At 62.2% G+C, this 55,759-nt stretch carries 53 protein-coding genes (2 of these 53 cut by a window edge); 40 read left to right on the top strand and 13 right to left on the bottom strand.

Annotation, left to right across the window (positions count from 1 at the left end; genetic code table 11):
• The 3 genes from DXT88_RS13545 to DXT88_RS13535 form a co-directional block, all read right to left on the bottom strand.
• Nucleotides 1-576 carry the 5' portion of a LysR family transcriptional regulator gene (locus DXT88_RS13545; RefSeq protein WP_265214097.1) on the bottom strand. It extends 351 nt beyond the left edge of the window, so 576 of the gene's 927 nt are visible here — the first part of the coding sequence; it begins with the start codon at nucleotides 574-576; its stop codon lies off the left edge, out of view.
• Between the two features lie 226 nt (nucleotides 577-802).
• Nucleotides 803-2,050 carry a glutamate carboxypeptidase gene (locus DXT88_RS13540; RefSeq protein ID WP_265214095.1) on the bottom strand — a complete coding sequence of 416 codons (1,248 nt, stop codon included), beginning with the start codon at nucleotides 2,048-2,050 and terminating at the stop codon, nucleotides 803-805.
• Nucleotides 2,047-2,322, bottom strand: coding sequence for a hypothetical protein (locus DXT88_RS13535; protein WP_157137828.1), 276 nt, complete (start codon nucleotides 2,320-2,322; stop codon nucleotides 2,047-2,049). Before DXT88_RS13535 ends, DXT88_RS13540 begins: the two co-directional genes overlap by 4 nt.
• Before the next feature lie 49 nt (nucleotides 2,323-2,371).
• Between DXT88_RS13535 and DXT88_RS13530 the strand changes: the two genes are divergently transcribed.
• From DXT88_RS13530 to DXT88_RS13465, 14 genes are all read left to right on the top strand, one after another.
• Nucleotides 2,372-3,232, top strand: coding sequence for an FAS1-like dehydratase domain-containing protein (locus tag DXT88_RS13530; protein WP_265214091.1), 861 nt, complete (start codon nucleotides 2,372-2,374; stop codon nucleotides 3,230-3,232).
• A 45-nt stretch (nucleotides 3,233-3,277) separates the two neighbouring features.
• A complete protein-coding gene (locus tag DXT88_RS13525; protein ID WP_016834104.1) occupies nucleotides 3,278-4,447 on the top strand; it encodes an acyl-CoA dehydrogenase family protein in 1,170 nt (389 codons plus the stop codon).
• Nucleotides 4,448-4,457: 10 nt separating this feature from the next.
• Complete coding sequence (locus DXT88_RS13520) at nucleotides 4,458-5,840, top strand: MmgE/PrpD family protein (RefSeq protein ID WP_265214089.1); 1,383 nt, start codon at nucleotides 4,458-4,460, stop codon at nucleotides 5,838-5,840.
• Nucleotides 5,841-5,843: 3 nt separating this feature from the next.
• Nucleotides 5,844-7,034: a CaiB/BaiF CoA transferase family protein gene (locus DXT88_RS13515; RefSeq protein ID WP_265214087.1), complete on the top strand. Its 1,191-nt coding sequence runs from the start codon at nucleotides 5,844-5,846 to the stop codon at nucleotides 7,032-7,034.
• Complete coding sequence (locus tag DXT88_RS13510) at nucleotides 7,034-7,888, top strand: HpcH/HpaI aldolase/citrate lyase family protein (RefSeq protein ID WP_265214084.1); 855 nt, start codon at nucleotides 7,034-7,036, stop codon at nucleotides 7,886-7,888. Before DXT88_RS13515 ends, DXT88_RS13510 begins: the two co-directional genes overlap by 1 nt.
• A 231-nt stretch (nucleotides 7,889-8,119) precedes the next feature.
• On the top strand, nucleotides 8,120-9,442 hold the full coding sequence (locus DXT88_RS13505) for an ABC transporter substrate-binding protein (protein ID WP_116433032.1): 1,323 nt from the start codon (nucleotides 8,120-8,122) through the stop codon (nucleotides 9,440-9,442).
• 28 nt (nucleotides 9,443-9,470) lie between these two features.
• Complete coding sequence (locus DXT88_RS13500; protein WP_116433031.1) at nucleotides 9,471-10,376, top strand: branched-chain amino acid ABC transporter permease; 906 nt, start codon at nucleotides 9,471-9,473, stop codon at nucleotides 10,374-10,376.
• Nucleotides 10,377-10,390: 14 nt separating this feature from the next.
• A complete protein-coding gene (locus DXT88_RS13495; RefSeq protein WP_265214081.1) occupies nucleotides 10,391-11,335 on the top strand; it encodes a branched-chain amino acid ABC transporter permease in 945 nt (314 codons plus the stop codon).
• Between the two features lie 11 nt (nucleotides 11,336-11,346).
• Nucleotides 11,347-12,090 (top strand): ABC transporter ATP-binding protein, encoded by a 744-nt coding sequence (locus tag DXT88_RS13490; protein ID WP_265214175.1) that lies wholly within the window; start codon nucleotides 11,347-11,349, stop codon nucleotides 12,088-12,090.
• Nucleotide 12,091: 1 nt separating this feature from the next.
• Nucleotides 12,092-12,760, top strand: a complete 669-nt coding sequence (locus DXT88_RS13485; RefSeq protein ID WP_265214079.1) for an ABC transporter ATP-binding protein — start codon at nucleotides 12,092-12,094, stop codon at nucleotides 12,758-12,760.
• A gap of 29 nt (nucleotides 12,761-12,789) precedes the next feature.
• Complete coding sequence (locus tag DXT88_RS13480) at nucleotides 12,790-14,223, top strand: aldehyde dehydrogenase family protein (protein WP_265214076.1); 1,434 nt, start codon at nucleotides 12,790-12,792, stop codon at nucleotides 14,221-14,223.
• A gap of 8 nt (nucleotides 14,224-14,231) precedes the next feature.
• Nucleotides 14,232-15,002, top strand: coding sequence for an SDR family oxidoreductase (locus DXT88_RS13475; RefSeq protein ID WP_265214075.1), 771 nt, complete (start codon nucleotides 14,232-14,234; stop codon nucleotides 15,000-15,002).
• A 27-nt stretch (nucleotides 15,003-15,029) separates the two neighbouring features.
• The gene (locus tag DXT88_RS13470) at nucleotides 15,030-16,154 is read left to right on the top strand and encodes a zinc-dependent alcohol dehydrogenase family protein (protein WP_265214073.1); all 1,125 of its coding nucleotides are present in this window, start codon (nucleotides 15,030-15,032) and stop codon (nucleotides 16,152-16,154) included.
• 43 nt (nucleotides 16,155-16,197) lie between these two features.
• A complete protein-coding gene (locus DXT88_RS13465) occupies nucleotides 16,198-17,214 on the top strand; it encodes a TRAP transporter substrate-binding protein (RefSeq protein WP_016834117.1) in 1,017 nt (338 codons plus the stop codon).
• A gap of 81 nt (nucleotides 17,215-17,295) precedes the next feature.
• Here the strand turns inward: DXT88_RS13465 and DXT88_RS13460 are convergent, their stop codons facing one another.
• Nucleotides 17,296-18,345, bottom strand: a complete 1,050-nt coding sequence (locus tag DXT88_RS13460; RefSeq protein ID WP_265214071.1) for an NADP(H)-dependent aldo-keto reductase — start codon at nucleotides 18,343-18,345, stop codon at nucleotides 17,296-17,298.
• A 131-nt stretch (nucleotides 18,346-18,476) separates the two neighbouring features.
• On the opposite strand from DXT88_RS13460, the gene DXT88_RS13455 reads away from it, so the two are divergent.
• Nucleotides 18,477-19,712: an MFS transporter gene (locus DXT88_RS13455; RefSeq protein WP_265214069.1), complete on the top strand. Its 1,236-nt coding sequence runs from the start codon at nucleotides 18,477-18,479 to the stop codon at nucleotides 19,710-19,712.
• Nucleotides 19,713-19,750: 38 nt separating this feature from the next.
• Here DXT88_RS13455 and DXT88_RS13450 read toward each other — a convergent pair whose 3' ends face one another.
• From DXT88_RS13450 to DXT88_RS13440, 3 genes are all read right to left on the bottom strand, one after another.
• Nucleotides 19,751-20,314 carry a DUF7482 domain-containing protein gene (locus DXT88_RS13450; RefSeq protein ID WP_265214067.1) on the bottom strand — a complete coding sequence of 188 codons (564 nt, stop codon included), beginning with the start codon at nucleotides 20,312-20,314 and terminating at the stop codon, nucleotides 19,751-19,753.
• Nucleotides 20,315-20,451: 137 nt separating this feature from the next.
• Nucleotides 20,452-22,041 carry an ABC transporter substrate-binding protein gene (locus tag DXT88_RS13445; protein WP_265214065.1) on the bottom strand — a complete coding sequence of 530 codons (1,590 nt, stop codon included), beginning with the start codon at nucleotides 22,039-22,041 and terminating at the stop codon, nucleotides 20,452-20,454.
• Nucleotides 22,042-22,232: 191 nt separating this feature from the next.
• A complete protein-coding gene (locus DXT88_RS13440) occupies nucleotides 22,233-25,388 on the bottom strand; it encodes an EAL domain-containing protein (protein WP_029363021.1) in 3,156 nt (1,051 codons plus the stop codon).
• Between the two features lie 453 nt (nucleotides 25,389-25,841).
• Between DXT88_RS13440 and DXT88_RS13435 the strand changes: the two genes are divergently transcribed.
• Together DXT88_RS13435 and fghA are read left to right on the top strand one after the other, a co-directional pair.
• Nucleotides 25,842-26,948, top strand: coding sequence for an S-(hydroxymethyl)glutathione dehydrogenase/class III alcohol dehydrogenase (locus tag DXT88_RS13435; protein WP_029363022.1), 1,107 nt, complete (start codon nucleotides 25,842-25,844; stop codon nucleotides 26,946-26,948).
• Nucleotide 26,949: 1 nt separating this feature from the next.
• Nucleotides 26,950-27,804 carry an S-formylglutathione hydrolase gene (gene fghA, locus DXT88_RS13430; protein WP_265214060.1) on the top strand — a complete coding sequence of 285 codons (855 nt, stop codon included), beginning with the start codon at nucleotides 26,950-26,952 and terminating at the stop codon, nucleotides 27,802-27,804.
• Nucleotides 27,805-27,884: 80 nt separating this feature from the next.
• Here fghA and DXT88_RS13425 read toward each other — a convergent pair whose 3' ends face one another.
• The 3 genes from DXT88_RS13425 to DXT88_RS13415 form a co-directional block, all read right to left on the bottom strand.
• The gene (locus DXT88_RS13425) at nucleotides 27,885-29,450 is read right to left on the bottom strand and encodes a DHA2 family efflux MFS transporter permease subunit (RefSeq protein WP_265214059.1); all 1,566 of its coding nucleotides are present in this window, start codon (nucleotides 29,448-29,450) and stop codon (nucleotides 27,885-27,887) included.
• Between the two features lie 15 nt (nucleotides 29,451-29,465).
• Entirely contained in the window at nucleotides 29,466-30,710 is a 1,245-nt protein-coding gene (locus DXT88_RS13420; protein ID WP_265214058.1) for an HlyD family secretion protein, read from the bottom strand.
• 78 nt (nucleotides 30,711-30,788) lie between these two features.
• Nucleotides 30,789-32,291: an efflux transporter outer membrane subunit gene (locus DXT88_RS13415; RefSeq protein WP_265214057.1), complete on the bottom strand. Its 1,503-nt coding sequence runs from the start codon at nucleotides 32,289-32,291 to the stop codon at nucleotides 30,789-30,791.
• 224 nt (nucleotides 32,292-32,515) lie between these two features.
• Here DXT88_RS13415 and DXT88_RS13410 point away from each other — a divergent pair, with 224 nt between their 5' ends.
• The 8 genes from DXT88_RS13410 (at nucleotide 32,516) to DXT88_RS13375 (ending at nucleotide 39,579) form a co-directional block, all read left to right on the top strand.
• Nucleotides 32,516-33,133 (top strand): TetR/AcrR family transcriptional regulator, encoded by a 618-nt coding sequence (locus DXT88_RS13410; protein WP_016832392.1) that lies wholly within the window; start codon nucleotides 32,516-32,518, stop codon nucleotides 33,131-33,133.
• A 154-nt stretch (nucleotides 33,134-33,287) separates the two neighbouring features.
• The gene (locus DXT88_RS13405) at nucleotides 33,288-33,905 is read left to right on the top strand and encodes a methylamine utilization protein (protein ID WP_029363023.1); all 618 of its coding nucleotides are present in this window, start codon (nucleotides 33,288-33,290) and stop codon (nucleotides 33,903-33,905) included.
• Between the two features lie 37 nt (nucleotides 33,906-33,942).
• The gene (locus tag DXT88_RS13400; RefSeq protein ID WP_265214056.1) at nucleotides 33,943-36,327 is read left to right on the top strand and encodes a putative bifunctional diguanylate cyclase/phosphodiesterase; all 2,385 of its coding nucleotides are present in this window, start codon (nucleotides 33,943-33,945) and stop codon (nucleotides 36,325-36,327) included.
• 89 nt (nucleotides 36,328-36,416) lie between these two features.
• A complete protein-coding gene (locus DXT88_RS13395) occupies nucleotides 36,417-37,289 on the top strand; it encodes a DUF3034 family protein (RefSeq protein WP_407649327.1) in 873 nt (290 codons plus the stop codon).
• Nucleotides 37,289-37,741: a group I truncated hemoglobin gene (locus DXT88_RS13390; protein WP_265214054.1), complete on the top strand. Its 453-nt coding sequence runs from the start codon at nucleotides 37,289-37,291 to the stop codon at nucleotides 37,739-37,741. The genes DXT88_RS13395 and DXT88_RS13390 overlap by 1 nt, the downstream gene beginning before the upstream one ends.
• Nucleotides 37,742-37,858: 117 nt before the next feature.
• A complete protein-coding gene (locus DXT88_RS13385) occupies nucleotides 37,859-38,227 on the top strand; it encodes a COG4315 family predicted lipoprotein (RefSeq protein WP_016832398.1) in 369 nt (122 codons plus the stop codon).
• Between the two features lie 45 nt (nucleotides 38,228-38,272).
• Nucleotides 38,273-38,773: an RNA polymerase sigma factor gene (locus DXT88_RS13380; protein ID WP_016832399.1), complete on the top strand. Its 501-nt coding sequence runs from the start codon at nucleotides 38,273-38,275 to the stop codon at nucleotides 38,771-38,773.
• Nucleotides 38,770-39,579 carry an anti-sigma factor family protein gene (locus DXT88_RS13375; protein WP_265214050.1) on the top strand — a complete coding sequence of 270 codons (810 nt, stop codon included), beginning with the start codon at nucleotides 38,770-38,772 and terminating at the stop codon, nucleotides 39,577-39,579. Before DXT88_RS13380 ends, DXT88_RS13375 begins: the two co-directional genes overlap by 4 nt.
• Before the next feature lie 14 nt (nucleotides 39,580-39,593).
• On the opposite strand, the gene DXT88_RS13370 is transcribed toward DXT88_RS13375, so the two are convergent.
• The gene (locus tag DXT88_RS13370) at nucleotides 39,594-41,666 is read right to left on the bottom strand and encodes a site-specific recombinase (protein ID WP_265214048.1); all 2,073 of its coding nucleotides are present in this window, start codon (nucleotides 41,664-41,666) and stop codon (nucleotides 39,594-39,596) included.
• A 163-nt stretch (nucleotides 41,667-41,829) separates the two neighbouring features.
• Here DXT88_RS13370 and DXT88_RS13365 point away from each other — a divergent pair, with 163 nt between their 5' ends.
• The 5 genes from DXT88_RS13365 to DXT88_RS13345 all read left to right on the top strand — a co-directional run bounded on the left by DXT88_RS13365 (nucleotide 41,830) and on the right by DXT88_RS13345 (nucleotide 45,173).
• Nucleotides 41,830-42,012, top strand: a complete 183-nt coding sequence (locus tag DXT88_RS13365) for a hypothetical protein (protein ID WP_116433007.1) — start codon at nucleotides 41,830-41,832, stop codon at nucleotides 42,010-42,012.
• A gap of 226 nt (nucleotides 42,013-42,238) precedes the next feature.
• Nucleotides 42,239-42,424, top strand: a complete 186-nt coding sequence (locus tag DXT88_RS13360) for a YjfB family protein (RefSeq protein ID WP_016832407.1) — start codon at nucleotides 42,239-42,241, stop codon at nucleotides 42,422-42,424.
• 190 nt (nucleotides 42,425-42,614) lie between these two features.
• A complete protein-coding gene (locus DXT88_RS13355; RefSeq protein WP_016832409.1) occupies nucleotides 42,615-42,911 on the top strand; it encodes a helix-turn-helix transcriptional regulator in 297 nt (98 codons plus the stop codon).
• Nucleotides 42,908-44,233 carry a type II toxin-antitoxin system HipA family toxin gene (locus tag DXT88_RS13350; RefSeq protein WP_265214042.1) on the top strand — a complete coding sequence of 442 codons (1,326 nt, stop codon included), beginning with the start codon at nucleotides 42,908-42,910 and terminating at the stop codon, nucleotides 44,231-44,233. The genes DXT88_RS13355 and DXT88_RS13350 overlap by 4 nt, the downstream gene beginning before the upstream one ends.
• Nucleotides 44,234-44,270: 37 nt before the next feature.
• Nucleotides 44,271-45,173, top strand: a complete 903-nt coding sequence (locus DXT88_RS13345) for a pseudouridine synthase (RefSeq protein WP_265214041.1) — start codon at nucleotides 44,271-44,273, stop codon at nucleotides 45,171-45,173.
• A gap of 23 nt (nucleotides 45,174-45,196) precedes the next feature.
• Here the strand turns inward: DXT88_RS13345 and argC are convergent, their stop codons facing one another.
• Nucleotides 45,197-46,126, bottom strand: a complete 930-nt coding sequence (argC, locus tag DXT88_RS13340; protein WP_016832415.1) for an N-acetyl-gamma-glutamyl-phosphate reductase — start codon at nucleotides 46,124-46,126, stop codon at nucleotides 45,197-45,199.
• Between the two features lie 135 nt (nucleotides 46,127-46,261).
• On the opposite strand from argC, the gene DXT88_RS13335 reads away from it, so the two are divergent.
• On the top strand, nucleotides 46,262-47,146 hold the full coding sequence (locus tag DXT88_RS13335) for a LysR family transcriptional regulator (protein ID WP_265214038.1): 885 nt from the start codon (nucleotides 46,262-46,264) through the stop codon (nucleotides 47,144-47,146).
• On the opposite strand, the gene DXT88_RS13330 is transcribed toward DXT88_RS13335, so the two are convergent.
• Nucleotides 47,143-47,847: a GntR family transcriptional regulator gene (locus DXT88_RS13330; RefSeq protein WP_016832418.1), complete on the bottom strand. Its 705-nt coding sequence runs from the start codon at nucleotides 47,845-47,847 to the stop codon at nucleotides 47,143-47,145. The two genes, DXT88_RS13335 and DXT88_RS13330, sit on opposite strands and share 4 nt — an antisense overlap.
• Before the next feature lie 251 nt (nucleotides 47,848-48,098).
• Between DXT88_RS13330 and dctP the strand changes: the two genes are divergently transcribed.
• The 9 genes in view from dctP to mdcB are tightly spaced (at most 2 nt apart) and all read left to right on the top strand, a layout consistent with a single transcriptional unit that may run on beyond the window.
• Nucleotides 48,099-49,127 (top strand): TRAP transporter substrate-binding protein DctP, encoded by a 1,029-nt coding sequence (gene dctP / locus DXT88_RS13325; RefSeq protein ID WP_016832420.1) that lies wholly within the window; start codon nucleotides 48,099-48,101, stop codon nucleotides 49,125-49,127.
• Entirely contained in the window at nucleotides 49,124-49,699 is a 576-nt protein-coding gene (locus DXT88_RS13320; RefSeq protein WP_265214035.1) for a TRAP transporter small permease, read from the top strand. The genes dctP and DXT88_RS13320 overlap by 4 nt, the downstream gene beginning before the upstream one ends.
• 2 nt (nucleotides 49,700-49,701) lie before the next feature.
• Nucleotides 49,702-51,051: a TRAP transporter large permease gene (locus tag DXT88_RS13315; RefSeq protein ID WP_029363026.1), complete on the top strand. Its 1,350-nt coding sequence runs from the start codon at nucleotides 49,702-49,704 to the stop codon at nucleotides 51,049-51,051.
• A complete protein-coding gene (mdcA, locus tag DXT88_RS13310) occupies nucleotides 51,052-52,719 on the top strand; it encodes a malonate decarboxylase subunit alpha (RefSeq protein ID WP_265214033.1) in 1,668 nt (555 codons plus the stop codon).
• Between the two features lies 1 nt (nucleotide 52,720).
• Complete coding sequence (gene mdcC / locus DXT88_RS13305; RefSeq protein WP_016832427.1) at nucleotides 52,721-53,032, top strand: malonate decarboxylase acyl carrier protein; 312 nt, start codon at nucleotides 52,721-52,723, stop codon at nucleotides 53,030-53,032.
• A complete protein-coding gene (locus tag DXT88_RS13300) occupies nucleotides 53,029-53,931 on the top strand; it encodes a biotin-independent malonate decarboxylase subunit beta (RefSeq protein ID WP_265214031.1) in 903 nt (300 codons plus the stop codon). Before mdcC ends, DXT88_RS13300 begins: the two co-directional genes overlap by 4 nt.
• Entirely contained in the window at nucleotides 53,928-54,644 is a 717-nt protein-coding gene (mdcE, locus tag DXT88_RS13295) for a biotin-independent malonate decarboxylase subunit gamma (RefSeq protein WP_016832430.1), read from the top strand. Before DXT88_RS13300 ends, mdcE begins: the two co-directional genes overlap by 4 nt.
• Nucleotides 54,628-55,320: a malonate decarboxylase holo-[acyl-carrier-protein] synthase gene (mdcG, locus tag DXT88_RS13290; protein ID WP_265214028.1), complete on the top strand. Its 693-nt coding sequence runs from the start codon at nucleotides 54,628-54,630 to the stop codon at nucleotides 55,318-55,320. Before mdcE ends, mdcG begins: the two co-directional genes overlap by 17 nt.
• Nucleotides 55,308-55,759: the beginning of a triphosphoribosyl-dephospho-CoA synthase MdcB gene (gene mdcB / locus DXT88_RS13285; protein WP_265214026.1), read on the top strand. It continues 490 nt past the right edge of the window; 452 of the gene's 942 nt are visible here — the first part of the coding sequence; its start codon is at nucleotides 55,308-55,310; the stop codon falls past the right edge of the window. Before mdcG ends, mdcB begins: the two co-directional genes overlap by 13 nt.

The following is a 55,759-nucleotide window of genomic DNA, read 5'->3' as shown; positions in this document are numbered from 1 at the left end:
TTCATATTCCAGCGTCTCGGCGAAGGAGACCTTGCCGATGCCGGCCAGCGGATGTTCCAGCGCCGCGGCGAGGACCAGGCGGTCGGTTGAAAAATTCAGAATCTCCAGTCCATCTCCCTGCACCGGTCCGGCGACGATGCCGATGTCGGCCGTGCCTTCCTGGATGCCGCGCATGATGTCGTGGTTCAGCCGTTCTTCCAGCGCGACGTTGACCTGCGGATGGAGGGTGAGGAATTTCCCCAGGATTTCCGGCATGAATTCCGTCACCGCCGTGGTGTTGGCGAAGATGCGGATATAACCCTTGATGCCGTTGTTGTACTGCTGCATGTCGCCTTTGAGGCGCTCGACCTGCTGCATGAATTGCTGCGCGTGGGTGAGGAAGGTCTGTCCCGCCGGCGTCAGTTGCACGCCCTTGCTCTCGCGGTAGAGCAGGCGCATGCCGAAGCGTGCTTCGAGTTCCTTGATACGGTTGCTTGTCGCCGCCAGCGACAGGTTCATGCGCTCGGCGCTGCGGGTGAGGCTGTTGAGTTCGGCGATCAGGATGAACAGCCGCAGGTCGGTGAGGTCGAATAGCATGATGTCTCTCTGAAGTAAGTGCCGGCATGAGGGTGCCGGTCTGTTTTAGTCCAACTCATATTACGCCTAAACCCGGATGACTGTGGCAGGCGTTTCGCTGCAATTGTAACGTCAGAAAACACAACGGACCATGACGGTCCGTTGTGTTGTGTTGCCTTTTCAGGAGTGTTTCCCGTGGGATTTCCTGTGTTGCAGGAGGCCCGTTTTCTTTTTCTCGTGCTTTGGCTTATTTTCCTTTACCCATCGCTTCCATCATGCGCACCGTCAGGTACAGGCGCGGCACCACGCTATCCAGGTCGGCCCATTCGTCGGACGAATGGATACGGTCGCCGACGATGCCCATCCCATCGAGCACGATGGGCTTGCCGGTCTTGGGGTTGTAGGCGAAGCCGGCGTCGGTACCGTAGCGCATGGAAACCGGCGTGATCGACTTGCCCAGTTCCTTGTAGATGCTGTCCGCAGTGGCGGCCAGGCGGTCGCTGTCGGCATTCTTGCTGAACGGCGGACGACGGTTTTCCACCTTGACCTTGACCTCGGTTTCGGGGATCAGCTTCTTCTGGATGATCTTGTCGGCGTCGGCCTGCACGCGCTGGATTTCGCCGACATCGGACATCCGCATGTCGGCGGTGGCGCTGGCTTTTTCAGGAATGATGTTGACGCGGTCGCCGGCCTGGATCACGGTCCAGTTGACGGTGGTGCCCTTGGCCTGGCTGCCGAGGTCCTTCAGTTGGATGATCTGGTTGGACAATTCCACCGCCGCGTTGCGGCCGGCTTCCGGCGCGGAGCCGGCGTGCGAGGCGCGGCCCTTGACGTCGAGGTGGACGTAGGCGATGCCGTTGGTGGCGACGGTCACGACGTCGGCTTCAGGCGGTTCGAACACCAGTACGTAGTCCTGGTCGGCGGATAGTTTGCTGATCATGTCGCGCGAACCGAGCGAGCTTTTTTCTTCGTCGGGATTGAACAGCACGGTGAGCGTCTTGTAATCCTTGAAGCCGCGTTCGCGCGCAATATCGAGCGCATATACGATCAGCAGCGCGCCGCCCTTGGCGTCGGCCACGCCCGGACCGAAGGCCTTGTTGCCGGTGATCTTGAACGGCCGCTTGGTTGCTTCGCCGATGCCGAACACGGTGTCGTAGTGGATCATCAGCATGATGTTCTTGCTGCCGCTGCCCTGCAGCTTGCCGATCACCATCTTGCCGGCAGCCGGCGGTGCGGCGACGATCTCGACGCTGGCGCCGACTTCCTTCAGGCGCTGCGCCAGTATCGCTTCAACCTGCGCCAGGCCCTTGGCGTCGTCGGTGCCGGAATCGATATTGACCAGCGTGCCGAGATCCTTGACCAGTACGTCCTTGCGTTTTTGCGCGGCTTGCAACAACGCGTTGTCGGCATTGGTCGGGCTGGTTTGTGCGAAGGAGGCTGCCGAAGTAGTACAGGCGAGTGCAGCGATGAGCGACATCAGATGGGTTTTCTTCATGGATCTCTCGTGGAATGTTGATTGAAGAGCAATCTTTGCCGCAGGGATGGCGGCGTGTCGCCACTATAGCAGCCGAACGGGCCGGCGCAAATGCTGCGCACCGACACCAGCGGCCGCGCTGCATCGGAGAAAACCCGGTGTAAAAAATGATGCGGTCGCACATGCGTGACTTCACGCCAGACGATGCCCCCCTTCAGAAAATACAGATTGTTTTGACAACTGGCGGCGCTCAGACTCTGCTCCATTCGTGAACCGGCGATCGTTTTTTCCATCTGCCGCTCACCTCATTGCCATTTCATCGACACCTGATCAGAGCATTCCATGAGCCAGCATGACATCGACCTGACGCTGTTGCGTCAATGGGTCGGCAAGACTCAAAGCCACAGCGATTTCATCAACCCGGCCTTCGCCGCCGCGCTGGCCGCCACACTTGATCATTCGCAAACGCCGGCAGCAGGCGACGCCTTGCCGCCACTCTGGCACTGGATCTATTTCTGGACCGCGTGCCGCCAGTCGGAAGTCGGCGACGACGGCCATCCGCGCCGTGGCGGCTTCCTGCCGCCGGTGCCGCTGCCGCGCCGCATGTGGGCCGGCGGCCGTTTGCGTTTTGCAGCGCCGCTGCCGATTGGCGCGACGGCAACCAAGACCTCGCGCATCGCCAGCGTCGACGTCAAGAAGGGCAAGACCGGCGAGCTGGCCTTCGTCACCGTGGCGCACGAGATTGCGCACAACGGCAAGGTCGCCGTCCATGAAGAACATGACATCGTCTATCGCGGCATGCCACAGCCCGGCGCAGCGCCGGTGGCGCCGAAGCAGGCCCCGGCGGAAGCCGACTGGCGCCGTCGCATCGAGCCCGATCCGGTGCTGCTGTTCCGCTATTCGGCGCTGACCTTCAACGGCCATCGCATTCACTACGATCGCAGCTACGTCACCGGCGTAGAAGGCTATCCCGGCCTGATCGTGCACGGTCCGCTGATCGCCACGCTGCTGGTCGATCTGCTGGGTCGCAGCCTGCCGCTGGCGCGCCTGCTGGAGTTCAACTTCCGCGCCGTCGGCAGCCTGTTCGACATCGAGGCCTTCGAGATCTGCGGCAAGTTGTCGGCCGACGGCAAGCGTGCCGAGTTGTGGGCGCAGAACCTGCGCGGCGAACTGGCGATGCAAGCCGAGGCCGTGCTGGCCTGACGAAGAAAATCCAGTCATTTCAACCAATCAGCAGGAGAACCATCGATGTCCCTTCAGTCCTCTTCGCCGGACGCCTATCAGGACTTGCGCGACGCCGTGCGCGATCTTTGCAGTACCTTCCCGCCGGAGTACTGGCGCAAGGTCGATGAAGCACGCGGTTATCCGGAAGAATTCGTCGACGCGCTGACCAAGGCAGGCTGGCTGGCGGCGCTGATTCCGGCCGAGTACGGCGGTTCCGGCCTCGGCCTGACCGAAGCCTCGGTGATCATGGAAGAAATCAATCGCACCGGCGGCAACTCCGGCGCCTGTCACGGCCAGATGTACAACATGGGCACCTTGCTGCGCCATGGTTCGGCCGAGCAGAAGCAGCTGTACCTGCCCAAGATCGCCAGCGGCGAATTGCGCCTGCAGTCGATGGGCGTGACCGAGCCGACCACCGGCACCGACACCACCAAGATCAAGACCACCGCCGTCAGGAAGGGCGACCGCTACGTCGTCAACGGCCAGAAGGTGTGGATCTCGCGCATCCAGCATTCCGACCTGATGATCCTGCTGGCGCGCACCACGCCGCTGGACCAGGTCAAGAAGAAGTCGGAAGGCATGTCGATCTTCCTGGTCGATCTCAAGCATGCCATCGCCAACGGCATGTCGGTACGGCCGATCCTCAACATGGTCAACCACGAGACCAATGAACTGTTCTTCGACAACCTCGAAATCCCCGTCGAGAACCTGATCGGCGAAGAGGGCAAGGGTTTCAAATACATACTCGACGGCCTCAACGCCGAGCGCACGCTGATCGCCGCCGAGTGCATCGGCGACGGCTACTGGTTCATCGAGAAGGCGGCGCAATACGCCAAGGAGCGCGTGGTGTTCGACCGCCCGATCGGCATGAACCAGGGCGTGCAATTCCCGATCGCCGACAGCTACATCGAACTGGAAGCCGCCAACCTGATGCGCTTCAAGGCTTGTGAGCTGTTCGACGCCCGGCAGCCCTGTGGGGCGCAAGCCAACATGGCCAAGTTCCTCGCCGCCAAGGCCTCATGGGAAGCCGCCAACGTCTGCCTGCAAACGCACGGCGGTTTCGGTTTCGCCTGCGAATACGACGTCGAGCGCAAGTTCCGTGAGACGCGCCTGTACCAGGTCGCGCCGATTTCCACCAACCTGATTTATTCCTACGTGGCCGAGCACATCCTCGGCCTGCCACGGTCTTTCTGAGGAACCGGACATGAGCTCAACGTCTTCACATCCTTCGCGCCTCCTGAGCGAATTCCTCGCCGGCCTGCGCTATGACGACATCCCGGCGTCCGTGATCGCGCGCACCGAAGACCTCTACCTCGACTGGTTCGCTTCGGCGCTGGCCGGCAAGGGCGCGCGCCAGATCGACATCATGGAACGCTACGTCGACAAGATGGGGCCGGCCGATGGGCCGAGCACCATCCTGGTCAATCGCAAGCACAGCTCGCCCTATTTCGCCGCGCTGGTCAACGGCGCCTCGTCGCATCTGGTGGAGCAGGACGATGTCCACAACGGCTCCGTGTTCCATCCTGCGGCCGTGGTGTTCCCGGCGGCGCTGGCGGCGGCGCAGGATCTCGGCAAATCCGGCGCCGACCTGCTGGTGGCGGCAGTGGCGGGGTACGAAGCCGGCATCCGCATCGGTGAGTTCCTCGGCCGTTCGCACTATCGCATCTTCCACACCACCGGCACGGCCGGCACCCTGGCCGCAGCGGTGGCGGTCGGCAAGCTGATGGGTTTCAATGCCGATCAGTTCCTGCATGCGCTCGGCTCGGCCGGCACGCAGGCAGCCGGTTTGTGGGAATTTTTGCGCGACGCCGCCGACTCCAAGCAACTGCACACGGGCAAAGCCGCCGCCGACGGTTTGCTGGCCGCCTACATCACACGCGATGGTTTCACCGGTGCGCAACGGATCCTCGAAGGTGCGCAGGGCATGGCCGCAGGCATGTCGACCGACGCCGACCCGGCCAAGCTGACCGATCGCCTCGGCGAGCGCTGGGCCACCGCGGAGACCTCGTTCAAATTCCACGCCTCCTGCCGCCATACGCATCCGGCCGCCGACGCGCTGCAATTGCTGATGCAACGCGAAGGCCTGCAGCACGACCAGATCGCCGCCGTGAATACGCGGGTGCATCAGGGCGCCATCGACGTGCTCGGACCGGTGGTCAATCCGCAGACCGTGCATCAGGCCAAATTCTCGATGGGCACCGTGCTGGGACTGATTGCCGTCCATCAGAGTGCAGGGCTGGGCGAGTTCGAACAGCATGCGCTGCAGGACGGCAAGGTCGGCGTATTCCGCGACAAGGTCCGGATGACGCTGGACGACGAGGTCAACACCGCCTATCCGGCGCGCTGGCTTGGCCGCGTCGAGGTCGACACCGTTGACGGCCGTCATCTGAGCGCCGCCGTCGACGTGCCCAAGGGCGACCCGGACAACACCTTGTCGCGTCGTGAGCTGGAAGACAAGGCGCAGCGGCTGATCCGCTTCTCCAACGCCGCCACGCCGCAGGAAACCGATCGCATCATTGCCCACGCCTGGCAGCTGCATGCGGCGCCGGCCATGAACGATGCATTGAACAACTTATTCGCGAGATAAACCATGATGCCGTCCACCCGTCCTCTCGAAGGCATTACCGTCGTCAGCCTGGAACACGCCATCGCCGCGCCGTTCTGCACGCGCCAGCTGGCCGACATGGGCGCCCGCGTGATCAAGGTCGAACGTCCCGGCGTGGGCGACTTCGCACGCGGCTACGACGAGCGCGTCAACGGATTGTCCTCGCATTTCGTCTGGACCAACCGTTCCAAGGAAAGCCTTACGCTCAACCTCAAGGATGCAGACGGCAAAGCCATCATCGACAAGCTGCTGGACGAAGCCGACGTGCTGGTGCAGAACCTCGCGCCGGGAGCGGCAGCCGGGCTCGGCCTGTCGGCGGCGGTGCTGCACAGGAAAAATCCGCGCCTGATCGTCTGCGACATTTCGGGTTACGGCGAGAACGGTCCTTATCGCGACAAGAAAGCCTACGACCTGCTGATCCAGAGCGAAGCCGGTTTCCTGTCGGTGACCGGCACTGCCGACGAGCAGGCCAAGGCCGGGTGTTCGATCGCCGACATCGCCGCCGGCATGTACGCCTACTCACACGTCCTGGCGGCGCTGATCAAGCGCGGTCGCGACGGCGAAGGCAGCCACATTGACCTGTCGATGCTGGAGTCGCTGACCGAATGGATGAGCTTCCCGATGTATTACGCTTACCAGGGCGCATCGGCGCCGGTGCGTTCGGGCGCCGAGCACGCAACGATTTATCCCTACGGCCCGTTCACCGCCGGCGACGGCAAGGTGGTCATGCTGGGCCTGCAGAACGAGCGCGAATGGAAAGTGTTCTGCGAATCCGTCTTGCAGGATCCGGCGCTGGCGCAGGATGCACGCTTCTCGACCAACTCGCGCCGTCACGAAAACCGCGCCGAATTGCGCAAGCTGATCCTCGACATGTTCACGCCGCTGACGGCGCAGGAAGTGGTGGCGCGGCTTGACCAGGCGCAGATCGCCAACGCCAGCGTCAACACCATGCAAGACCTGTGGGAGCACCCGCAACTGGCGGCGCGCGAGCGCTGGACCGAAGTGGGCTCGCCGGCCGGCAGCTTGCCCGCCTTGCTGCCGCCGGGCGTGAACAATACCTTCGACTTCCGTATGGACGCCATCCCGGCGCTTGGCCAGCACACCGACGCCATTCTCGGCAAGCTCGGTTATGCGCAGGCCGAGATCGACGTTTTGCGCGCACGCGGAGCAGTGTGATGACTGCTGTCGTGTCCACTTCGCCGCTCGCACGTTCTTACCTGTTCGTTCCCGCCAACCGGCCCGACCGTTACGGCAAGGCGCTGGCCAGCGGCGCGGATGCGGTCATCGTGGATCTTGAGGACGCGGTGGCGCCGGCCGCCAAGACACAGGCGCGCGACACGCTGGCAGATTGGCTGGCGCAGCAAGCGAATCAGCAAGACAAGCTGTGGGTGCGTATCAATGCCGCCGACACGCAATGGTATGACGATGATGTGCGCTGCTTCGCGAATGCGCCGATTGCCGGCATCGTGCTGCCCAAGGCGGATGACTGCGACACCATCCGCAACATCGCCCGGCATTTCGTCGGTCCGCGCAGTCATTCACGTCTGTTGCCGCTGATCGAAACCGCAGTCGGCATTGCACAGATGCGCGATATCGCCCGGGCCCGGCATGTCGAGCGGCTGGTGTTCGGTTCGATCGACCTGCAAGTCGATCTCGGTATCCAGTGCGAACCGCGAGAAAGCGAACTGACGCATCTGCGCGTGGAGATGGTCATTGCATCGCGGCTGGCGAACATCGCACAACCGGTCGACGGCGTCACCACCACCTTCGACGACCTGCCTTTTCTGGAACATGCAGTCAGCCGTGCGCGCCGCATCGGTTTCGGCGCCAAGCTGTGCATCCATCCGCGCCAGGTCGACATCGTCAACCAGGGATTCCTGCCCAGCGCGGAGGAAATCGCCTGGGCTCGCGCCGTCATGGCGGCGGTGGCGCAGAGCGACGGCGGCGCCATCTCGCTCAACGGAAAAATGATCGACAAGCCGGTCATCATGCAGGCGGAAAAATTCCTACGGCAGATTGGCGAGACGTAACCAATTTGAGTTTGCAGTTTGATTCAGCAGTGACAGCAGTAAAGAAAACAAGCAATAAAAAATACAAAAGAAAAAGCAGGGAAACGCGAAACCGCAAGGAGACAACCCCGGCGGTTTTTCACGCAATACGCACGGCAAGACATAACAACAAGCAAGCGCGGGGATGCATGACGGAGATCGATCATGCACTGGCGCACACCATCGAATTACGTATCCATTCTTGGAGGAGATATGTTTACAACAAAAATCACCCGGCTGATGCTGGCCGCCGGCTTTGCCATGACCGCATTGGCTTTGCCGCTCGCACAGGCACAAACCGCCAAACCGGCCGAACTCAAGATCGGCATCACCACCTTCACGTCCGGCCCGGCCTCGGTATTCGGCGTGCCGGCCAAGCAGGCCGCGGAAATCTACCTGGAAGACCTCAATGCCGCCGGCGGCATCAACGGCGTCAAGGTCGTACCGACCTTTGTCGATGAAGGCGTGGGCGGCGACAAGCTGTTGTCCGAATATCGCCGCGTGGTGCAGGAGCAGGGCGTCAAGGTGATGCTCGGTTCGATCTCCAGCGGCAGCTGCAACATCGTCGCGCCGGTGGCGGAGGACCTCAAGGTGCTCAACATCCTGTGGGATTGCGGCACCGAGAAAGTGCTGGAAGAGCGCCGTTATCGCTACGTCGTGCGCACCCAGGCCAACGCCACCACGGAAATGGTCGCCAGCGTGCTGTACCTGCTGCGCCAGAAACCGAACTTCAAGACCATCGCCGTGGTGAACCAGGATTACGCCTGGGGCCGCGATTCGTGGGAGCTGTTCTCGCATACGCTGAAGATGCTGAAGCCTGACGTCAAGGTCGTGGCCGAGCTGTTCCCGAAATTCGGCGCCAGCGATTTCTCGACTGAGATCAGCCGCCTGCAGGCGCTGCGTCCGGACGTCATCTTGTCGACCTCGTGGGGCGGCGATCTCGACACCTTCGTGCGCCAGTCGGCGCAACGCGGCCTGATCAAGAACTCGCTGTTCGTGCTGCCGCTGGCCGAAAGCTCGCTGGAACGCCTGGGAACGACGCTGCCTGACGGCGTCATCGTCGGCGCGCGCGGCGATCATTACTTCCTGCATCCGGAGCTCAAGGACGATCCCAAGCTGAAGAATTTCGTGCAGAAGTTCAAGGCCAAGACCGGCGCTTATCCGATCTACTCGGTCTATCACATGATCCAGGCGCTGGACGGCATGGTGGCCGGTTACGACAAGGCGATCAAGGCCAACAAGGGCCAGTGGCCGAGCACCGAGCAGGTGGCTGACGCCATGCACGGCCTGAACTTCCGCGGACTGACGCGTGAAGTGAAGATTCGCGCCGACGGCCAGGGTCTGGAAGACCAGTTGCTGGGCACCACCAAAAAGACTGCCGCCTATCCGTTCCCGGTGCTCGACAAGATCGAAATCTATCCGGCTGAAATGGCGATCGCGCCGGTCGGACAAAAGTCGGTGGACTGGGTCAAGACCATCAAGCCGGAGCTCTTGCGCGATCCTCGCATCAAGACCTTCCCGCCCATCGCCAACTGAACCCCGACCGGACTGACTGAGCAACAACATGAACCAGGAATTATTCTTGCTGGCCATGCTGGACGGGTTGTCATACGCGGCGCTGCTGTTTCTGGTGGCGCTGGGTATGACGCTGGTGTTCGGCGTGATGCGGATCCTCAACATGGCGCACGGCAGCATGTACGCCTTCGGCGGCTATTTCGCCGCGACCCTCGGCATGTGGGCGGTCGCAGCGAAATTTTCGCCGGCATGGTCCTTCGTCTGGCTGCTGGTGGCCGCGCTGGTGGTCGGCGCCGTCATGGGAGCCGTCATGGAAATCTTCCTGCTGCGCCGTATCTATCACAAGGAACAGATACTGCAGCTGCTGGTGACCTTCGCCGCCTTCATGATCTTCGAAGATCTGCAACGGCTGATCTGGGGCTCCCAGCCTTACTTCGTTTCCGACATCGTCAACTATCTCGGCGTGGCCGAGGTGCTTGGCATCACGTACACGCGCTATCAGCTGATGGTGTTGCCGGGCGTGGCGCTGGTGGTGTTCTTCGGCTTGCGGCATTTCCTCAAGTCGAGCAGCACCGGACGCCAGATCGTCGCCGTGGCGCACAACCGCGAAGTAGCGATGGCGATGGGCATCGACGCTCGCCGCATCTGCCTGCTGACCTTCGTGGTCGGGTCGATGCTGGGCGCCCTCGGCGGCGCGCTGGCGTCGCCCACGACCTCGCTGGTGCCGGGCATCGGCGCCGACATGATCGTGCTGTCGTTCGCGGTGGTCGCCACCGCCGGCCTCGGGCAGATCGAAGGCACGCTGATCACGGCGATCCTGATCGGCCTGACGCGTTCGTTCGCGGTCTACCTGCAGCCTGAAAGCGAAGTGCTGGTGCCGTACCTGATCATGGTGCTGGTGCTGCTGTTCCGTCCGCAAGGATTGTTCTCGGTGGCCCAGGCGAGGAGGGTGTGATGACAAAAATAACAATGTCAAAAACAACATCGCCGAAAATAAAAATAGCCGGCGTCCTGCTGGTGGTGTTCGCGCTGGGCTTGCCGATGATCTGGCCCTGGCTCAAGACCCCGATGGTGGTCGCCACCAGTTTCGGCATTGCCGCGCTGGGCGTCTCCATCCTGATCCGTTCCGGACAACTGTCGTTCGGCCATGCAATGTTCTCCTGTGCGGCCGGTTACGCGGTGGCCTTCACGGCGCGCGCCATGCCGGAGCTCGACAGCGCCGTGCTGATCCTGCTCGGCACGGTGTTCGGCGCGGTCATGGGCATGGTGATCGGTTTGTTCGTGGTGCGCTACCGGGCGATCTTCTTCGGCATGCTGAACCTGGCGTTGTCGATGGTGCTGTTCTCCATCCTCGGCAAGTTCTACAGCCTGACCGGCGGCACCGACGGCATCCGCCTGGCGCGTCCGACTTTCTTCGGCGTGCGCATGGAGCGCGACGGTTTTGAAACCACTTTGCTGGTCGTGGCCGTGGTGTTGGCGGTGGCGCTGGCCTGGGGCGTCCAGCGCTACATGATGTCGATCGCCGGCCAGGCATTGACCGCAGTCAAGACCAACGAGACGCGGCTGGAATACGTCGGCCTCTCGGCCAATCGCGCGCTGTGGATCGGTTATGTCATCTCGGCTGCGCTGTGCGGTTTGTCGGGTGCGATGTTTGCGCTGATGCAGGGGCTGGTGACGCCCGAGATGGGCTACTGGGTACGCTCGGGCGAGATCGTGTTCATCTCCATCCTCGGCGGCGTCGGCCATCCGGTCGGTGCTTTCCTCGGCGCGGTGGTGTTCGAGTTCGTCAAGCTGTATTCGGCGGCGCTGTTCACCGGCGCCTGGCAAATGGTGTTGGGCTTCGTATTGATCGGACTGGTGTTCTTCGTGCCGACGGGCTTGTCCGGCCTGTTGTTCCGGAAGGAGCCAAAGTGAGTCAAAAATCCATGAGCCAGCCTCTATTGCAAACAAGCGGATTGCAGCTCGCCTTCGGCGGTCTGGTGGTGGCCGACAACATCAACTTCGAATTGCATCCCGGAGAACGGTTGGCGGTGATCGGCCAGAACGGCGCCGGCAAGACCACCTTCATCAATATCTGCACCGGCTTCATCCGGCCCAGCGGCGGTACGGTCAGCTTTGACGGGCGCGACATCACGCGTCTGTCGCCGCGCGCCATCGTCCAGCGCGGCATCGGCCGGTCGTTCCAGTTGCCGCAACTGTTCCTCGAGCACACCGTGCGCGAATGCATACAACTGGCGGCGGCCGGCCGCACCGGCCGCCTGCGCATCTGGACGCCGCTCGATCGTGCGATTCCAGCCGCGGAAGTCGACCACATTTTGGAGCTGGTCGGCCTGCGCGCCCGCGCCGACGAACTGTGCTCGCTGCTGCCGGAAGGCCAGCGCAAGCTGCTCGACATCGCCATGGCGCTGGTGCTGCAACCCAAGCTGCTGATCATGGACGAGCCCACCAGCGGCGTGTCCACCGATGAGAAGCATGGACTGATGGCCATCATCATGCGCGTTCTCGACGAGCAGAAGATCACCTCGATCTTCGTTGAGCACGACGTCGATATCGTGACGCGGTACGCGACGCGCGTGGCGGCCTGGATCTCGGGCCGCATCGCCGCCGACGGACCGCCGCAGGAAGTGCTCGCCAATCCTGAAATCCGCCGCAACGTGATCGGAGAATGACATGCTGAAAATCAAGAACGTCAGCGCGCGCATCGCCGGCATCACCGTGCTGCGCCGGATCGAGACGGAGTTCCGCGCCGGCGGTTTGCTGGCGGTAGTGGGGCGCAACGGCGCCGGCAAGACCACCTTGCTGCGCGCCGTCATGGGCCTGATCCCGCTGCAGGAGGGCGTGATCGAGTTCGACGGCCGCGATCTGGCTGCGGTGCCGGCGCATGGCCGGGTGGCACTTGGCATCGGCTATGCGCCGGAAGACCGGGTGATGTTCCCGACCTTCACCGTGGAAGAGAACTTGCGCCTGCCATGCGACGTCCTGGGCCTGCCCACCGCAGAGGTTGATCGTCGACTGGAGAAGGCCTTGACCGTCGTCCCGCAGCTCAAGGAAATGCTGCCGCGTTCGGGCGCTGCGCTGTCCGGCGGCCAGGGCAAGATCGCTGCGCTCGGCCGTGCCCTGATGGCCGGTACGCGCCTGGTGCTGCTGGACGAACCTTTCCAGGGACTGGCGCCGGTGCTGGCGACACAGTACGGCGAATCGCTGCGCCGCCTGCGCGAGATCGACAGCGAAGTCTGCGTGGTGGTCACCGAATCCAACCGCAGCCTGTTGCGCGACCTGCCCGACGACACTCTCACATTGGAACGTGGTGAATTGACTCATGCCGCGTCCGTGCACTGAATCGAAAAGTTAACCTACCGGAGACACACATGAAAACCATACTGATAGACGGCCGCTGGCAAGCGGCACAGGACGAACGCACCATCGACGTCATCGATCCCAGCAACGCCAAGGTGTTCAGCAGCATCTCGCGCGGCGGCGAAGCCGACGTCAAGCTGGCGGTGGACGCCGCGCGACGAGCACTGAGCGGGCCATGGGGGAAAATGACGGCGACCGAGCGCGGCCGCCTGCTGCAAAAGCTGGGCGAACTGATCCTCGCCAACGCCGAGGAAATCGCCCAACTGGAAGCGCGCGACACCGGCAAGCCGATCACCGTGGCGCGCAACGACGTCAAGGTGGTGGCGCGGTATTTCGAGTTCTACGGCACCGCCGCCGACAAGATCCATGGCGAAACCATCCCTTATCTGGAAGGCTATAACGTCAGCCTGGTGCGCGTGCCGCACGGCGTGACCGCGCACATCATTCCGTGGAATTATCCGGCGCAGATGTTCGGCCGTTCGCTGGCGCCGGCGCTGGCGATGGGCAACGCCACCGTGCTCAAGCCGTCGGAAGACGCCTGCCTGAGCGGCATCAAGATCGCCGAACTGGCCATCGAAGCCGGCTTCCCGCCGGGGGCGCTGAACCTGGTCACCGGCTACGGCCATGAAGCCGGCGCCGCACTCACCGCGCACCCGGGCATCGACTTCGCCACCTTCACCGGCTCGCCTGAAGTCGGCGTCATGGTGCAGGAAGCGACCGCGCGCAATCACGTTGCCTGCGTGCTGGAACTGGGCGGCAAGTCGCCGCAGATCGTGTTTGAAGACGTCGATTTCGACAAGGCGCTGCCGGTGATCGTCAAGGCCATCACGCAGAACGCCGGCCAGACCTGCTCGGCCGGCAGCCGCCTGCTGGTGCAGGAAAGCATCTACGACAAGTTCGTCGCGGCGGTGGCCGAGCGCTTCAAGGCGGTGACGGTCGGCACGCCCGAGATGGATCTCGACTGCGGTCCCATCGTCAACAAGAAGCAATACGACCGCGTGCGCAAGTTCATCAGCGAAGCCGTCGAATCGGGTGTGCCGCTGCTGGCCGAAGGCGCGTTCGGCAAGGACTTGCCGGCCGACGGCTATTTCGTCAAGCCGGCCTTTTTCGGCCGCGTGCCGCGCGATCACCGGCTGGCCTGCAAGGAAGTGTTCGGGCCGGTGCTGTCGGCGATTCCGTTCAAGGACGAGGAAGACGCCATCGAACTGGCCAACGCCACCGAGTTCGGCCTCGCCGCCGGCATCTGGACCGAGAACGGCGGGCGCCAGGCGCGCGTCTCGCAGCGCGTGCTGAGCGGCCAGGTGTTCATCAACTGCTACGGCGCCGGCGGCGGCGTCGAGTTGCCGTTCGGCGGCGTCAAGAAGAGCGGTCACGGCCGCGAGAAGGGCTTGCTGGCGCTGGAAGAAATGAGCACCACCAAGACTGTCGTCCACTATTACAAATAAGGCGCGCCATGACTCAGTTACTCGACAAGGTCGCCATCGTCACCGGCGCGGCCTCCGGCTTCGGCGCCGAAATCGCGCGCGCGTATGTGCGCGAAGGCGCGAAGGTGGTGCTGGCGGACATCAACTACGACGGCGCGCAGTTGCTGGCGCATGAACTGGGCAGCGCTGCCAGCGCCGTGATCTGCGACGTCACCAGCGCGACCGACGTCAAGGCAGCCGTCAAGCATTGCGTCGACCGCTTCGGCGTGCCGGACATCATCGTCAATAACGCCGGCACCACGCACCGCAACCAGCCCATGCTGGATGTCGACGAGGCGACCTTCGATCGCATGTACGCGATCAACGTCAAGTCGATCTACCACATGACGCGCGCGGTGCTGCCGCTGATGCGCGAACGCAATGCGCAGCAGAAGGACCGTGGCGGCGTGATGCTCAATATTGGTTCGGTGGCGGGCATCCGCCCGCGTCCCGGGCTGACCTGGTACAACAGTTCCAAGGGTGCGGTCAACATGCTGTCGAAATCGATGGCGGTCGAACTGGCGCCGGATCGCATCCGCGTGCACGCGATCTGCCCGGTGATGGGCGCGACCGGCTTGCTCGAACAGTTCATGGGCGTGCCTGACACGCCGGAGAACCGCGCGCGCTTCATCGCCACGATCCCGCTGGGACGCATGTGCGAAGGCGCCGACGTCGCCAACGTGGCCGTCTTCCTCGCCACCGACGCGTCGCATTTTCTGACCGGGATGGAAGTGCCGGTCGACGGTGGTCGTATCATCTGAGGATTCATTCAAACCGGAGAAGACATCATGAAGATTCAGGCAGCAGTATTGAGGGAAACAACCACCGTCGAGCCTTTCGCCAGCAGCCGTCCCTTGCGTATCGAAGAGCTCGATCTGGATGCGCCCGGACCCGGCGAAGTACTGGTCAAGATGCGCGCCGCCGGCCTGTGCCATTCCGACTTGTCGGTGATCACCGGCGTGCGTCCGCGGCCGGTGCCGATGGCGCTGGGCCATGAAGCCTCGGGTGAAGTCCTCGAGGTCGGCGCCGGCGTCACCGACCTGCGCCGCGGCGATCTCGTGGTGCTGGTGTTCGTGCCGAGCTGCGGCCATTGCCTGCCGTGCATGGAAGGCCGTCCGGCGCTGTGCGAGCCGGGAGCCGAAACCAACACCAAGGGGCAACTGCTGTCGGGCGCCTTGCGTCTGCGCGCGCAGAACAAGCCGGTCAATCATCACATGGGCGTGTCGGCCTTCGCCGACCATGCGGTGGTGTCGCGTCGCTCCTGCGTCAAGATCGAGGCCGACATTGATCCGGTCGAGGCCGCCTTGTTCGGCTGCGCGGTGCTGACCGGCGTCGGCGCTGCCGTCAATACGGCCGAGGTCAAGGCCGGCACTACCGCCGCCGTGCTCGGACTGGGCGGCGTCGGCTTGTGCGCGATGCTGGGCGCGCTGGCCTCGGGCGCACGCGAAGTGATCGCGGTCGACCTGCACGACAGCAAGCTGGCGCTGGCGAAATCACTGGGCGCCACGGCGACAGTCAACGCACGCGATCCCGATGCGGTGGAAAAGGTCAGGGCGCTGACCAGGGGCGGCGTCGACTATGCCTTCGAAATGGCGGGCTCGGTGCAGGCGATGGAAGCCGCCTATCGGATGACGCGCCGCGGCGGCATGACGGTCACAGCAGGCCTGCCTGCACCGGACCAGAAATGGGCCTTGCAACAAGTCAGCCTGGTGGCCGAGGAGCGTACGGTCAAGGGCAGCTACATCGGCTCCTGCGTACCGTTGCGCGACATCCCGCGTTACATCGGCCTGTATAAAAGCGGCCGCTTGCCGATCGATAAACTGATGGGGCAGCGACTGGCATTGTCGGATATCAACAGCGGCTTCGACCGTCTGGCTTCAGGGGAAGGATTGCGCGATCTGATCGTTTTCTGATTGCTTTTTTGTTTTTGTAATGGCGTCACAAAGGAGACAAGGCATGACCAAAAAACTATTCGCTGCGGCCACGACCGCAGCATTGCTGGCATTCGCACTGCAGACGACACCGGCGCTGGCGCAGCAGACCATCGTCATCAAGTTCAGCCACGTGGTGGCCAACAACACACCCAAGGGCAAGGGCGCGGAGCGTTTCAAGCAACTGGCAGAAGAACGCACCAAAGGGCGCGTGAAGGTCGAGGTTTACCCGAACAGCCAGCTCTACAAGGACAAGGAAGAACTGGAAGCCTTGCAGCTCGGCGCGGTGCAGATGCTGGCGCCGTCGCTGGCGAAATTCGGTCCGCTGGGGGTGAAGGAATATGAGGTCTTCGACCTGCCGTACATCTTCCCCAATCGCGCGGTGCTGGCGCGCATCACCGAAGGACCGATCGGCCAGAACCTGTTCAGGAAACTGGAAGCCAAGGGCATCAAGGGCCTGGCCTACTGGGACAACGGCATGAAGGTGATGACTGCCAACAAGCCGCTGCACAAGGTCGACGACTTCCGTGGCATGAAGATGCGCATCCAGTCGTCCAAGGTGCTGGACGAGCAGTTCCGCGCGTTGAAGGCCAATCCGCAGGTGCTGGCGTTCTCCGAGGTGTACCAGGCGATGCAGACCGGCGTGGTCGACGGCAGCGAGAACACGCCGTCCAACATCTACTCGCAGAAAGTGCATGAAGTGCAGTCGCAACTGACCGTGTCCGACCACGGCTATATCGGTTACGCAGTGATCGTGAACAAGAAATTCTGGGAAAGCCTGCCGCCGGATGTACGCGGCCAGCTGGAGTCGGCGATGAAGGATGCCACGCGCTATGCCAACGCCATCGCCCAGCAGGAGAACGAAGATGCGCTGGCGGCGATCAAGGCTTCCGGCAAGACCAAGGTGTATTACCTGACCGACGCCGAAAAGGCCGAATGGCGCAAGGCCTTGCTGCCGGTGCACAAATCGATGGAGTCGCGCGTCGGCAAGGACCTGATCCAGGAAATCTACAAGGAGACTGCCAATCTCGGCGCGAAGTAATCTGAAGTAACTCTCTGCACTATTGAAAAAGCCCGTCGGCGCAAACCGACGGGCTTTGTGCTTGGAGCGCTGAGTTGAAACTCAGGGCGCCGGATTCGGCTGCGTCTTGTGGATCGCGTCGATCTGTTCGATGATTTCCGGCGACAGTTGCACCGACAGACTGTCGATGTTGCTGCGCAGCTGTTCCAGCGTGGTGGCGCCGATGATGTTCGACGTCACGAACGGGCGGCTGTTGACGTAGGCCAGCGCCAGTTGCGCCGGATCGATGCCGTGCTTGCGCGCGAGGGCAACGTAGGCTTTGGCCGCCGCTTCGGCTTGCGGGTTGGTGTAACGGGTGAAACGTTCGAACAGCGTCAGGCGACCGCCGGCCGGCCGGGCGCCGTTTTCGTACTTGCCCGACAGCATCCCGAAGGCCAGCGGTGAATACGCCAGCAGGCCGACTTGTTCGCGATGGGTGAATTCGGCGAGGTTGATTTCAAAGGTCCGGTTCAGCAAATTGTAAGGATTCTGGATCGTGACGATGCGCTCGAGATCGAATTTCTCGGCCGCGCGCAGGAACTGCGCCACGCCCCACGAGGTTTCATTCGACAGGCCGATGTGGCGGATCTTGCCGGCCTTGACGAACTCGGACAGGATGCTCAGGGTCTCTTCGATGGCCACGGTTTCTTCATCGGCGATGTGGCTGTAGTTGAGCTGGCCGAAGCTGTTGACGCTGCGATCCGGCCAGTGCAATTGGTACAGGTCGACGTGATCGAGCTGCAGGCGTTCGAGGCTGCCGTTGAGCGCCTCGGTCAATCCCTTGCGGTCGAAGTTGTTGATGCCGCCGCGCACGTGGCGCGGGTTGTGCGGCTTGCGCGCGGGGCCGGTGGCCTTGGTGGCGATCAGCAACTGGTCGCGCTTGCCGGATTTCTTGAGCCAGGTGCCGAGGTAACGTTCGCTCAGGCCTTGGGTTTCCGCCTTGGGCGGCACCGGATACATTTCGGCGACGTCAATCAGGTTGATGCCGCGTTCGGTGGCGTAGTCGAGCTGCGCGTGCGCTTCGGCTTCGGTGTTCTGTTCGCCCCAGGTCATGGTGCCGAGCGTGATCAGGCTGACGTTGACGTTGGTGCGGCCAAGAGGGCGATATTGCATGAATGAATCCTTTGGGAAAGTCGGAGCAAACGCGAAAGACGGCGTGCGGGAAATGAAGTAGTATATCCGCGCGCTGCAAACCTCGCAGCCCCCGCCTCCACGCACCACCCCGCACAAGAAAATCCTCGCCAATGACCTCCGCCATCGCGCCAGAACAGCTGTTACATCATCGCTCTTTCCGACTGTTCTGGCTCGCCAGCGTGGCCTCCACGATTGCACTGCAAATGCAGATCGTCGCCGTCGGCTGGCAGGTCTATCAACTCACGCATAGCCCTTTCGACCTGGGCATCGTCGGGCTGGTGCAATTCATTCCTTCGCTATTCCTGGTGTTCGTGGTCGGCCATGTGGCGGACCGGCATGATCGTCGCCAGGTCGCGCGCTTCAGCATCCTGGTGGAAGCGATCGCCGCCGGTTTGCTGGCGGCGGGCAGCCTCGGCGGCTGGCTGACGAAGGAAGCGATCTTCGCCATCGTGTTCGTGATCGGCGCCGGCCGCGCCTTCAGCAAGCCGACCATGTCGGCCATGCTGCCGACGCTGATGCAACCGTCGCTGCTGCCGCGCGCGGTGGCCGGATCGGCATCGGCGACGCAGGTGGCGATCATCATCGGACCGGCCATCGGCGGCTTCCTGTATGTGGCCGGCCCATCGACGGTGTACATCACCAGTTGCGTCCTGTTCGTGCTGTGCAGCGTGCTGGTGTCGATGATCAAGGTGGAAACGCCGCCGGCCAGGCGCGAGAACGCCACGCTCAAATCGGTGTTCGCCGGCATCGCCTACATTCGCAGCAAGCCGGCGATCTTCGGCGCCATTTCACTCGACCTTTTTGCCGTGCTGCTGGGCGGTGCGACCGCGCTGTTGCCGGTGTATGCGCACGATATCCTGCACACCAACTCGGTCGGACTGGGGCTGTTGCGCTCGGCGCCGGCGGTGGGCGCGTTGTCGGTGGCGATCTTCCTGGCGCGCAATCCGCTCAAGGGCCGTATCGGCCGCACCATGTTCATTGCGGTGGGAATTTTCGGTCTGGCGACGATCGCGTTCGGGTTGTCGCAAACGTTCGTCGTGTCCTTGCTGGCGCTGGTGGTGCTGGGCGCCTCGGACATGATCAGCGTGGTGGTGCGTTCGACCTTCGTGCAGCTGGAGACGCCCGATGACATGCGCGGCCGCGTGAGCGCGGTGAATTCGGTCTTCATCGGCACTTCGAATCAGCTCGGCGAGTTCGAGTCAGGACTGACCGCCGCATGGTTCGGCGCGGTGCCGGCGGTGCTGATCGGCGGCATCGGGACGCTGGTGGTGGTGGCGCTGTGGATCAGGCTGTTCCCGCAGTTGTTCCATGTTGATCGCCTGGTCGACAACACCGGAAAAAAATAATCAAGCCATCAACGTCAGCATTAACCTCAGCATTGACCTCAGGGCTCGGGGTCCTGGTTGGCGAGATGAATCTTCACATGCGGCAGCGGCCCGTCCGCTTCCGAAAACACCACCGGGCAATTGACCACCAGATTGGTCTTTTCAATACTGACCTGGCCGGCTTCTTCTGCGGCCAGCACTTGCTCTTCCGACTTCAATACGTGCGGCTGCTTTCCTGCCAGCCAGGTGACCTTGTGCACCTGCCATAACGGCGAATAGTTGAGGTTGGCGTTGGCTGCGCCGATCGGCGAGGGCAGCGACGGCAGCACGCCGCCTTGCCTGAAATTCACGAATGAATAGATGCGTTCGACCGCACTTGGCTGGCCCGGCTGGCGTTGCTGATTGATGGCGTTGGCCAGGCGCGGCACGTAGTTGGCGCCCATCTCGGCTGCGGCTTTCTTGTCGGAGACGTCGGTGGTGACGTAGCGCACCACCTTGCCGTCGTACCAGCCGGAGACCAGCGGAAGTTCGACGACGTCGCCGGTGGCTTGCGCGTGCGCCGGAGAAAGTACACAGCAGGCGGCCACGAAGACTGAAAGCGGCCGGAGGAAATGTCTGGTCATGTTGTTACCGATCATGGAAGAAGGCGGGACGCCGCACATGAGTCGTGCGGCTTGGCGAGATATTACAACGACATGCGTTCAAAAAAGAAAAAAGGCCTGCGGGATAACCGGCAGGCCTTTTGACATCAGTGCCGTGCTTACTGCGGATGGAACTGATGCGCGAACGTGAATTCATCGATGCGCGGGGTGTACTTCAGGCCCTTGCGCACTGCCCACGTTGCATACTGGTGATGCAGCGGGATCACGGCGTAGTCGTTCAGCGCCACGGTGGCGGCCTGTTTGGCGAACTCCTGGCGTTGCTTTTCATCGACCGAGCCGAGCGAGGATTGCACCAGCTTGTCCACTTGCGGATTGCTGTACTTGCCCCAGTTCCACGAACCCCAGCCGGTGCTCGCGTCGGTGGTGCCCACCAGCGTACGCAAACCGAAGTCGCCGGCCAGCGTGCCCCAGCCCAGCAGCGCAACGCTGAAGTCGCCGTTGCGGGCCTTGCCGAAGTAGACCGACAGCGGGAAGGTTTCGACCTTGGTCTGGATGCCGACGCGGCTCAGGAACTGCGCCACCGTTTGCACCACGCGCTCATCATTGATGTAGCGGTTGTTCGGACCATGCAGCGTCAGCGCGAAGCCGTTCGGATAACCGGCGGCGGCCAGCAGCTTCTTGGCGCCTTCCGGATCGTACTTCTCGACCTTCAGATTGTCGGCATAGCCGAGAATGCCCGGCGCGACGATATTGGAGGCCGGTGTGCCGAGGCCTTCCAGCGTGCGTTCGGTCAGGGCCTGACGGTTGATGGCCTTGGAAATCGCCTGACGGACACGGATGTCCTTCAATGGATTCTTGTCCAGCGGCTTGCCGGACTTGTCGGTGATGTCGGGCGTCTTGTCGCGCGACTGGTCCAGCGTCCAGAAAATCGTGCGCCACGAGGTGCGCTGCACCAGGCTGAATTTCGGATTGGTCTTCAGCTTCGGCACGTCGGCCGGCGGCACGCTGTCGATGGCGTCGACTTCACCGGCCAGCAATGCCGCCAGGCGCGCGCCGTCGGAAGTCAGGATGCGGAAGGTGACCTTGTCCCAGTCGGCCTTGCCGCCCCAGTAATTGTCGTTGCGGACCAGCTCGATGCTGTCGCCGCGCTTGAAGTTGCCGAACTTGAACGGACCGGTGCCGATCAGCGCCTTGCCGCTGTTGAAATCTTCGGTGGTGGCGTTCTGCGCCGCCTTCCTGGAGACGATGAAGATGGTGCTGACGTCCAGCGCGAGGGGACCGTAAGGCGTCGCGGTCTTCAGGCGCACGGTGTAGGGATCGACGATTTCCTTGCCGATGATCTGCTTGGTGTAGCTGGTGAACGGGCCGGGGCTGTTGGTCAGCGTAGCGGGGCGGTCGAGCGAGAACACCACGTCCTCGGCGGTGAAATCGGAACCGTCATGGAACTTGACGCCGCGGCGCAGCTTGAACTCCCAGGTGGTCGGATCGATCGCTTTCCACGAGACCGCCAGGCCAGGGATCAGCTTGCCGGTCGCGTCGACGTTGACCAGCGCGTCGAACAGATGCGACGACAGCGAAATGTTCGGGGCGATGTTGTTGAAATGCGGGTCCAGCGTGGATACGTCGGCGAACAGGCCGAGCTTGAGTTCGGCGGCCAGCGACGATTGCGCGGTCAGCGGCAGCACGGCGGCGGCGGCCAGGCCGGTGAACGCCAGGCTAAGCAATTTTTTCTTGAAGGACAGTGCCATCACGACTCCCATGAATGAATGATTTGAAGCAGGCTTATTTTATGAGGACTTGTTGATGCAGGTGCAACAAAGTTCCTATTTGCTTATGCGGAAAACGTGCGCAACGACACAAGAACAGCATGAAAACACACGAAAGCGTCAATGTACATGCATTGGGAATTTTCTGCCGCCGGGATGAATGCGGCAGGGGTTCAGGCGGGATGGCGCCGCTGCAATATCTCCACGAATTGCTCGTGCGGGACGGGGCGGCTGAAGAAGTAGCCCTGGTATTCATCGGAGCCGAATACTTGCAAGGCTTGCAACTGCACTTCGGTTTCCACGCCTTCGGTGACGACTTTGAGATTGAGGGCGTGCGCCATCGCAATGATGGCCTGGACGATGGCGCTGCCGTTGGCGTCGTGCGGGATGTCGGTGATGAAGGAACGGTCGATCTTGACGTTGTCGACCGGGAAACGCTTGAGGTAAGCCAGCGATGAATAGCCGGTGCCGAAGTCGTCGATCGAGATCGTGAAGCCGAGCGCGCGGATGCCGTCCATGATGGCGATGGCTTGTTCACGGTTGTGCATCACCATGCTTTCGGTGATCTCGAATTCCAGGCTGGCCGAGGATACGCCGCGGGCCTGCACCACGCGCTGGATGTCGGCCAGCAGGTTGTCGTCGTTGAACTGGCTGCCGGCCAGGTTGATGGCGATACGGCCGAACGGCAGGTTCAGCTGGGTGAGCTTGACGATGTCGGCGCAGGCGCTGTCGAGCACCAGCAGGCCGATCTGGTCGATCAGGCCGGCCTCTTCGGCCAGGCCGATGAATTCGGCAGGCGCCAGCAGACCGCGCACCGGATGCTGCCAGCGCACCAGCGCTTCGGCACCGACGATGCGCGCGCTGGCGAGCTCGACCTTGGGCTGGTAATGCACCACGAATTCACGGCGTTCAATCGCACGGCGCAGTTCGGTTTCGAGCGCGATGCGTTCGACGGTATGGGTGTTGACTTCGTCGGAGTAGAAGCGGTAATCGTCCTTGCCGTTGTGCTTGGCGCGGTACATGGCGATGTCGGCGTTCTTGATCAGCGTCTGCGCATTGGCGCCGTCGGTCGGATAAGTGGCGATGCCGATGCTGGCGCTGAGCTGGCATTCGTGGCCGCTGATGTCGAACGGCTTGCGCGCGACCGACAACAGTTTCTGGGCGATTTCGCCGAGTTGCAGCGGGTCGTCGTAATCGTCGACGAGGACAATGAATTCATCGCCGCCGACGCGCGCCAGGATATCCAGCTCGCGCAGGCAGTGGCGGAAGCGCAGCGCGATTTCGCTGAGCAGCGCTTCGCCGGTTTCATGGCCGAAGGTGTCGTTGATGTTCTTGAAGCGATCCAGGTCCATCAGGAACACCGCGACCTGGCCGCCGCGGTGTTCGGCATGGGCGATGGCGTTGCTGATGTGCTGGGTGCACAGGAAGCGATTCGGCAGGCCGGTCAGTTCGTCGTAGTGGGCCAGGTGGCGGATGCGCTCTTCGGCCTTGCGGCTTTCGATGGCGACGCTGGCGAGATCGGCCGCGACGCCGGTCAGGTGCAGGTATTCGCTGCTGGGAATGCCGTGCTCCTTGAGTAGCGCCGAGAATACGCCGAGCACCTGGCCTTCCTTGCCGATGATCGGCCAGGAACCGCAGGACGGGAATTCTTCCAGATGGATGAACTGGCGTGCGTTGTTCATCACCGGATCGGTGTGGATATCGCCGACGACGTAGGGCGTGCGCGTGAGGACAGCCTCGCTGCTGGCGCCGTTGCCGTGCGCGATCGGCATGCTCATGTAGCCATGGCGCATGCGGTCCGACAGGCGCGCCGAGATGATCGCCGAGAAATGCGTGTTGTCGTCGTTGAGCATCAGGATGGAACAGATGCTTTGCGGAATCTGCGAATCGGCGAACAGCACGATTTCTTTCAGGATGTCTTCGAGGTCGGCGTCGGTCATCACCAGATGCAGGATGCGGTTCTGGGTCGCTTGCAACAGTTCGGCGCGCTTGCGGGCGCTGATGTCGCGCAGGATCGCGAAAATCGCAAAGCCCTTGTCCAGTTCGGTGCGATTGATGGTGACGTCGGTGTAGATGATCTTGTGGCGGCGGATGGTGACCCATTCGAACTGTTGCGGTTCGCCGGCGATGGCTTTTTCGATCAGCTCGGCGATGTCGGGCTGCTGCAACTGCAGGGCGCTCTGGCGCGAGAACAGGCCGACCTTCTTGCCGATGATGCGCTGCTTGTCGGCAACCCCGAAGAACTTCACGGCGGCCGCATTACAGTCGATGTAGAGCATGTCCGGGCTGAGCAGGACGATGGGGTCGTTGCCTTCTTCATACAGCTTGCGATAGCGGTGCTCGCTCTCGGTCAGGACGTCGTCGCGCTTCTGCTTGTAGTTGTAATAGATCAGGAAGGCGATCAGCGCCAGTACGATAAAGCCGCTGATGCCGATCGACAGCAGGATGCGGTTGAGGGTGCGGCTCTTCCATGGCGAGAGCACGTCATCCATGCGACGTGCGTAGACGGCGACCATGCCCGCGCCGGGGATTTTCTTGTAAGTGAACAGCAGGTATTCGCCGGTCAGCGCCGAGTATTCCTCGAAGGCGCCTTCGGGCGGGCCGTTGCGGATATAGACCATGCTCTTGGCGTCGCGCAGGCTTTTATCCAGCCAGGCTGCCTCGAACGGCGAACGGATCATCAGCGAACCGTCGTCCTTGCGCAGCGAGACGATGGCCTGGTAATTGGTGATGCGTTTGTAGAAGTCGAAGAAATAGGCCACGCGCAGCTCGGCCACGATCATGCCTACGTGTTGCCCGCGCATGTACAGGTTGCGCGCAACGGGCAGCACCAGTTCCTGGTTGTAGCGGCTCCTGGCGAGCATGCCGACGAAGTAGTGCGGCAGGGCAGGATTGGCGTCGACCTCGCGCAATTGCAGGTCGTTGAGTTCGATCTCGGTGGCGCCGACGCGCATGGAGCTGGCGCGGCTGACGCCGGTCAGGTCGACGAAGCGCAGCGACTGCACCGGCGCCAGCGCCTGCTTTTCATCGGCCAGCAACTGATAGAGGCCGACGTCGTCGTCGAGGATGTGCTGGTCGGCGGTCTGGATGGCCAGCGCGGTCGACGCCAGCATGTGGTCGATATCGATGAGGATACGTTCCGCGTGTTCTTCGACGCTGCGTACGGCCACCATGGAGCTGCTTTTTTCGGAGGCGATCGTGAGTTGCCGGTCCTGCTCGACTTCCCACCAAGTCTGAGCGCTGATGACGGCGATGACGAATACCACAAAAAAAAGCAAGGTCCGTAAAGTACTGGTTGCCCTTCCTAGCGACTTTATCCCTTTTCCCATTTGGCCAGTATTGAGTGATGTTGCTTTAATCAAAACAAAACCGGTGTCCCCCGGTAATTGTTCTTGTCCGCTAGGAATATTACTTGCCAAGATCGATCCTGTTCTATTTCTTCTGTGAATCGTCTTGTTTATGGATTAACCATACCGCAAGCAGAATGCTTTGTCATCCGTCGCTGATTTGTCAGTCAGATGCAGACAGGTCGTTTACGGACAAAGTTCTGCTTCCTTGAGCGATGGACAATTATTTCCTTGCAAACCAATTCCGTCCGGCAATGCGATAATACGAACCTTCGGCGGAAGGCATCTCAGTTGCCTGTTTTTTGTGCAGAGGGGGTGGCCTGGAATGCGATCCGTTCGCAATACGCCGCGCAGGCGTCTCCGATACGCCAAGTGCATGCCGATGAATTCTATAAGTACGCCGACATTTTCCATCAACAGATCAAAGGGACATTCATGAAGACCAAAGCAGCAGTCGCCTGGCAAGCCGGCAAACCATTGACCATTGAGGAAGTCGAGCTGGGCGGCCCCAAGGCCGGCGAAGTACTGGTCGAGATCAAGGCCACCGGCATTTGCCATACCGATTACTACACGCTTTCGGGCGCTGATCCCGAAGGTATTTTCCCTGCCATCCTCGGCCATGAAGGGGCGGGTGTGGTGGTCGATGTCGGTCCGGGCGTCAAGAGCCTGAAGAAGGACGACCACGTCATCCCGCTGTATACGCCGGAATGCCGCGAGTGCAAGTTTTGCCTCTCGCAAAAAACCAACCTGTGCCAGGCGATCCGCTCGACCCAGGGCCGCGGCCTGATGCCGGACGCGACCAGCCGCTTTTCGCTGGACGGCAAGCCGCTGTTCCACTATATGGGCACGTCGACGTTTTCCAACTACATCGTGGTGCCGGAAATCGCCCTGGCCAAGATCCGTGAAGATGCGCCGTTCGACAAGGTCTGCTATATCGGCTGCGGCGTCACCACCGGCGTCGGCGCGGTGCTGTTCACCGCCAAGGTGGAGGCGGGCGCCAACGTGGTCGTATTCGGCCTCGGCGGCATCGGCCTGAACGTGATCCAGGCGGCCAGGATGGTGGGCGCCAACAAGATCATCGGCGTCGACCTCAATCCGGGCCGTGAAGCCATGGCGCGCAAATTCGGCATGACGGACTTCATCAATCCCAAGGATGTTTCCAACGTGGTCGACGCCATCATCGGCCTGACCGACGGCGGCGCCGATTACAGTTTCGAGTGCATCGGCAACACCACCACCATGCGCCAGTCGCTGGAGTGCTGTCACAAGGGCTGGGGCCAGTCGATCATCATCGGCGTGGCCGCAGCCGGCCAGGAAATCAGCACGCGTCCGTTCCAGCTGGTCACCGGCCGGGTCTGGAAGGGCTCGGCCTTCGGCGGCGCACGCGGCCGCACCGACGTGCCCAAGATCGTCGATTGGTACATGGAGGGCAAGCTCAACATCGACGACCTGATCACGCACAAGCTGCCGCTGGAACGCATCAACGAAGGCTTCGACCTGATGAAGAGCGGCGAATCGATTCGCTCCGTCGTCGAGTTCTGACATGGCGCCGGAATCGGAATTGCTGAGCGAGCACGCCTGTTTCGGCGGCGTGCAGGGTTTCTACAAACACGACTCGCAAGAGATCGGCCTGCCGATGCGCTTTTCCGTGTTCACGCCGCCGCAGGCGAAGCAGGGACCGGTGCCGGTGCTGTTCTACCTGGCCGGCCTGACCTGCACGGAAGAAACCTTCATGATCAAGGGCGGCGCCCAGCGCGTCGCCGCCGAACTCGGCATCATGCTGGTGGCGCCGGACACCAGTCCGCGCGGGGCGAATATCGCTGGTGAAAGCGACTCCTGGGACTTCGGCGCCGGCGCCGGCTTTTATCTCGACGCCACGCAGGCGCCGTGGAGCAAGCACTACCGCATGGAGTCATACGTGGTGCAGGAGCTGCGCACGCTGGTCGTGAAAGAGTTTGCGGCGGATGCTGCACGCGCCGGCGTGTTCGGCCACTCAATGGGCGGTCACGGCGCACTGACGCTGGCGTTGCGCCATCCGGACGTCTACCGCTCGGTGTCGGCGTTCGCACCGATCGCGGCGCCGTCGCAATGTCCTTGGGGCGAGAAGGCGTTCGGCAATTATCTTGGCAGCGACCGCTCGGCCTGGTTGGAGCATGACGCCAGCGCGCTCATGCGCAAGGCTGTGACGCCGTTCCCGCAAGGCATCCTGGTTGATCAGGGGCTGGCCGACAAATTCCTCTCGGAGCAATTGTTGCCGCAGGAATTCGAAGCCGCCTGCGTGCAGGCGAAGCAGCCGTTGACCTTGCGCCGGCATGACGGCTACGACCACGGTTATTACTTCATCTCGACGTTCATGGAAGATCACCTGCGGTTTCATCACCGTATTTTGTCTTCCTGATCTGTTTGCGGCAGCAATAAAAAAGCGCTCGTTCCGTGAAGGAACGAGCGCTTTTTCTTTGCGCGAACGATGGCGACGGATCAGTGCGCCGCAGCCGCCGCTTCCGCTCCTGCACCGCCCTTGGCCGGCTTGATGATCCAGATCACCGGAATGATCACGAGGAAAATCACGCCCGACAGCCAGAAGATGTCGTTGATGCCGATCATCGCCGCCTGCGCGTTCAGGTTGCGCTCGATCAGGCCGGTGGCCTGCTCGGTGCTCATGCCGAAATTGCCGGTGAGATTGCTGAACATCTGTTGCAAGGCCGTGCTGTAGGGCGTGGCATGTTCCGTCAACTGGGCATGATGCACGATGGTGCGGTTGTTCCATGCCGTCGTTGCCACCGAAGTGCCGATCGCGCCGCAGAACACGCGTACGAAACTCGACAGGCCGGCGGCGGCGGGGATGCGTTCCGGCGGCAGGCCGGACAGCAGCAGCACCGTCAGCGGCACGAAGAACATCGCAGTCGGAATCCCTTGCAGCAGCGTCGGCAAGATGACCGTCCACTGGTCGACTTCGAGGTTGTAGCGCGAACGCATGAAGAACACGCAGGCAAAGCCGACGAAGGACGCCGTGGCCACCTTGCGTGCATCCATGCGCGGCAGGAACTTGCCGATCAGCGGCATCAGGATCACCGCGAAAATCCCGATCGGCGCGGTCGACAGGCCCGAGTCGATGGAGCGATAGCCGAGGTATTGCTGCAGCCATTGCGGCAGCAATACCAGATTGCCGAAGAACACGCCGTAGCCGATCGAGATCGCCACCGTGCCGCCGAAGAAGTTGCGCCTGCCGAACAGGCGCAAGTCCACCACCGGATGGTCGTTGTTCAACTCCCAGATCACGAAGTAGGCGAAGGCCACCGCCGCAACGATGCCCAGCGTCACGATGGTCGGCGAGGCAAACCAGTCCAGGTCCTTGCCCTTGTCGAGCATGATCTGGAACGCCGCCACCCAGGTGATCAGCAACAGCAGGCCAATGGTATCGATCGGCAGTTTATGCGTGGGGCTTTCGCGATCCTTGTAGATCGCCATCGTCATGCCGGCGGCCAGCAAGCCGACCGGGATGTTGATGTAGAAGATCCAGGGCCAGGTATAGGCGTCGGTGATCCAGCCGCCCAGCGCCGGCCCGGCCACCGGTGCGACCACGGCGGTCATGCCCCATAGCGCCAGCGCGAACGAGGCTTTGGACTTGGGGTAGGCCCCCAGCAGCAGCGATTGCGACAACGGCACCATCGGTCCGGCCACCAGGCCTTGCAGGACGCGTGCGCCCAGCAGGATGGGCAGTGTCGGCGCCAGGCCGCACAGCCACGATGCCAGCACGAACAGCAGCACCGAGGAAACGAACAGGCGCACCGCGCCGATGCGCTGCGTCAGCCAGCCGGTCAGCGGAATCGAGATTGCATTGGCCGCTGCAAAAGAGGTAATGACCCAGGTGCCTTCATCGATCGAGACACCGAGGTTGCCCGAGATGGTCGGGATCGCCACGTTCGCAATCGACGAGTCGAGCACGTTCATGAACACCGCCAGCGACACGCACAAGGTGCCCAGCACCAGCTTGCCGCCGGTCAGCGGCGGTGGAGGTGTATAGGTTTGAGGACTGCTCGCCATGGAGGATGCGTCCGATCAGGTGTGAGGAATGACGATGGCGGCCTTCTTCTTCGACGTCGCCTGGGTGGGCAAGCCACTGGCGTTGTCGCTGATGATGCGCTCGACGATCTCGTCGGCTTGCTTGCCGAGGTCGCTGTAGACATCGGTCTGGAAGTTGGTGGGGACGGCTTCCAGGGTCTTGCCGTCGCCGTGGATGTCCACCGTGGCAGTCGTCGACAGGCCCACGCGCAGCGGATGCGCCTGGACTTCCTGCGGGTCGAGCGCGATGCGCACCGGCACGCGCTGGACCACCTTGATCCAGTTGCCGGTGGCGTTCTGCGCCGGCAGCAGCGAGAAAGCGCCGCCGGTGCCGGCCGAGAAGCCGACCACGGTGCCCTTGTACTTGACGCTGGAACCGTAGACGTCGGCGATTACTTCAACCGGCTGGCCGATGCGGATGTGCTTTAACTGGCCTTCCTTGAAGTTGGCGTCGATCCAGATCTGTTCCAGCGGCACGATGGCCATCAGGGGATTGCCCGGGGCGATGCGCTGACCCAGTTGCACCGAACGTTTGGAGACGAAGCCGGAGACCGGCGCCACGATGTTCACACGGGCGTAGTTCAGGTAAGCATTGCGCACCTGGGTGGCCGCCTGCAGCACGTTCGGATGTTCGGTCACGCTGGTGTGATCGGTCAGGGCGCGGTTGGCGGCCAGGCTGGCGCGGGCTTGTTCCAGCGATGCGTTGGCGTTCTTGACGGCGTCCTGCGCATGCGCCAGATCTTCTTGCGAGACGGCGCCCGAAGCGATGCCGGCCTGGCGGCGCTGCAGATCGTCGCGGGTTCGCGCCAGGTTGGTTTCAGCTGCGGTCACGTTGGCCGCCAGGGTGTCGTTGTTCAGGAAAGTCTGGCGTGTCTGGCGCACGGCCTGGGCCAATGCCGCTTCGGCTTGCGCCAGGGCGAGCTTGGTGTCGGCGGCGTCGAGCGACACCAGTTGCTGGCCGGCCTTGACGACTTGCGTATCGTCGGCCTTGATCGCCGTGACGGTGCCGCCGACCTGCGCCGAAATCTGCACGACGTTGCCGCCGACATAGGCGTCGTCGGTTTCTTCGAAGAAGCGGGCGTGCAGGAACCAGTACAGGAACAGGCCGATGGCGACGATGATCAGGACCAGCGTCAACAGCAGCAACTGGCGCTTGCGCTTGCCATTGCCGTTACCGTTGGGAGTGTTGGTGGCGTTGGTGGCGTTGGCGGCGTTGCCGTTTTGTGGAAGGGCTTCACTCATGAATTACTCCGTGTATTGCTTTGTTTTTTCTGGGAGGCGCAGCCGCTCATGGGCGGTTGCGTCGCGCTTGGATCAAAATTATCGGGCCTTGGTTGCCGCCGGGCTTGAGGGCGCACCAGTTGTGACAATCGCCAGTCCCGCCTGCTGCGCATCGAAGCCGCCGCCGAGGGCCTTGAACAGGCCGATCTGCTGGTTGCGCTTGCTGGCTTCCAGGTTGATCAGCGCCTGTTGCTGGCCGAGCAGGGCAGTTTCGGCGTTGAGGACCACCAGTTGCGAGGTCAGTCCGATGCGATAGCGTTCGCGCGCCAGATCGTAGGCGCGTTGTGACGACGCCAGCGCTTCGCGGCGGATCGGCAACTGGCGGTCTATCGAGCGGATGCCGGTGATCTGTCTGGCGACGTCGCCGTAGGCTTCATTGAGCGTCTGGTTATACGACGCCACCGCCATGTCGTACGATGCATACGATCCCTTCAGGTTGGCGCGCAGGGCGCCGCCTTCGAAGATCGGCAGGCTGATCGCAGGACCGAACGCAATGCTCTTGCTGGAGGCCGTGAACGGATTGGAATTGAGCAGCGAGTCGAAGCCGATCATCGCCGACAGATTGATGTCGGGATAGAAGCGCGCCTTGGCGACGTCGATGTCCCTGGTCGCGGCTTCCACCTGCCAGCGCGCCGCGACGATGTCGGGGCGCCGACCCAGCAGGTTCAGCGGCAATTGCGCCGGCAGTTCCGGCGTGATCAGCGTGGCCATGCGCGGCGCGGCGATTTGCAGGCCGCGATCCGGACCTTTGCCGATCAGCACGCCGAGCTGCTGGCGCGTCAACGTGATCTGGCCTTCGCTTTGCACCAGCTGGGCGCGTGCTTCGGCGCTGCTGCCTTGCGACTGGTTGCGTTCGATCTGCGTGTCCAGGCCGGTCTTGACGCGGTCGGCGGTGATCTTTTGCAGCGACTCGCGCTGGTTGACCGTGCGCTGGGCGATATCGTGCAGCGCGTATTCAGTCGCCAGCTGGTTGTAGGTCGAGGCGATCGAGCTGGCCAACACCAGGCGGGTTTCCTGGGCGGCGGCTTCGGCCGCTTTTTGTTGCGACACGGCTTGCGCCAGCGCGGCGTGATTCTTGCCCCAGAGATCCAGTTCGTAGCCCAGATTCAGGAAGGCTTTTTTCTCGTTGTACCAGCTGCCGCCGTATGGTGGCGGGTAAATGGTGGTTTCCGGGAACAGGTTGCGCGTGAACGATGCATCGGCGGTCACGGTCGGCAGCAGCGGGGCGCCCTTGCTTTCAGCCAGCGCGCTGGCCGAGGCGATGCGCGCCTGGGCTTGTTGAAGGCTGGGGCTGTTTTCCATGGCTTCGGCAATCAGCGCGCTGAGTTGCGCATCGCCGAACTGGTCTACCCAATTGGCGGCGGGCCATTGGCCTTGGCCAGCCAGGCTGCGCTCGGCGGCGTAATCGCCGGGTTGCGCCATGTGTTTATCGCTGTCAATGCCGCTAAAGCTGGCACAGCCGGACAGGCCGAGCATGCCGATGGTGAGCGCGCATAGGGCGATCACCCGCAAACGCAGTGCGGGCGATGAGGCGGATTTCATGACATTCTCCAAAGTGGATTCTTATTGCTGTATCTGGAAATAAATCGAAAGACAATCTGAAACGGAATTTTTCGACGAGGTTGGTGCCGCCGTTTGAATTTCCTGACTTCCTGGCCGGTGGCGACTCGCTGAGGTCGTTTGCACGCTAGCGAGTAAAAACTCATCTTTTTGTATTATACTCGCATATACGAACATTAGCTCATGTTACAAAACTGGATTGAAAAATGAAACTGCAACCTCGCAAAGAACCCCGCCAAGCACGCTCGAAAGCCATGGTCGACACCATCCTCGACGCCATGGCGAGAGTGCTGGTTGACCGCGGTTACGCCAAGACCAACACCAATCTCGTGGCGGAAGCGGCGGGCATCAGCGTCGGTTCGCTGTATCAGTATTTTCCCAACAAGGACGCACTGATTTTTGCGCTGCGCGAGCGTCACGTTGCCCGCATGCTGCAGTTGTTTGAAGAAGTGGTGGCGAAGATGGATGCCTCCGGCAGTCTTGTACGCGACTTCGAAGCCCTGATTGAAGCGCTGGTCGCGGCGCATCTGGTCGAGCCGGAACTCAATCGCATCCTTGAAGAAGAATTCCCCTCGTTCCACCTGCCGGTGTCGAACCATGTCCGCCAGCGTTTCTTCGAAGCCATTCGCGGCGTCCTGATCAAGCATCGCAAGAGCATCAGTGCGCCGGACGTGGATGTGGCGGCCTTTGTGGTTCAGCGCATGCTCAAGGCGCTGGTCAATGCGGTAGTGCTGATCGCCCCGCCGGGCCTCAATGCTGCCAGCGTGCGCTCCGAAATTGTTCCGGCAGTTGTCGGTTATTTAACAGCGCAAAGATCGAATTAATTGCATAATGGGTCTCGCTCGCCAAAAACGTTTCAGATAACAATTCCGAGGTGAGCAGGCTGGCAGGTTGTCCTGCCGATTTTTCGATCCATTTTCAAATTTCAAATTCCTAGCGATCATGCGTCTATCGTTTGTTCACCGGCATGCCCGTCGCATGCTGGCAGGAAGTGTCGCGTTGTTCGCGTTGCTGGCGGCCGGTGCAGCTTTGAACGCTGCGGCTGCGACCTTGACCGTGCAGGTGCTGGATATCGCCGGCGCGCCCGTGCCCAATGCGGTGGTCTACGCCGAGGCGGTCGGCGGCCAGGCGGTGCCGAAATCGCTCAAGCAGGCCGAAGTCGAGCAAAAGGACGTCAAATTCTTTCCTCTGGTAAGCGTGGTGCAAGTTGGTACGCCTATCCTCTTCCCCAATCACGACAAGGTGCGGCATCACGTGTATTCGTTTTCGCCGGCCAAGACCTTTGAGTTGAAGTTGTATTCCGGCGTCCCGACCAGCCCGATCCTGTTCGACAAGGTCGGCACCGTGGTGCTGGGCTGTAATATTCACGACCAGATGGTCGCCTACGTGCAAGTGGTCAATACGCCGTTCTTCGGCAAGACCGACATGTCCGGTCGGGTCAAGCTGGACGGCCTGGTCAACGGAAAATACGCGCTGAAGGCCTGGTATTTCAAGATGGCGCCCAATGAGGCGGCCATGGAACAGCCGATCACTTACCAGGGCGCTGATCTGCACGCCTCGGTCAAGCTGAACGTCAAGGCCGTTCCGGTGGAATAATCGTCGCCACAAGCCAAGAGAAACGGGGAGCTCACAAGTGCGTTGGCATCGGCTGGAAAACCGCATCGTTGTGCTATTCATCATCCTGATCCTGCTGGTGCAGCTGGCGGGTTTCATTGCCATTCGCAAAGCGATCGATGAAAACGCGCGCGCGTCGATCCGCGACGAGCTGATCATCGGCGAGCGTGTGTTCCTGCGCCTGCTGGAACAGAACGCCGACAAGCTGACCCAAGGCGCGCGGTTGCTGGCCTCCGACTTCGGCTTCCGCCAGGCGATCGGCACCGACGACCGCGAAACCATCACCTCCGTACTGGAAAACCACGGCGCGCGCATCGGCTCGACGCTGTCGATGCTGATCGGCACCGACCAGAGCGTCAAAGCGTCCACCCAGGCTTATCCCAGCACCGACCTGCAACGCAGCGCGCTGGAGCTGGTCAGCAAGGCTGTCGTCACCAACGGCGCTTCCGACACCGTGATCGTCGACGACAACCTGTTCCAGATCGTCGCCGTGCCGGTGCGGGCGCCGGTCATCATCGGCTGGGTCGTGATGGGCTTCCCGGTCGACAAAAAACTCATCTCTGACATGCGCGCCTTGTCGTCGCTGCAGGTCAGCGTGCTGGTGAGCACGCGCGCGGGCCAGTGGCAGCAGGACGTCTCGACGCTGGCCAAGCCGGAATCGGCCATGCTGATGTCGCAATTACCGCAATCGCCGACCGCCAATAGTTTCATCCCTCAACTGAGCATCGCCGACAACGACTACAGCGCGCGCGTGCTGGTGCTGGCCAAAGGCCAGGGAAGCCAGAGCGCGGTAGCCGTGCTGCAGCGCTCGATCAGTGAAGCGGTGGCGCCGTATCGCCGTCTGCAACTGATCCTGCTGTCCATCAGCATCATCGGCGTGATCATGGCGATCTTCGCCAGTGCCTTCGTGGCGCGCCGCATCACCAGTCCGTTGCGCGCATTGGCCGACATCGCCAAGCGGCTCGGCACCGGCGACTACCGCGCCCGCATCGACATCAAGGGCGGCGACGAAATCGGCAAGCTGGCCGACGCCTTCGAAAGCATGCGTTCCGGCATCGCCAACCGCGAACTGGAAATCCGCCGGCTGGCGTACTGGGATCCGCTGACCGATTTGCCCAATCGCGTGCAGTTCGCCACCTTGCTCAACACCGCCATTGAGCGCGCCAGGACCACCGGCGGCCAATGTCATATCCTGATGATGGATCTGGATCGCTTCCAGCACGTCAACGACGTGCTCGGCCACAGCTTTGGCGACAACCTGCTGCGCCAGGTAGGGCGCCGCCTGGAACAGCAACTGGAACGTGAAAACGACAAGGTCGCGCGCCTCGGCGGCGACGAATACGCGATCCTGCTGCCGGCCACCGACCAGGTCGAAGCGGTACGCCAGGCCAAGCGCATCCTGAGTTCGCTGGAAGTGCCGCTGTCGATTGACGAGCAGACCGTGGATCTGGGCGCCGGCATCGGCATCGCCGGTTATCCCGAAAACGGCGAAAACAGCGAGACCCTATTGAGCAACGCCGAAGTGGCGATGTATGTCGCCAAGCGGCGCGGCAGCGGCTTCACCGTCTACGAACCATCCATCGACAAGAGCAGCCAGGAAAGCCTGAGCCTGCTGAGCGAACTGCGGCGCGCGCTCGACCGCAACGAATTCCTGCTGTACGTCCAGCCCAAGGTCGACCTGGCCTCGGGGCGCGTGGTCGGCGCCGAGGCGCTGGTGCGCTGGATGCATCCCGAGAAGGGTTTCATCGGCCCCGACAATTTCATCCCGTTTGCCGAGACCACCGGTTTCATCCGCATGCTGACCTCGTGGATGCTTGGCAGAACGGCAATCCTCTGCAGCGAGCTGCAAAGACGCGGGATTTCACTCAAGTTTTCGGTCAATTTGTCGACACGCGATCTGTTGGATCAGGATTTGCCGCAGCACTTCGCCGATATCCTGGAGCGCAACAGCCTGGCGCCGTCGTCGATGTGCCTGGAGATCACCGAGAGCGCCATCATGGATGATCCGGTGCGCGCGCAACTGACGCTGGAGCGTTTGCACGCCATGGGCGTGGAACTGGCGATTGACGATTTCGGCACCGGGTATTCCTCGCTGGCGTATCTGAAGCGCCTGCCGGTGGATGAGCTGAAGATCGACAAATCGTTCGTGATGAACATGGAGCACGACGCCGACGACGCCAAGATCGTCAAGTCGACCATCGACCTGGGCCACAACATGGGCCTGCGCGTGGTGGCGGAGGGTCTGGAAACGCTGGCGGTCTGGAACCTGCTGCGGCAGATGGGTTGCGACCAGGCGCAAGGTTACTTCATGAGCAAGCCGATGCCCGGCGACCGCCTTATTGAATGGCTGGAACAATGGACGCCGCCGGAAGTACCGAGCCAGTCGGAGAACATGGCGATCTGAGTTGCTGTATCCGAAAGCCGGGCGGCGTTGGGGAAAAGGGAAGATAAATGACCGATAAGACAGGGAGGGGGCTGCGACAGGCGTCCGCAATGGCCTTGATGTCCGTGGCGGCGCTGTTGTCCGCGGCGGCGTCGGCGCAGAACGCAATGACGCCCGACTTGGGCAAGCTGATGGCTACGGCTGGCGTGGTCCAGGTCGAAGGCGCCGGCGGCGGCGGCCTGGTGCCGTGGGCCACCATCACCGGCTACGGCACCCGCGACAGTTACGGCGCCAATGTGCATTACACCTATGTCGGCACCCAGGACTACGCGCTGGCCTCGTACGGCGTTGCCGTCGGCATCGCCGACCGCGTCGAGCTGTCGGTGGCCAAGCAGCGCTTCACCGGCAGTTTGGCGCCGCTCAACAACCTGCGCATCGATCAGGACATCTACGGCGTAAAGGTCAAGCTGGCCGGCGACATCGTCTACGACCAGGATACCTGGATGCCGCAACTGGCGGCCGGCGTGATGGTCAAGCGCAACAACGGCATCGGCGGCCTGGGCGCAGTCACCAACGTCAAGGATCTGGGCGCGAAGAGCGATTCCGGCATCGACTATTACCTCGCGGCGACGAAACTGTTCCTTGACCAGAGCCTGCTGCTCAACGCCACGGTGCGCGCCACCAAGGCCAACCAGATGGGCATCTTGGGTTTCGGCGGCGACAAGGGCGATCGCTACCAGGCCATGCTGGAAAGCTCGGTGGCTTACCTGCTCAATCGCCAATGGGTGATCGGCGCGGAATACCGCATGAAGCCGCGCAACCTCGGCGCCGACAACGAGAAGGATTATTACGACGCCTTCGTCGCCTGGTTCCCAAGCAAGAACCTGTCGCTGACGCTGGCCTACGTCTCGCTCGGCGACATCACCATTTACAATCCCAAGCGCCAGGACGGCGTCTATCTTTCCGTGCAGGCGGGCTTCTGATGAAAAATCCGACGATAACATCGGGCTGGCTGGCCGCGATTCTGGTAGCGCTGACTGTGTCCGCGACCGCCTTGCCGGCCCACGCCCAGAAAGTCGACGACAGCCTGTACCGCGATCTGGGCGGCCTGGATGTGCTGACCAAAGTGGTCGACGACACGTTGGCGCTGGCGCTGGCCGATGTCCGGATCAAGGACACCTTCAAGGAAACCGACATGAAGCGGCTGGCCAAGCTGATCACCGAGCAGTTCTGCGAACTGAGCGGCGGTCCGTGCAAGTACAGCGGCGACCCGATGAAGGAAGTGCATCAGGGGCTGGCGCTCAACAACATGCAGTTCAACGCGCTGGTGGAAGACCTGCAGGCGGCGATGGACAAATCGGGCATCCCTTCGCGCACGCAGAACAAGCTGCTGGCCTTGCTGGCGCCGATGCAGCGCACCGTTGTCACAAAGTAAAGAATCGGGCCGGGCAGAATATATTTTCGCGGGAGCGGAATAAAACCCGTGTTGCACACGTCTACCGTGCATGGGTAAGGCAAAACCGCGCAACCCTGCAACGAAAGGAATACCGCCATGAAACTGCTCCCACTGTCCCTGCTGACATTGACCTTGCTGTCGTCCGCCGTACCTGCCGCCTTTGCTGAAGAGATGGCCGTCAAGAAAACCGACGACGTCCTCGTCACCACCAAGGGCATGACCGTCTACACCTTCGATAACGATCCGGTAGGCAAGAGCGTCTGCAACGGTCCTTGTGCGACTGCCTGGCCGCCGGTGGCGCCGGTCGGCACGCCGAGCGCACCGTTCTCGGTGATCAAGCGCGACGACGGCAGCCCACAGCTTGCCCTCAACGGCAAGCCGCTGTATCTGTTCGCTTCGGACAAGAACCCGGGCGACCGTAACGGCGACAACTTCAAGAACATCTGGCACGTCGTCAAGAACTGATCCGTCTCCATCTCCATCTCCATCTCCAACTCCCAGCCTGAGCCCATGTCCGACGAAAGCCATCTGCTGGCTTGCCTCCCGCGCCTGCGCCGTTATGCGCGGGCGCTGGTGGGCGATCGCGCCGGCGCCGACGACCTGGTGCAGGACACCATGGAGCGCGCCTGGCAAAAGCTGTCGAGTTGGCGCAAGGGCAGCGACATGCGGCCGTGGCTGTTCAGCATCATGCACAACCTGCACGTCGACCAGCGCCGCAAGCCGGTGATTCCGACGGTCGCACTGGATGACGAAGATGCGCTGGCGACGCCGGCTTACGCGCCGGACCGGCTGGTCGGGTATGACCTCGAGTCGGCCCTGCGCCTGCTGGCGGCCGAACAACGCGAGATTTTATTGCTGGTGGTGCTCGAAGAGATGACTTATGAAGAAGTGGCCGCGACGCTGAGCATCCCGCTCGGGACCGTCATGTCGCGCCTGTCGCGCGCCCGCGAGCGCTTGCGCGCGCTGGTCGAGGGACGGCCCCGGCATTCGACGTTGAAGGTGGTCAAATGAACCCGAACCCGTTAGCGGTTACCGAAGCCGATCTGCAGGGCTATGTCGACGGCTTGCTGCCGCAGGAGCGGCTGGCCGACGTCGCCGCCTGGCTTGAACACAATCCGGAAGAGGCTGAGCGCCTGCGCACTTATCGCCACCAGAACCAGGCCTTGCACCTGCTGTTCGATCCGGTGCTGGACGAACCGCTGCCGGCGCGCCTGGCGGCGCGTCCCAGCAGTAATTGGGAAGTGCTGCGGCGTTACGCTGCGGTGTTCATCGTCGCCATTTTTGCCGGCGCCGGCGGCTGGTATCTGCACGGCGCGGCGCAGTCGTCGCCGGTCGGCTGGATTGCCGCAGCGGCGGGAGCGACGCGCGTGGATGCGCCGTTGATGATGGCGCATCGGGCCGCAGTGGCGCACGCTGTCTACACCCCTGATCCGCGTCGCCCGGTGGAAGTCGGCGCCGAGCAGGAAGAAGCGCTGGTGCGCTGGTTGTCCAAACGCATCGGCGCCGATGTCCGCGCGCCCAAGCTTGCGCCGCTGGGTTACGAACTGATCGGCGGGCGTTTGCTGCCGGGCCAGAGCGCACCGGTGGCGCAGTTCATGTACCACGATGGCGCGGGCCGGAGACTGACCTTGTACGTCTCCACCGACCAGGTGCAGAACAAGGACACCGGCTTCCGCTTTGCGCAGGAAGGCACGGTCAACGTGTTCTACTGGATCGACGGCAAGTTCGGCTACGCCTTGTCGGGCAGCATTGACCGTACGGAACTGGCGCGCATCGCCAACAATGTCTACGAGCAGCTGGACAAACCGGCCCGATAGAACTCAGGCTGATCCTAGGCCGATTCAGGTCCGTCCTGCGCCGCTGCCGTGGCTGCTGTCGCGCGGGGCGGGATGAAGAAGTCCGCCGGTTTCCTCAGGAAGCGCGCACACAGGGACTTCAGCAGCGGCCAGCCGTGGCGGAACTTCACCTGGCGCGAACGCAGCGCCACGAACAGCGCCAGCGAAAAACTCACCCACAGGTTCACGGTCCCGATGGCCAGCACGCCAAAGGTCGAGAGGGCGATCACGCCCCAGCTCACGGCATGGTCGAGGCCGACCAGCGCAATGGCGAAATTGGTCGCCGCGAAGGTGATGTGGCGGATGTCGATCGGCAGCCCGAGCAGGAAGCCGACGGTGCCGATGGTGCCCAGCAGGATGCCGAAGTAGAAATTCCCCATCAGGCCGCCCAGGCTGATCTCCAGATAATCCCCCAAGCGCGCCGTACGCGCCTTGCCCAGCAAGCGGCTGAGCCAGTGCGCACGGACCACTCGCTGCGACATGCGCGTATAGAGCGCCTTGTTGTCGTAATAGCCCGAGATCAAACCCGCCAGGAACAGGCAGACGCCCGCAATCGCCGCATGGAACAGGGCGAGGCTGGAGAATGGATCGATGTCGTGCAGCAGATGCTGCGCCTTGTCCGGCGCGACGAAGTGATGGCCGGCCAGGAGAAAGTAGCCGCTCGCCAGCAGATATGCCACCGGGAAGGCGATCGTCAGGTTGCCCAGCACCGCGACGAACTGCGTGCGGATCACCTTGACGATCAGTTCGGTCAGGCTGTCGAGATCGAGGTTGCGGCCATCGCTGCTGTGCAGCCCGGCGGCGATGCGCGAGGCGGTCATGGCCGGCTGCTTGGTCGCCACCGTGAAATGCAGCACGTGGATCAGCATGAAGCCGAGCGAATAGTTCATGCTGAACAGGAAGGCTTCCACCAGCGGCGCCGCCCGCAGATAGGAGAACAGTATCTTGATCATCGACATGAAGCCGATGACGAAACCCGCGCCCGCCGCCGATTTGTACATGGCGGCGTATTCGCGCCGGTCCTCGGCGATGTAGTGCTCGCCGGTGCGGCTGGCGTTTTCGGTGATGTTGCGCGCCAGCAGGTTGATGTTGGCGGCGAACAGGTCGCGTACGGTGTACTTGCGGTTGTGCGCTTCGATCAGTTCCAATCCCAGTTCGAGGCCGATGGCGCGCTTTTGCGTTGCCAGCGCCGCTGCATTGTCAGGCTTGCCGACGTCGACCAGCGACAGCAGTTTGCGCAGACGGTCGAGATGCTGGTCCAGGCGCACCAGCCGGTAAGTGACGGCGATGCTGGTGCCCAGGCGCAGCGTGCTCTTGCGGATGCGGGTGACGACTTCCTGGCATTGATCCAGCATCACCAGTACGTGGCTGGCGTCTTCCAGCGGCGTCGGGTCGCCATTGAGATGATGCATGTAGCCGTCGAGGTAGCGGTGCAGTTCGACGTTCTGCATCAGGAACGGCGATTCGAAGGCCTTGACGTCGCTGTAGATGCGGATCAGCTCCGGCTCGATGCCGATCGCGCTGATGCGGTAGGACAAGACCTGAATCGCCAGCAGGATCTCGGTCAGGGTCTTTTGCTCGTCGAACTTGTCGGACGTGTCGATTTTGGACGGCAGTTCATCATCGGCGTTTTGCAATACCTCGAACAGCGCAACCCAGTCGTCGACCGGCACCGCGTGCATCCACAGATAGTCGGTGTTGAAGGGGAACAGTTTTTCCAGGCAGTCGGACAGATAGCGGTCATCCAACGCCGGCGGCAGCACGCGGTAAGCGAGGCGGCGATGCAGCTCGGAGAAGAAGCCGTCATTCGACAGGATGCCAATGTCGGTGTACAGGCCGGTCTGGCGACGCACCGACAGCAGGTGTAGCAAGTAATGGCGCAGCGCGGCGGCGTGGTGCGGATGCTGCTGCAGCAAGTGCGTCAGCGTGCGCACATTGGTGATGGCGAGTTCGGGCGCTTCGCGCTTTTGCGGACGCAAGACCTTGACCAACGCAATGGCGTGGTCGAGTTCGCTGCCGGCGGAGGTGGTGGCAAGAGCGGCGCTGATTTTTTCTAATAGCTGGAGCATGGATGCAATAAAAGATAAACGGAGGCCAGTGTAAGCGGTTTAGGGGCGCAATCTTAACCTGTGTAAAACAAAGATAAGGACATGTGATTTTCGTAAAGAGATGTCAGATTGTGTCGCTAACGGGGAGTTGCATCAGCCTGGTCAGTTAGTAAAAGGAGTCATCATGGAGATCGCATCTCTGGCAACGGGCGTCGCAACCGCCTGGCTGGCGAAAAAAGCTGTGGAAGGGATAGGGTTGGACCTGACCAAGGTCGCCAATCATGTGGTCGACGACGTGATCGGCCTGGTCAGTCCGGCCCTGCCAGCCAACCCGAATATCGGCCGTCTCATCAATACCAAGGCCTGAGGGAAGGAAACCGGATTGCGTGGGTTTCCATTCAATCGCATCCTGCAAGGGGTGCGATTTTTTTTGGCCGCGAGCTACTGCGGACGCGCATGGTAATTTGGTAAGTCTTTGTTTTATTGGCAATAAATCGCCTAAAAACCGTAAAGATTTTTGTAAATTCTCTTGATTGACGTAAAGAAATACGAAAGGATGACGTTATAGGATGACATCATCAAAGGAGTGAATCATGGACGTTGGTAACATTCCCGCGGTCGCTTCGGCGCTTGCTTCGAAAGAAGCCAGTGATTCCGTCAATATCGCGATGCTGAAAAAGGCGCTCGATGTCCAGGCTACGACTGCCGTGGGCCTCTTGAATGCCTTGCCTTTGCCTGCCAATCCGAACATCGGCCGCAACGTCAATACTGTTGCCTGATTCTTGATTGTCAGTCTTATGCTTTGAAATCGCCCTCCGGGGCGATTTTTTGTTTCCGGCGGTCTTTTAGTTTCATTGAATTGCATAATAAATTAGTCATTTTATATTTTTGACTAATTTATTATGCAATTCCTTGCTTTCTCAGAAATGCATAATAAAATGGACATTGAGCCCATTAGCACAATTTATTATGCAATCACTTCTCGCCCTCGGCAGTCAGATCCGCAGCACCCGTAAAGCCCGGCAACTCAGTTCGAGCAGCCTGGCCGAGCGCAGCGGCATTCATCGCAATACCCTGCAGGCGCTGGAAACCGGCAAGGGCAATATCGAACTCAGCAAACTGCTGTCCATCTGCGCCGAACTCGGCCTGGAGCTGTTGCTGGTGCCGCAGGAAGTCTCGGCGCAGCGTGCCGCCGAACAGGGCGGCGAGGGTGAGCGCACCGAATTGTCCGAGCGCCTGCATACCTTGATGAGGAACGGATCATGAGCATGTTGCGATCCCTGCGCATCCGGCTCGGCGTCACCGAGGTTGGTTCGCTGTTTGCGCTCGATGATGGACGCGTGTATTTCCGCTTCGACGACGCCTATGCCGTTGACCCGAACCGGCCGGTGTTGTCGCAGCTGTATCGCGGCTCGACCGAAGAGCGCACCGTCGCCCAATTGCTCAATCCCGCACTGGAAGCCAATCGTGGCGACGGCAAGGGCGGCTTGCCGGCGTTTTTCCAGAACCTGTTGCCGGAAGGCCAGTTGCGCAAGCACCTGATCGAGCGCGCCGGTCTGGCGCCGGATGACGAATTCGGCCTGCTGGCGTATTGCGGCAAGGATTTGCCGGGCGATGTGTCGGCCTTGTCGGAAACCCTCGACGACCGGCATCTGGGCCGCCTGATCGGCCAGGGCCGCGACAGCTACGAAATGAGCGCCGGCCAGTTGCCCACGCCCGACGGCGAATCGATCTCCGGCGTGCAGCCCAAGATCGGCCTGGTGCGCGCAGCGGGCGGTCGTTATGTGATGCGTTCCAAGGATGCGCGCGGCGCGCATTTCATCGGCAAGCTGCCGGCCTCGGATTATCCGCAAATGCCGGAGGTGGAATTCTCCTCGCTGGCGCTGGCGCGCGCTGCCGGTGTGCAAGTGTGCGAGCACGAACTGGTGCCGCTGACGGCGATTGCGGATCGTCTGCCGTTCGGGCTGCGCAGCGACGCCGAGAATTTCCTGCTGATCCATCGCTTCGACCGCGACGCCGGCACCGCGACCGGTCGCTTGCACATGGAAGACTTCGCCCAGATCACCGGCACCCCGGCCGCGGCCAAATATGCCGGCACCTATGCCGCGCTCGGCGTGGTGCTGCTGGAACGCAGCGTCAAGGGCGAGGAAGACCTGTTCGAACTGCTGCGCCGGATCAAGGTGAACGAACTGCTCGGCAATTTCGACGCCCATCTCAAGAACTTCAGCATGCTGTATCGCACGCCGCAAGCGGCAGAGCTGTCGCCGGCCTATGACATCGTGGCCTATTCGGCTTACCTCGCCGGGCATGGTCACGCCTTGGCGTTTGCGCCCGGCGAGAAGGCGCGCCAACTGCTGACGCCGGCGGTGCTGCGCGAGCTGGCCAACATCTGGCGCATCCCCGAACCCAAGCTGCAGATGGTGCTGGTCGACACCGTCGAGCGCGCGATGCAAAGTTGGCCTGAGCTGCTGCGCAGCCTGCCGCTCAACGACACCCAGTGCAGCCGCATCAAGGCGCATCTGGACAACAACCCCAGCGTGATTGCCTGGCAGCGCCGCGCTGCGCGCAAGATCAGCGGTAAAGCGTGATGAAGGACGGTACAGAGGAACGCACAAGGGAACGCACATGAGACCGACCGCACCTTTGCCGCTCAAGGACGGCGTCGCCCCGAGTTATCTGTGGTTGCAGGATGCGGCTGGCGTGTGGAACAACATGCTGGATTTTCTGACGGCGCGCTTTCCCGGCGTGACGGAGGAGGCGTGGCGGCAACGCATGGCGCGCGGCGAGGTGGTCAATCAGGATGGCGTCGCGCTGGCGCCGGACTCGGCTTACCGGCGCGGCGACTGCCTCTTTTACTACCGCGACCTGGAAGGCGGCGAAGCGCCGATTCCTTTCACCGAGCAGATCCTGCATCAGGACGCCCATCTGCTGGTGGTCGACAAGCCGCATTTCGTGCCGGTGATTCCGACCGGCCGCTTCCTGCACGAAAGCCTGCTGGTGCGCCTGAAGAAGAAAACCGGCCTGGCCGACCTGACGCCGATCCACCGGCTCGACCGCGAGACCGCCGGCGTCATCCTCTTTTCGCACAATCCCGCCAGCCGCGGCGCGTACCAGGCGATGTTCCAGCAACGCACGATGGACAAGACGTATGAAGCGCTGGCCGGGCTGCTGGAGGGACGCAGTTTCCCCTTCACGCATCGCAGCCGCATGGTCGACGCCGACAAGTTCTTCCTGATGCGCGAAGAAGAGGGCGCGCCCAACTCGGAGACGCACGTCGATCTCATTGAGCGGCGCGGCGCACTGGGTTTGTATCGCCTCAATCCGGTCACCGGCCGCAAGCATCAGTTGCGCGTGCACATGGCGGCGCTCGGCATTCCCATCGTCAACGACAACTTCTATCCGCACGTGGTGCCGGCGGGGACGGCGGACAACTACGACGCGCCGCTGAAACTGCTGGCGCGCTCGATCGCCTTCACCGATCCGCTCAGCGGAGATGTGCGCTACTTCGAAAGCCTCAGGACCCTCTAGTTTTTCTGCTGTTTTTCTGCTCCTCAGGCGTGTCCCAGCATCAGATCCAGGTTCTGCACCGCTGCCCCGGAAGCGCCCTTGCCGAGATTGTCGAATACCGCCGACAACAACACATGTCCATGTTCTTCATTGATGAACACGCCCAGATCCATGTCGTTGGTGTTGTTGAGCGCCTGCGGATTGAGATGCGTCAGCGTCTTGGTTTCTTCCAATGGGATCACGCGTACATGCGCGGCGCCGGCATAGTGGCGCTCCAGCGCGGCATGCAGTTGCTTGCCCTCGACGCCGGCCGCCAGCAGGCGCAATTCCAGCGGGATGGTCAGTACGATGCCCTGGCGGAAGGCGCCATAGGCCGGTACGAAGATCGGACGATGATCGAGACCGGTGTAGCGTTGCATTTCAGGCGGATGTTTATGCGACAGCGCGGTGCCGTACAACTGGAAGGCCGGCGCCTGTGCGCCTTGCGGGCCTTCATATTGCTCCACCGAAGGGCGGCCTCCGCCCGAATAACCCGACACCGCATGGACGCTGGCCGGATAGTCGCGCGGCACCAGGCCGGCTTCAATCAGCGGACGCAACAAGCTGATCGCACCGGTCGGGTAGCAGCCAGGATTGGTCACGCGCGAGGCCGTCGCGATGAGCCGCGCCTGGCCGGCATCCATTTCCGGGAAACCGTAGACCCAGCCCGCAGTGGTGCGATGCGCGGAACTGGCGTCGATCACGCGCACGGCCGGATTCTCGATGGCGGCAACCGCATCGCGCGCGGCGGCATCCGGCAGGCACAGGATGGCGATGTCGCAGGCGTTGATGGCTTCGGCGCGACGGCGCGCGTCCTTGCGCTCGGCCGCCGGCAGCGTCGCCAGTTGCAGGTCGCTGCGGTCACGCAGGCGATCGTGGATCAGCAGACCGGTGGTGCCCTGGTCGCCGTCGATGAAAACAAGTGGTTTGGCCATGATCACGTTCCTTCGCTGAACAATTGGGATGGATGAGGCACTCATCTTCGGCGTCTTGCTAAAATAAGAAAAGTTGAATTTAATAACGACAACATTCAGTTTTACTGATTTAACTTCTTTAGCCTGAGGTTTGCCATGAGAGAAATCAACCTGGATCGCCTGCGCACGCTGGTCGCCATCTCCGACCACGGGTCGTTCGCCGAGGCGGCGCGCGTGCTGCATCTGGCGCCGCCGACCATCAGCCTGCACATCGCCGACCTGGAGGAACGCATCGGCGCCGCCTTGCTGTCGCGCAAGCGCGGCCAGATCCGGCCGACCACCATCGGCGAAACCCTGATCGAGCGCGCGCGCCGCCTGCTGGCCGATGCCGAACAGGCGCTGGAAGACGTGCAGCGGCAGGTGCAGGGACTGGCCGGGCGCGTGCGGCTGGGCGCTTCGACCGGCGCCATCGCCCATCTGCTGCCGCAGGCGCTGGAGGTGCTGGGCCAGGATCATCCCGGCATTGATGTGCAGGTGGAAGTATTGACCTCGCAGGACACGCTGACCCGGCTCAGCGAAGGCACGCTCGACGTCGGCCTGGTGGCCTTGCCGCAGACGCCGGTGGCGCGGCTGGTGGTGCAGCCGTGGCGGCGCGATCCGGTGATGGCCTTCCTGCCGTCCGGCTGGCGCAGCCCGGCCCAGGTCACGCCCGAATGGCTGGCGGCGCAACCGCTGATCCTCAACGATGCCGGCACGCGCCTGTCGCACCTGACGCAGGAATGGTTTGCCGGAGGAGGGCAACGGCCGGCGCCGCGCATCCAGCTCAACTACAACGATGCGATCAAGAGCCTGGTGGCCGCAGGTTACGGCGCGACGCTATTGCCGCACGAGCAGGGCGCGCCGCTGCCCGATCCGCGCGTACAGATGCTGCCGCTGCGGCCGGCCTTGTGGAGACAACTGGGGATTGCGCATCGCGCGGAGAATATCGAACGTCCGACGCAGCACGTGCTGGACGTGCTGTGGCGTTTCAGTCTTGACTAGGTGAGTGCTTCGCTCAGTGTCTGCTTCTCGCCGTTGGGCGCAAGTTTGAGCTGATGCAGCGAGGCCACCAGGTCGGCAAAGCGCTGGCCCTGGATCATCACGTGCTGGCGCAGCAGCTCGACGGTGCGTTCGCTGTCGCCGGCGATGATGGCGTTGACCACGCCTTCATGCTCGTCGTAAGACCGTTTCAGGCGGTCGCGCACGCGCAGTTGCAGGCGGCGATAAGGGCGCAGGCGACGCTGCAGTACGCGCGCCTGTTCTTCCAGGAAGGCGTTGTGGCTGCCGGCGTAGATCTGGCCGTGGAAGTCTTCGTTCTTGTAGAAATAGGTATCCGGATCGACGGCGTCGCGCGCGTCCTTGCAGGCCTGGTGCGCCGCCATCAGCGAAGCATGTTCGGCCGCCGACATGCGTCGCGCCGCCAGCCGGCCGCACATCGCTTCCAGCTCTGCCATCACTTCAAACATCTCGATCAATTGCTGCGGCCCGATCTCGGCCACGATGGCGCCGCGCCGCGGTCGCATCACGATGATGCCCATTGACGCCAGCTGAATCAGCGCTTCACGGATCGGTGTACGCGAGACGCCGAACTGCTCGGCCAGAACCGTTTCGTCCAGGTGCTGGCCGGGCGCGAGTTTGCCGACGGCGATCAGTTCTTCGATCGATTCGCGCAAGGTCTCCGAACGTTTCTTGGGGGTATCCATGGATCGATATCAAGTATGCAATGAAACCATTCTAAATCATCTTTGATGCTTGACAATGTATTTGTTTTGTAAGAACGTGTATACAAGAAATCCGCATAAAAAAGCAAGGCGACAATAAATTCAACGGTGCCGTGAACCCGGAAGAGACATCCCGGCGCCTCCAAGTTGATAAGCAGTTGGATACAACCAATGCATCGCACCACACAAAAGTACAAAAAGCAGTATTTCTCTCACCTTAAGGAGGATCAACAATGACTTCGCAAAAACGTAGAAGCATCATCGGTGCGCTCGCGACCGCGCCACTGTGGACGGCAGGTTCGTCGGCGTGGGCCCAGGGTGCGCCCACCTCGCTGAAGATTTCCCATCAATTTCCCGGCGGCACCATCAACGAAGGCGACTTCCGCGACCGCCTCACCCGCATGTTCGCCGAAGGCGTCGCCAAGCGCACCAACGGCAGCCTCAAGTTCGAGATCTATCCCGGTTCCTCGCTGATGAAGGTCAACGCGCAATTCTCGGCCATGCGCAAGGGCGCGCTCGACCTGTCGCTGGTGCCGCTCAACTACGCCGGCGGCGAAGTCCCCGAAACCAACATCGGCCTGATGCCCGGGCTGGTGACCTCGTACGCGCAAGGTTCGGCCTGGAAGAACGCCGAAGTCGGCAAGGAACTGGCGCGCATCCTGGCGGAGAAGGGCATCCTGATCGTCAGCTGGATCTGGCAGGCCGGCGGCGTTGCTTCACGCAGCAAGCCGATCATCGATCCGGCCGACGCCAAGGGCATGAAAGTGCGCGGCGGTTCGCGCGAGATGGATCTGATTCTGAAAGAAGCCGGCGCTGCGGTCGTGACCTTGCCATCCAACGAAATCTACGCCGCCATGCAAACCGGCGCGATGGATGCGGCGATGACCTCGTCGACTTCGTTCATCTCGTTCCGCCTGGAAGAAGTCGCCAAGGCGCTGACCACCGGCCGCGACAAGGCCTACTGGTACATGTTCGAGCCGCTGATGATTTCCAAGGCCGTGTTCGAAAAGCTGAGCAAGGACCAGCAAGCCGCCATCATGGCTGTCGGCGCAGAGATGGAACAGTTCGCGCTGAAGGCGGCGCAGACCGATGACGTCGCCGTCGCCGCCGTGTACCAGAAGGCCGGCGCCAAGGTGGTCGATCTCAACGCCGCCACCGTCAAGAAATGGCAGGACATCGCCCGCGCCACCGCCTGGAAAGACTTCGCCGCACGCAACGCCAGCTGCGCCAACCTGCTCAAACTGGCGGAGAAACTCCTATGAGCCACGGCTTCGAGATGCAGCCGCAGGCCAAGCCCAGGGCGCCGGCCAATGCCGTCGTCGCCGGCCTGCACCACGCGCTGGAGAAGTTCAACAAGCTCGCGGTGTTCCTGGCCATGGTCGCGCTGATGCTGACGTCGATCATCCTGACGTATTCGGTGGTGGCGCGCTACTTCTTCCACCAGCCGACCGATTGGCAGGATGAGGCGTCGGTGTTCATGCTGGTGGGCGTGATCTTCCTGTGTTCGGCGTACGTGCAATCGCTGCGCGGCCACATCGGCATCGAAGCGCTGGCCGGTTTCCTGTCGCCGCGCGCCAACCAGGTGCGCATGTTCATCGTCGATCTGGTTTCCTTCGTGTTCTGCGCGTTCTTCGCCTGGAAGTCGTGGACGCTGTTCCACGAAGCCTGGGTCGACGGCCAGACCACCTCGTCGACGTTCGCGCCGCCGCTGTGGATTCCGTATTCGATGATGGCGATCGGCATGACCGTGCTGACGCTGCAATTGCTGGTGCAGATATTGACCCGCATCACCGACACCGTACCTGCATCTGTAGCGGCCAAGGAGCAAGCATGACGCTGACGCCTTTAGTTCTCGGTTCCCTGTACGGGATCGTCACCATCCTCGTGATGTGCTCCGGCATGCCGATCGCGTTCGCGCTGGGTGTGGTGGCGACCTCGTTCATGTATTTCTTCATGCCGGCGTCCTCGCTGGATACCGTGACGCAAAACGTCTACGAAGAAATCGCATCCATCACGCTGCTGTCGATTCCCCTGTTCATCCTCAAGGGGGCCGCCATCGGCAAATCGCCGGCCGGCAAGGATTTGTACTCGGCCATCCATGCCTGGTTGAATCGCGTCCCCGGCGGCCTCGGCATCGCCAACGTGTTCGCCTGCGCCTTGTTCGCCGCGATGGCGGGTTCGTCGCCGGCGACCTGCTCGGCCATCGGCTCGGCCGGCATTCCGGAAATGCGCCGTCGCGGTTATTCGCCCGGGTTTGCCGCAGGCATCATCGCGGCGGGCGGCACGCTTGGCATCTTGTTGCCGCCGTCGATCACCATGATCCTGTACGCGGTGGCTGCCGAGCAATCGCTGGGACGCCTGTTCCTCGCCGGCATCGGACCGGGCGTGTTGCTGGTGATCCTGTTCGCCGGTTACGCCGTGTTCCGCGCCCATAAGGAATACAAGATGGCCCACGCCATCTACACCGGCGGCGGCGCCAAGTCGGCCTACCTCGACGACGAGCATTTCACGCTGGCGCAAAAGGTGGAAATGCTGCCGCGCGTGTTGCCTTTCCTGATCCTGCTGATCGGCGTCATGATCGCGTTGTATGGCGGTTTTGCGACGCCGTCGGAAACCGCCGGCCTGGGCGCCTTGCTGGCCATCGTGCTGATTGCGGTGGTGTATCGCATCTACAAGCCGCGCGAACTGGTGCCTTTCCTCAACTCGACCATCAAGGAGTCGGGCATGCTGCTGCTGATCATCGGCATGTCGCTGCTGTATTCCTACGTGATGAGTTACCTGCACATCAGCCAGTCGGCGGCGCAGTGGGTGGTCGACATGCACCTGTCGAAATGGCTGCTGCTGGCGGTGATCCTGCTGATGGTGATCGTGCTCGGCTTCTTCCTGCCGCCGGTGTCGATCATCCTGATGACCGCACCGATCATCCTGCCGCCCTTGCGTGAAGCCGGGTTTGACCTGATCTGGTTCGGCATCGTGATGACGGTGGTGATGGAAATGGGACTGATCCATCCGCCGGTCGGGTTGAATCTATTTGTGATCAAGAACATCGCGCCCGACATCCCGCTGTCGGAAGTGATCAAGGGCACGATCCCGTTCCTGGCGCTGATGTTCCTGGCCGTGATCCTGCTGTGCTTTTTCCCGGGCATTGCCACCGGCTTGCCCGACATCATCATGGGAGTGAAGTAAATGTCTGCCACCGACCGCGTCTGGAATCGTCGGCAAACCAATCGCAATGAACGCCTGGCGCGCGCAAGCAGCGTGCTCGGCAACTCGCTCGAAGGCAAGCTCTTGCCGGCGGCGCGCATTGCCGATTTGTTGTACGCCGTCATCGAATCGGGCGATCGCGTCTGCCTCGAAGGCAATAACCAGAAGCAGGCCGACTTCCTGTCGAAGGCGTTGGCCGGGCTCGATCCGGCGCGTGTGCATGACCTGCACATGCTGTTCTCGGTGCTGGCCTTGCCGGAACATCTGGACGTCTTCGAAAAAGGCATCGCCTCGAAACTGGACTTTTCCTTCTCCGGTCCCCAGGCCGGCCGGTTGGCCAAGCTGGCGTCCGCCGGCAAGCTCAACATCGGCGCAATCCATACCTACCTGGAATTGTTCGGCCGCTATTTCGTCGACCTGACGCCGCGGGTTGCCTTGGTGGCGGCACAGGCGGCGGATCGCCACGGCAATCTCTACACCGGTCCCAATACCGAAGACACGCCGGCGATCGTCGAGGCGACCACCTTCAGCAGCGGCATCGTCATCGCCCAGGTCAATGAAATCGTCGACGTGCTGCCGCGCATCGACATCCCGGCCGACTGGGTCAGCTTCGTGACCAAGGCGCCGACGCCGCATTACATCGAGCCGCTCTTCACCCGCGACCCGGCGCAAATCTCGGAGATCCAGGTGCTCATGGCGATGATGGCCATCAAGGGCATCTACGCCGAATACGAAGTCCAGCGCCTCAACCATGGCATCGGTTTCGACACCGCCGCCATCGAACTGATCCTGCCGACCTATGGCGAATCGCTCGGCCTGCGCGGCAAGATCTGCAAGCACTGGGCGCTGAATCCACATCCGGCATTGATCCCGGCGATTGAAGCCGGCTTTGTCGAATCGGTGCATTCCTTCGGTTCCGAGCTGGGCATGGAAGACTACATCCGCGCGCGTCCCGATATCTTCTTCATCGGACCCGACGGTTCCATGCGCAGCAACCGCGCCTTCTCGCAAACAGCCGGCCACTACGCCTGCGACATGTTCATCGGCTCGACCTTGCAGATCGATCTGCAAGGCAATTCATCGACAGCCACGCTGGGTCGCATCGCCGGCTTCGGCGGCGCGCCCAACATGGGCGCCGACGCACGCGGTCGCCGTCACGCCAGCCCGGCGTGGCTCAAGGCGGGTCAGCAGGCCCGGGCCGGCAAGAACACCATCCCGCGCGGCCAGAAGCTGGTGGTACAGACCGTGGAGACCTTCCGCGAACACATGCAGCCGGCTTTCGTCGACCGGCTCGACGCCTGGCAACTGGCCGAGCAAGCCAACATGCCGATCCCGCCGGTGATGATTTACGGCGACGACGTCACGCATATCCTGACCGAAGAAGGCATCGCGAACCTGCTGTTGTGCCGCACCGAAGAAGAGCGCGAGCAAGCGATCCGTGGCGTTGCCGGCTATACGCCGGTCGGCATGGCGCGCGACAAGCGCATGGTCGAGAACCTGCGCGACAGGGGCATCATCCGCCGTGCCGAAGACATGGGCATCGACAAGCGTATGGCCACGCGCGACCTGCTGGCGGCCAAGAACATGAAGGATCTGGTGCGCGCTTCCGGCGGCCTGTACAACCCGCCCAAACGTTTCAGGAACTGGTGATATGGAAACCTTGAACTATCGTTTTGAAAACGGCACCCGCAAGCTCTCCGCCAAGGCCGAACTGGTCGGCGTGGTCAGCTCGGGCAATCTCGAAGTGCTGATCGAATCAGCCGACCTGCAAGGCGGCTGTTCGATTGAAATCAAGACCGCCGCACGCGGTTTCGGCGCCATCTGGGAAGCCGTCATCGGCGACTTCAACAAACGCTGGCAACTGGCCGACACGCGCATCTCGATCAACGACATGGGCGCCACGCCGGCGGTGGTCAGCCTGCGCCTGGATCAGGCGGTGGAATCGGTCGTGGAGGCAAAATGACATCCAGTTATTTGGAAGCCAACGCGCGCGAACGCCTCGCGCAGGTGCTCGACGCCGGCAGTTTTGAAGAATTCCTGCCGCCGTCGAAGCGTATCGTGAGTCCTCACCTGGGGCAGCTTGATGCGCCGGTGTCGTTTGACGACGGCGTCGTGGTCGGACGCGGTGCGCTCAACGGCGCCAAGGTGTTCGCGGCGGCGCAGGAGGGCGGTTTCATGGGCGGCGCGGTGGGCGAGGTCCACGGCGCCAAGCTGGTCGGGCTGTTGAAGCGCGCCGTGCAGGAAAAGGCGGAAGGCGTCATCCTGCTGCTGGAAACCGGCGGCGTGCGTTTGCATGAAGCCAATGCCGGCCTGATCGCCGTGTCCGAAGTGATGCGCGCCGTGCTCGATACGCGCGCGGCCGGCATTCCGGTGATCGTGCTGGTGGGCGGCTCCAACGGTTGTTTCGGCGGCATGGGCATTGTCGCGCGTTGCGCCAATGCCATCATCATGTCGGAAGAAGGACGCCTGGCCATGTCCGGGCCGGAAGTCATCGAAACCGCCAACGGCGTGGAAGAATTCGACTCGCGCGACCGCGCACTGGTCTGGCGTACTACCGGCGGCAAGCACCGTTACCTGCTGGGCGATTGCCACGGCATCGTCGCCGACGATACGGCCGCGTTCCGGGAAGCGGCGACGCGCACGCTGCAGGGATTCAAGAATAATCCGACCGCGCTGAGCCTGCAGGCGCTGGAAATCGAACAAGCCATGTTGGAGCAGCGCATCGCGCGCTTCGGCGACGCTGCTGATCCGCTGGAAATCTGGCAACGCCTCGGCATCGACAAGCCGCAAGACATCGCCATGCTGGAGGCGGCGGCGTTCACGGCACTGGCTGAACCGTATCGCGTGAAGGGGCAAGCATGAGCTGGCAAACACTGGCCGACGATTTATTCCCGCAAGGCCACAGCATCACCGAAAAGGCCGACTTCCTGTCCGGCACGGCGCAGGTCGACGGCGAGGTCGTGACCATCGTCGGCACCACCGGCCACACGCCGATCGGCATCGAGATTGCCTTGTCGCAGGCGCAGGCCATCCTGCAGACCGTACGCGACCATCCCGGCCGCGCCATCGTCATCCTGGTCGACACGCAAGGCCAGCGGCTGCGTCACCGCGACGAGATGCTCGGCATCAACAGCTACATGGCGCACCTGGGCAAATGCATCGATCTGGCGCGCCGTGAAGGACACAAGATCATCGGCCTCGTCTATGACCAGGCCTTGTCGGGCGGCTTCATCACCAGCGGCCTGATGGCCGACGCCTGCTACGCGCTGCCGAATGCGACCATCCGCGTGATGGGCTTGCCTGCGATGGCGCGCATCACCAAGGTGCCGGAAGAACGTTTGGTCGAACTGGCCAAGGCCAATCCCGTGTTTGCTCCCGGTCCTGAAAATTACCATCGCATGGGCGGCGTCGCCGAGATCTGGAACGGCGACCTGGCGGCTCAGTTGGCGCAGGGACTGGCTGCCGCGGACGGTACGGACCGGCGCGCAGCGGTCGGCTTGCAGCGCGGCGGCCGTAACTGGTCGCAACGCGTGGTCGACGCCATCGTCAGCGGCAGCGATGTCCGGCCGCTCTGAATTGTCCACCCGCCACGGGCTGGTCTGGCTGAACGAGGCCGGCTGGCTTGAGGCGCTTGCATGCGTCGCCGATGAGCATCGCTTCGCCGTGCAGCGCTGGCGGCAGCAGGACTGGCCGGCGGTGATCCGTCGGCGCGATGCCGGTTGCACAGCCGGCGAGATCTGTCTCGGTATTGCCTTGCCGCCGGATCAGGACGGCGTCAAATTGCGCGTCCCGTTGCGGATCGACTTGAAAGGCGTGCGGGCGATGCGTGCGCCGCTGGCGATTGCCGATGTCATCGAACATGCCGGTTCGCAATGGCGGGATGGCTTGCTTGAATTGCACGGCGACATTGCGGCACAAGGGCTGGAGATTGGCGTGTACGGCTCGCTGGCCTTGCAGGCGCTGACCGGACAGCCCTATTTGCGGTCGGCATCGGATATCGACCTGCTGTTTTCGCCGCTGGATCGCTTGCAACTGGAGCAGGGTGTGTCCTTGCTGCAGCAGTACGCCGCGCGCTTGCCGCTTGATGGCGAAATCTCGTTCCCGAGCGGATATGCAGTGGCGTGGAAAGAATGGGCGCAGGCCTGCGGCAAGCCCGGCAACCGCGTCCTGGTCAAGCACGACAGCGGGGTTGCCTTGCAGCGGGTGGTCGAGTTGCTGGCCGGATTGGAGGAGCACGCATGCGCGGCGTAGATCAGCTCGTTCCTTTGCCTGCGATGCGCTTGCCGGTGGCGGTGCACTACACCGAACGGCGTCGCCGCCAACGCCGGCAGCAAGCTTTCTGCCGTGAACTGGCGCGCATGGCCTTACGCAGCCTACATCAGGAACTGGCGCTGTATCCCAAACCGGGCCTGGTCTCGCCGGTAGACAACGGCAGCCATGACGACATGACTGCCGCGACTTTCTTGCGCAGCTTGTTTTCGCTGCGTCGCTATTTTTCAGACATCGCCGCCGCTGGCATGGCGGGCGCTTCATTCGGCGAACTCAAGCGCCTCGGCATCGAGGCCGAGCAACGCATGCTCAAGGCCACCGGCGGCGTCAACACGCATCGCGGCGCGATATTTTGCCTCGGCATGCTGTGTGCGGCGATTGCCTGCTGTCGAAGCCAAGAGATGACGCTGTCGCCGCAGGC

Source organism: Herbaspirillum lusitanum, assembly GCF_026127345.1.
Taxonomy (GTDB): Bacteria; Pseudomonadota; Gammaproteobacteria; order Burkholderiales; family Burkholderiaceae_D; genus Herbaspirillum; species Herbaspirillum lusitanum.
This window is presented reverse-complemented; position numbering and strand designations above follow the sequence as displayed.

Excerpts from the sequence above, each read along its gene's own strand:
- DXT88_RS13540 (WP_265214095.1), bottom strand. The coding sequence starts at position 2,050 with ATGAAGAAAACCCATCTGATGTCGCTCATCGCTGCACTCGCCTGTACT.
- DXT88_RS13535 (WP_157137828.1), bottom strand. The coding sequence starts at position 2,322 with ATGGAAAAAACGATCGCCGGTTCACGAATGGAGCAGAGTCTGAGCGCC.
- DXT88_RS13530 (WP_265214091.1), top strand. The coding sequence starts at position 2,372 with ATGAGCCAGCATGACATCGACCTGACGCTGTTGCGTCAATGGGTCGGC.
- DXT88_RS13525 (WP_016834104.1), top strand. The coding sequence starts at position 3,278 with ATGTCCCTTCAGTCCTCTTCGCCGGACGCCTATCAGGACTTGCGCGAC.
- DXT88_RS13520 (WP_265214089.1), top strand. The coding sequence starts at position 4,458 with ATGAGCTCAACGTCTTCACATCCTTCGCGCCTCCTGAGCGAATTCCTC.
- DXT88_RS13515 (WP_265214087.1), top strand. The coding sequence starts at position 5,844 with ATGATGCCGTCCACCCGTCCTCTCGAAGGCATTACCGTCGTCAGCCTG.
- DXT88_RS13510 (WP_265214084.1), top strand. The coding sequence starts at position 7,034 with ATGACTGCTGTCGTGTCCACTTCGCCGCTCGCACGTTCTTACCTGTTC.
- DXT88_RS13505 (WP_116433032.1), top strand. The coding sequence starts at position 8,120 with ATGTTTACAACAAAAATCACCCGGCTGATGCTGGCCGCCGGCTTTGCC.
- DXT88_RS13500 (WP_116433031.1), top strand. The coding sequence starts at position 9,471 with ATGAACCAGGAATTATTCTTGCTGGCCATGCTGGACGGGTTGTCATAC.
- DXT88_RS13495 (WP_265214081.1), top strand. The coding sequence starts at position 10,391 with ATGTCAAAAACAACATCGCCGAAAATAAAAATAGCCGGCGTCCTGCTG.
- DXT88_RS13490 (WP_265214175.1), top strand. The coding sequence starts at position 11,347 with ATGAGCCAGCCTCTATTGCAAACAAGCGGATTGCAGCTCGCCTTCGGC.
- DXT88_RS13485 (WP_265214079.1), top strand. The coding sequence starts at position 12,092 with ATGCTGAAAATCAAGAACGTCAGCGCGCGCATCGCCGGCATCACCGTG.
- DXT88_RS13480 (WP_265214076.1), top strand. The coding sequence starts at position 12,790 with ATGAAAACCATACTGATAGACGGCCGCTGGCAAGCGGCACAGGACGAA.
- DXT88_RS13475 (WP_265214075.1), top strand. The coding sequence starts at position 14,232 with ATGACTCAGTTACTCGACAAGGTCGCCATCGTCACCGGCGCGGCCTCC.
- DXT88_RS13470 (WP_265214073.1), top strand. The coding sequence starts at position 15,030 with ATGAAGATTCAGGCAGCAGTATTGAGGGAAACAACCACCGTCGAGCCT.
- DXT88_RS13465 (WP_016834117.1), top strand. The coding sequence starts at position 16,198 with ATGACCAAAAAACTATTCGCTGCGGCCACGACCGCAGCATTGCTGGCA.
- DXT88_RS13460 (WP_265214071.1), bottom strand. The coding sequence starts at position 18,345 with ATGCAATATCGCCCTCTTGGCCGCACCAACGTCAACGTCAGCCTGATC.
- DXT88_RS13455 (WP_265214069.1), top strand. The coding sequence starts at position 18,477 with ATGACCTCCGCCATCGCGCCAGAACAGCTGTTACATCATCGCTCTTTC.
- DXT88_RS13450 (WP_265214067.1), bottom strand. The coding sequence starts at position 20,314 with ATGACCAGACATTTCCTCCGGCCGCTTTCAGTCTTCGTGGCCGCCTGC.
- DXT88_RS13445 (WP_265214065.1), bottom strand. The coding sequence starts at position 22,041 with ATGGCACTGTCCTTCAAGAAAAAATTGCTTAGCCTGGCGTTCACCGGC.
- DXT88_RS13440 (WP_029363021.1), bottom strand. The coding sequence starts at position 25,388 with ATGGGAAAAGGGATAAAGTCGCTAGGAAGGGCAACCAGTACTTTACGG.
- DXT88_RS13435 (WP_029363022.1), top strand. The coding sequence starts at position 25,842 with ATGAAGACCAAAGCAGCAGTCGCCTGGCAAGCCGGCAAACCATTGACC.
- fghA (WP_265214060.1), top strand. The coding sequence starts at position 26,950 with ATGGCGCCGGAATCGGAATTGCTGAGCGAGCACGCCTGTTTCGGCGGC.
- DXT88_RS13425 (WP_265214059.1), bottom strand. The coding sequence starts at position 29,450 with ATGGCGAGCAGTCCTCAAACCTATACACCTCCACCGCCGCTGACCGGC.
- DXT88_RS13420 (WP_265214058.1), bottom strand. The coding sequence starts at position 30,710 with ATGAGTGAAGCCCTTCCACAAAACGGCAACGCCGCCAACGCCACCAAC.
- DXT88_RS13415 (WP_265214057.1), bottom strand. The coding sequence starts at position 32,291 with ATGAAATCCGCCTCATCGCCCGCACTGCGTTTGCGGGTGATCGCCCTA.
- DXT88_RS13410 (WP_016832392.1), top strand. The coding sequence starts at position 32,516 with ATGAAACTGCAACCTCGCAAAGAACCCCGCCAAGCACGCTCGAAAGCC.
- DXT88_RS13405 (WP_029363023.1), top strand. The coding sequence starts at position 33,288 with ATGCTGGCAGGAAGTGTCGCGTTGTTCGCGTTGCTGGCGGCCGGTGCA.
- DXT88_RS13395 (WP_407649327.1), top strand. The coding sequence starts at position 36,417 with ATGGCCTTGATGTCCGTGGCGGCGCTGTTGTCCGCGGCGGCGTCGGCG.
- DXT88_RS13390 (WP_265214054.1), top strand. The coding sequence starts at position 37,289 with ATGAAAAATCCGACGATAACATCGGGCTGGCTGGCCGCGATTCTGGTA.
- DXT88_RS13385 (WP_016832398.1), top strand. The coding sequence starts at position 37,859 with ATGAAACTGCTCCCACTGTCCCTGCTGACATTGACCTTGCTGTCGTCC.
- DXT88_RS13380 (WP_016832399.1), top strand. The coding sequence starts at position 38,273 with ATGTCCGACGAAAGCCATCTGCTGGCTTGCCTCCCGCGCCTGCGCCGT.
- DXT88_RS13375 (WP_265214050.1), top strand. The coding sequence starts at position 38,770 with ATGAACCCGAACCCGTTAGCGGTTACCGAAGCCGATCTGCAGGGCTAT.
- DXT88_RS13370 (WP_265214048.1), bottom strand. The coding sequence starts at position 41,666 with ATGCTCCAGCTATTAGAAAAAATCAGCGCCGCTCTTGCCACCACCTCC.
- DXT88_RS13365 (WP_116433007.1), top strand. The coding sequence starts at position 41,830 with ATGGAGATCGCATCTCTGGCAACGGGCGTCGCAACCGCCTGGCTGGCG.
- DXT88_RS13360 (WP_016832407.1), top strand. The coding sequence starts at position 42,239 with ATGGACGTTGGTAACATTCCCGCGGTCGCTTCGGCGCTTGCTTCGAAA.
- DXT88_RS13355 (WP_016832409.1), top strand. The coding sequence starts at position 42,615 with ATGCAATCACTTCTCGCCCTCGGCAGTCAGATCCGCAGCACCCGTAAA.
- DXT88_RS13350 (WP_265214042.1), top strand. The coding sequence starts at position 42,908 with ATGAGCATGTTGCGATCCCTGCGCATCCGGCTCGGCGTCACCGAGGTT.
- DXT88_RS13345 (WP_265214041.1), top strand. The coding sequence starts at position 44,271 with ATGAGACCGACCGCACCTTTGCCGCTCAAGGACGGCGTCGCCCCGAGT.
- argC (WP_016832415.1), bottom strand. The coding sequence starts at position 46,126 with ATGGCCAAACCACTTGTTTTCATCGACGGCGACCAGGGCACCACCGGT.
- DXT88_RS13335 (WP_265214038.1), top strand. The coding sequence starts at position 46,262 with ATGAGAGAAATCAACCTGGATCGCCTGCGCACGCTGGTCGCCATCTCC.
- DXT88_RS13330 (WP_016832418.1), bottom strand. The coding sequence starts at position 47,847 with ATGGATACCCCCAAGAAACGTTCGGAGACCTTGCGCGAATCGATCGAA.
- dctP (WP_016832420.1), top strand. The coding sequence starts at position 48,099 with ATGACTTCGCAAAAACGTAGAAGCATCATCGGTGCGCTCGCGACCGCG.
- DXT88_RS13320 (WP_265214035.1), top strand. The coding sequence starts at position 49,124 with ATGAGCCACGGCTTCGAGATGCAGCCGCAGGCCAAGCCCAGGGCGCCG.
- mdcA (WP_265214033.1), top strand. The coding sequence starts at position 51,052 with ATGTCTGCCACCGACCGCGTCTGGAATCGTCGGCAAACCAATCGCAAT.
- mdcC (WP_016832427.1), top strand. The coding sequence starts at position 52,721 with ATGGAAACCTTGAACTATCGTTTTGAAAACGGCACCCGCAAGCTCTCC.
- DXT88_RS13300 (WP_265214031.1), top strand. The coding sequence starts at position 53,029 with ATGACATCCAGTTATTTGGAAGCCAACGCGCGCGAACGCCTCGCGCAG.
- mdcE (WP_016832430.1), top strand. The coding sequence starts at position 53,928 with ATGAGCTGGCAAACACTGGCCGACGATTTATTCCCGCAAGGCCACAGC.
- mdcG (WP_265214028.1), top strand. The coding sequence starts at position 54,628 with ATGTCCGGCCGCTCTGAATTGTCCACCCGCCACGGGCTGGTCTGGCTG.